Source organism: Variovorax sp. GW458-11-26-14-LB1 (assembly GCF_059423965.1).
Genome location: NZ_JBWKYW010000033.1, coordinates 1 through 54502 on the forward strand (window position 1 = coordinate 1; position 54502 = coordinate 54502).

The following is a 54502-nucleotide window of genomic DNA, read 5'->3' on the forward strand; positions in this document are numbered from 1 at the left end:
AGGCTGGTGACCGACTTGCCCGAGCCCGATTCGCCGACCAGCGCGGTGGTCTTGCCGGGTTGAATGGCAAAGCTCACATCGGCCACCGAACGGATCAATCCGTCTTCAGTGGGGAAGCTGGTGCTCAGGTTGGTGACCGTGAGGCGTGGGGTGGTGTTCGCGGTGTTCATCACGAGGTCTTCTTGAGCTTCGGATCGAGCAGGTCGCGCACGCCATCACCCAGCAACTGCAGCGACAGCGCCGTGAAGATGATCGCCAGGCCCGGGAACAGCACGACCCAGAAGGCCTGGTGCGCGTACTGCTGGCTGCCGGCGACCATGGTGCCCCAGGTGGGGATCTCGGGCGGCACGCCGACACCCAGGAACGACAGGCCGGCCTCGGCCAGGATCGCGTAGGCGAAGATGAACGACACCTGCACGAGGATCGGCGACATCAGGTTCGGCAGGATGTGACGCCACAGGATGCGCGAGGTGCGCACGCCCAGGGCCCGCACGGCTTCGACGAAGAGAAGTTCGCGCACGACCAAGGTCGAGGCCCGCACCACCCGCGCCACGCGCGGCGTGTAGACCAGCACCAGCGCGAGCACGGTGTTCATCAGAGAAGGTCCGAGGATGGCCACCAGCGCGATGGCCAGCAGGATGTCGGGGAAGGACATCATGGCGTCGACCACGCGCATCAGTGGTGCGTCGAGCCGGCGGAAGAACCCGGCCATCAAACCCAGCACGGTGCCGGCGATGACCGCGCCCAGCGCCGTGAGCGCCGCAATGGCCAGCGAGTAGCGCGCGCCATGCACGATGCGCGCATACATGTCGCGCCCGAGTTCGTCGGTGCCCAGCAGGTGTTCGGCACTGGGCGCCTTCAGGCGCTGCAGCACCGCCGTGTCGTTGGGGTCGGCCGAAGCAAACAACGGCGCACCAACCGCGAGCACGGCGATCACCAGCAGCACCAGGGCGGAGACCATCACGATGCGGCGGTGCATCAGCTGGCGGAGCATTCGAGGCATGCGCATCGTTCAGACCTTCACGCGCGGATCGACGACCGCATACAGCAGGTCGATCGAGAAATTGATGAGCACGTAGATCGCGGCAATCACGAGCAGCGCACCTTGAATGACGGGGTAGTCGCGCCGCAGCACGGCGTTGACCACCAAATTGCCCACGCCGGGCAGGCCGAACACGGTCTCGGTGATGACGGCGCCGCCGATCATGAGCGCGACGGTCAGGCCGATCACCGTGACGATGGGCACCAAGGCATTGCGCAGCGCGTGCTTCAAGACGACGGTGCTCTCGCTCAGGCCTTTGGAGCGGGCGGTGCGCACGTAGTCCTCGCCGAGCACGTCGAGCATGGAGGCGCGCGTGAAGCGGATGATGAGCGCGGAGTTCAAGAGGCCCAGCACGGTGGCTGGCAGCACCAGCGCATGCAGCCGTTCGGCAAAGGGCGCATCGGGCGCGCCGTAGCCCGACACCGGGAACCACCCGAAGGACACCGCGAAGATCTGGATCAGCACGATGCCCAGCCAGAAGCTGGGGATGCTGGCACCCAGCATCGCGATGCCGGTGAAGAACTGGTCGACCACGCGGCCGCGGAACACGGCCGAGACGATGCCGCAGGGCACGCCGATGAGCGCCGCGATGGCCACGGCCAGCAGCGCCAGCAAGGTGGTGGGCTCGGCGCGTTCCCACAGTGCCTGCGTGACCGGGCGCTGCAGGAAGATCGAGGTGCCCAGGTTGCCCTGCAGCACTTCGCGCAGCCAGTAGCCGAACTGCACGGGCAGGGGTTTATCCAGGCCGTAGTCCTTCTGCACGCGGGCGATGTCGGCGGCGGTGGCCTGGTCGCCCAGCAGCACGGAGATGGGGTCGCCCGAGGCGGCGCGCGTGAGCACGAAGACCAGCACGGCCACCAGGGACAGCACGACGAGCATGCCGCCCGCGCGCGAGGCGATGAAACGGAACAAGCGCGCCTCCTACTTGATCTTCACATTCCAGAAGAACGGCCAGTTCGTGGGTTGGTAGTTGTCCAGCGCCGGGCTCTTGGCCGAGAGGGCGTTGAACTTGCCGACGCTGATGTAGGGCACCTCGTCGTACACCACCTGCTGCACCTTGCCCCACAGCGCGCCGCGCTTGGCTGGGTCGCTCTCGGTGTTGAACGCACTGAGCGAGGCCTTCTTGGCGGGCGAGTCCCACCAGCCTGGTGCACCGTCGCCCAGTTGCGGTGGCGACAGCATGGGCTCGGGGAACAGCCCCGAATGGGTGATGAAGATTTCCCACAGCCGCGGGTCGTTGCGGCGCTGGGTGAGCGTGGCCCAGTCGACCACGTTGAGGTCGACCTTGAAGCCGGCGCGCTTGAGCTGCTCGGCCATCAAGAGCGACATGTTGTAGTGGAAGTCGTACTGGCGGCTGGTGAGCACGCGGATCGGTTCGCCCTTGTAGCCGGCCTTGGCGGCGGCGTCCTTCGCCTTGGTGGCGTTGCGCTGGTTGTACTGGTCGGCGCCGGCCGCCGAGTAGAACGGCGAACTCTTGGGAAAGTGGTTCGCTTCCGCGATGAAGAAGCGCGTGTCGCCGAAGCCGGCCGCGAGCATTTCGCCCTGGTCCATCGCCGTCTGCAGGGCCTGGCGCACGGCCTGGCTGGCGAGCGGGCCTTCCTTGGTGTTGAAGACCACCAGCGGAAAACCGAAGGCGGGCGTGATGATCGGCAGCGTCTTGCCACTGGCCTTCTCCAGGCGCGGCAGCGCTTCCACCGGCAGCAGGTCTGCAAAGTCGTACTGGCCCGCGAGTGCACCTTCGACACGCGTGCTCGCGTTCGGCACGGGCACGAAGCGCAGTTCTTCGATGGCCGCTTCGCGCTTGCCGCCGTAGCCGCTCGCGGGTTCCTTGCGCGCGGCGTACTTGTCGAAGCGCGTGAGCAGCACGAACTGGTCGGGACGGCGCTCCTTGAACTTGTAGGGGCCGGTGCCGACGAAGTCCTTCAGCGGCGAGGCCATCGATTCCTTGGCCATCATCGCGGCGGTGCCATTGCTGGGCAAAGCCAGTTGCGAGAGCAGCGGCGCATACGGCGCCTTCAGCACGATCTCCACGCCCAGCGGACTCTTGGCCTTGAGGCTCTCGATTTCCTTGCCCACGGCCTTGCCGCGCGGCGACTGGTCCATCCAGCGCTGCAGGCTGGCCACCACGTCGTCGGCCGTGAGCTCGCGCCCGTTGTGCAGCGCCACGCCCTTGCGCAGCGTGATGGCGTAGGTCTTGCCGTCGGCCGAAATTTTCGGCATGCCCTCGGCCAGCATCGGCACCACGTTCCACTTGGCGTCGAAGGTGTACAGCGTCTCGTACACGTGCTGCATGATGGTTCCGACCAGGTCGGCCGTGGAGGCCATCGGGTCGAGCGTCTGCGGCTCGGCCACCATCGCCAGCGTGGCGAAGTTGCGCGGGCCCTGCGCATGCGCTTCATGGTGGGGCAGCGTGGTGCACAGCATCGCGAGCAGCGAAGCGCCCAGCAGGCTGCGCTTGGACAGGCGAGGCAGGCGCTGGACAACAAGACCGGCGTGAGACATGGGGTGTTCCTTCATGGGCGATCGGTGGGCAATGAATTCACTTTTTTCAGGCCCGAACTTTGAAGCACAACCTATGCCAAAACATCACCATTTACCCTGAGCAATGATCTAAATATTCGAACTCTCCCTTCGAAATTCAATGCCGTTCGCGCACGCATCCGCTGCTAGATTCCGGTCGAATCTTTTCCCACCGAAAGATGGCGTCCGATCGAATTTGCGAGGATGAAAATGAGCACCAAGAAAGTTCTTGCGGTAGGTTTTCTGTTCGGCTGTGCGTTGCTGACGCATGCGGCGATCACCGGGGTGAACCCCCTCGACACGATCAGGAAGGCTGCCACCAGCATGGCCTCCGCGGCCGCTGACCTGGTGGCCGATCCCTTGCCTCTGCAGGGACCCGGACTGGGCAACCTGACCTACACGCAGGCCGAGCTGTTCAAGCCCATCTCGATGATCAAGGAGGAGGTCGACACCGGCGTGGGGGGGGGGGGCCGGCACCGGCGCCGACGTGCCGAAGATCCCCGGGGGCAGCGTGACGCACCCCACCGCCGGGTACACCAAGTACCACTACGGCCAGAACGTGGGCCTCATGATCAACGGCTACTTCCTGACGACGTTCACGCCCGACGGCGGGCTGGGCCCCGGTGGCTTCCTGCTCTATGACGTCTCCGATCCGCGCAACCTGCGGCTCGTCAAGCGCATCTACGAGCCGGACGGCCGCACCAAGGAACTGAGGGAGCCGCATTCCATCGGCATCGCCAGCATCGGCGGCAAGCAGTACGTCGCCGTGCCCAGCGTCTTCGGCGTGGAGTTCTGGGACTTCACCGACATCAACGACGTCAAGCAGGTGAAGAAGCTGGTGCTGCCCAACGTCAACAAGGGCGACTACAACAACGTGAGCTGGCAGCTGTGGTGGCAGGCGCCCTACCTGTACGTGGCGGCGGCGGAGCAGGGCGTGTTCGTCATCGACGCCACCGACCCCGCGAACGCAGTGCTCGCGAACCGCGGCGCCGGCAAGCCCAACCCGATACCGACGGGCGAGCTCGGCGGCTTTCGCGTGGGGCCGATCTTCACCATGGGCAACCACATGGTGCTGACGTCCATGACCAACACCAGCGGCTTCGCCAGCCTGGACATCTCGGACCCGCTGAATCCCAAGGTGCTCGACACCGTCTCCGGGTCCACCGCCAGCTACTACTCCACCTGCTTCGACGGCAAGAAGGTCTACGCCTCCGCACAGGAGAGCGGCGGCAAGATGTACGGCTACGACCTGAGCGACCGCTCGCGCTTCGTGGCCGAGGACAACCGGCTGGTGATCAACCAGCAGCTGTACTGCAGCACGCAGGACAACTTCGTGTTCCAGGGCGCACAGAACTACATCCACAAGGTCGATGTGAGCAACCCGCTCAACCACGTCGAGGTCGGGCGCGGCGGATTGTTCGCAACGACGCACCCCGATTTCTCGAGCTCCGACCACGGCCAGGTGTCGCCGTTCGGCAACCTGATCTACGTCGGCAACGACCACGGCTCGGGCAGCGGCTTCATCGTGCATGCGGTGGACCCCGACACCACCAAGCCCGAAGTGAAGCAGGTCTCGCCCGTGAACGGTGCGAAGCAGCAGGCCCTCACCTCGCGCATCGGCCTGGGCATGACCGACAGCATCCGGCCCGAGAGCGTGAACGCCAACACCTTCATCGTGCGCCCGGTGGGCGGCAACACGCTGGCGGGCACCTACAGCGTGCAGCTGGGCATCGTCAACTTTCACCCCGCGCAGCCGCTGCAGCCGGGCACGAGCTATGAAGTGTTCCTGCCCGCCAACGGCCTGAAGGACTATGCGGGCAACGCCATTGCGGCCGATTACCGCTCCACCTTCAACACGGGCAACGCCAACGACATCAACCTGATGCACCACTGGGCGCTGACCGGCAACCTCGGTGACCAGATCAGCGCCAACAACGGCACGCCCGCCACCGGCGACGCGTTCGAGAGCATCGGCCTGAACTTCGCCAATCGCACCACGGGCGTGCAGCTGAAGAACGACAGCGTGTCCACCACGCTGGGCGGCACGGCGTCGCTGAGCTTCTACATGAAGACCACGCAGGCCGGCGGTGCGAACTCGTGGACCGCGCCCGGCATCTTCGGACGCGACCAGTCGCCGGGCGTGGACGACGTGTTCTGGGGCTGGCTCGACAGCACCGGCAACATCAAGCTGTCGGTGGGCGACCACGCGGGCACGCGCTCGCAAAGCGCCGTGAACGACGGCAACTGGCACCACGTCGTGCTCACGCGTGACGCGGCCTCGGGCGCGCAGGCGGTGTACGTCGACGGCGTGAAGACCACCTCGACCGGACCGACCGGCACCAAGGGCCTGTCGACCAAGTTCCAGCTGCTGGGGCAGATCCAGGGCAACACCGCGCTCTTCAAGGGCACGCTGGCCGAGGTGCGCGTGTACGGCCGCGTGCTCGGCGACACCGACGTGGCGGCGCTGCGGGCGCAGGCCGTGATCGGCGATCCCGGCATCGTGGGCGCACCGAAGATCGTCAACGGCCAGCTGAACTTCAACCCGGCCACGCTGGGTGCCACCGGCGCACAGTTCCGCTGGAACTTCGGCGACGGCACGCAGAGCGCGTACGCCTCGCAACCCGGCGTCACACACACCTACAGCAGCCCCGGCCACTACACCGTGACGCTGACGGTGAAGGCCGCGAACGGCCAGGAGACCTTCTACACCTACAACCTCACGGTGATCGCACCCGTCACGGCGGCGGCGCCCACGCACACGACCAACATCGCGGGCGATGCGAACGCGGTGTATGCGGTGAACCCCGACAGCGGCACGGTGGCCGCCATCGACGCGCAGACCTTCACCAAGCGCTGGGAAGTGCGCGTGGGCGATGAGCCCAAGACGCTGGCCGTCGGCCCCGACGGCCGCATCTGGGTCACGGTGCAGGGCGAGGACAAGCTGGTGGCGCTCAACGCCGCCGACGGCACGCTGTCGACCACGGTGCCGCTGGCCTACGGCAGCGGCCCGTACGGCGTCGTCTTCACGCCCAATGGCACGAAGGGCCTGCTGACGCTGGAAAGCAAGTCGGCGCTGGTCAGCTTCGACCCGACGACCGGTGCTGCCACCAGCACGCTCGCCCTGGAAGGCAGCGTGCGCGGCATCGCGGTCGATGCGAGCTCGCAGTCGGCCTACGTGACGCGCTTCAAGTCGAAGATGACGGGCGGGCAGCTGCACAAGGTGAACCTGCAGAGCTTCAGCGCCGCCACGCCGATCGCACTGGCGGTCGACACGACCACGGTCGACACCGAGGCCGCCTCGCGCGGCGTGCCCAACTACCTGAGCCAGGTGGTGATCTCGCCCGATGGTGCGCGTGCGCTCCTGCCTTCGAAGAAGGACAACATCGTGCGCGGCACCTTCCGCGACGGCCTGCCGCTGGAGCATGACAAGACGGTGCGCTCCATCCTGTCGCAGGTGAACCTGCAGACGGCCGCGGAAGTGTTCAGCGAACAGCTCGACTTCAACGACCGCGCCCCCGCGCGCGCCGCGCTGTACTCGCCGGCCGGCGACTACATCTTCGTGGCGCAGATGGAAGGCAACCGCATCGCCATCGTCGATGCCTACAACCGCTCGGTGCGCGGCGAGATCAACGCCAGCAGCGCGCCGCACGGCCTGTACCTCGATGCGGTGCGGAAGCGCCTGTACGTCAACAACTTCCTGGCGCGCTCGGTGTCGGTGCACGACGTGGCGCAGGTGCTGTCCTCGGAGTCGGCTGCCCCGGCCTTCCTGCAGAACATCACCACGGTTGCGCAGGAGCCGATGGCCGCTGCGGCACTGCGCGGCAAGCAGGTGTTCTACAACGCGTCGGACCGGCGCATGAGCATGAACAACTACATGTCCTGCGCGAGCTGCCATGCCGATGGCAGCGACGACGGCATGGTGTGGGACTTCACGCAGCGCGGCGAGGGCCTGCGCCGCACCATCAGCCTGCAGGGACGGCGCGGCACGGGCCACGGCAAGCTGCACTGGACCGCCAACTTCGACGAGGTGCAGGACTTCGAGCACGACATCCGCAACGAATTCGGCGGCACGGGCTTCCTGACCAACGCCGACTTCTCGGCCACGGGCGACCCGCTCGGCGTGCCGAAGGCCGGCCGCAACGCGCAGCTCGACGATCTCGCGGCCTACCTGAACTCGCTGAACAAGTACATGCGCAGCCCGGCCCGCGCGGCGGACGGCAACCTCAGCGTGGACGCGGTGCGCGGCCAGACCGTGTTCAACACGGCCCAGTGCGCGACCTGCCACACGGCCGGCAGCCTGCGCGACGGTCTGCGGCACGACGTGGGCACCATCCAACTGTCGTCGGGCAAGGGCAGCAGCCAGCCGCTGGCCGGCGTGGGCTTCGACACGCCGACGCTCTACGGCACTTGGAGCAACCCGAGCTTCTTCCACAACGGCCAGAAGGCCACGCTGCAGGACGTGCTCGCGGGCGGCCACGGCAACGCATCGAGCCTGCCGGCGGCCGACCTGCTGGCACTCGGCGAGTACGTGAAGTCGTTCGACACCGCACCGGCGATCGACACGCGCATCCGCTCGGAGGTCAACAACCTGTGCGTCAACGTGTCGGGCGGCTCGACGACCAGCGGTGCCACGGTGGTGCAGTGGGCCTGCGGCAACGGCGCCAACGAGACCTTCACCGTCAACAGCAGCGGCGGCTACAGCCAGTTCGTCGCGAAGCACAGCGGCCTGTGCCTGGCGCAGGGCAACACCAACGCCGGCGGCGGCCCGGTGGTGCAGCTGTCGTGCACGGCGGGCGCGGCCACGCAATGGAGCGTGGTCGGGGCGACGCTGCGCAACCGGGTGTCTTCGGGTGCGTGCCTCGATGTGCCCGGCTCGACCACCACGCAGGGCACGGCGCTGTCCACCTACGCCTGCCATGGCGGGGCCAACCAGCGCTGGAGCCAGATTCCCTGAGCTCCTGCGCTCTTTCTCTCTCTTTCTCTCGCTCTCCAAAAAAGGAAATCACGTGTCGGCACTCCAACTCTCCCTCCCAGGCGGCTATCGGTTCATTCCGGGCGTCCAGCAGTACTCGGCTGGCGTGGCCGCCGAACCTGGGTTTCGCATCGAGCGCGTGCGCTTCCTGGAGCCCCTGCCCCTGAAGCAGGGCTTTCGGCGCATCAAGGAAATCCTGGAGGAGGCCTCGCGTCCGCTGGCCGCCTTCTGCGCGTGCGAACTGCGGTCCCCGGCACCGTTCACCGAACAGGGCTTCGTCGAGTTCAACAACCTCTACGTGGGCACGTTGAAGGAGTGGGGGATCTTCATCGGCGACCTGAATCCGGTCGCGCGAAGCAACGTGTGCCCCGCGGTGTCGCCGCCGTCGGAGCCCTCGTTCCATGCGTTCAGCTACACCGTGCCCGACGCCGAGGCGGCGGCGTCGTTCGTGGTGGCCGGCAGCGCCGAAGCGCCGGAAGGCAAGGGGCACTACCGCGACCATGCCGTGCGCCTGGGCGATACCTCGCCGCCCGCCATCCTGAAGAAGGCGCAGTGGGTGCTCGACGAAATGGAACGCCGCCTGGCATCGCTGGGTTTCACCTGGGCCAGCACCACGGGCTCGCAGCTGTACACGGTGCACGACATCCATCCCTTCATCGCCGACGAGATCGTCAAGCGCGGTGCCGCGCGACACGGGCTGACCTGGCACTACAACCGCCCGCCCGTGGTCGATCTCGAGTACGAGATGGACTGCCGCAGCGTCCAGTTCGAACGCGTCGCGGTCTGATCGCGCGCGGGTCGCCACACCCTTTCACCGAGACGCCCATGCCCAAGAAATTGCCGCATCGCCTGGCCGCCACCTGCATCGTCCTGAGCGCGTTCCTGGCGGCCGGCCTCGCCGCTGCGCAGAACATCCAGGAGCGCACCTTCAAGTTCGCCTTCGTGAACCAGAAGGAGCATCCGCAGGGCATGGGGGCGCAGCGCTTCTCGGAGATCGTCGAGAGAAAGAGCGGCGGCAAGATGAAGGTGAAGCTCTTTCCTTCGGGCGTGCTGGGCGGCGATGCCTCGGTCATCGCCTCGCTGCAGGGCGGCACGGTGGAAATGACGATGGCGATTCCGGGTCTGCTCTCGGGCATGGCCCGGGAGTTCTCGCTGTTCGACCTGCCGTTCCTGTTCAACAACGAGAAGGAAGCCGACTTCGTGCTCGATGGGCCGGTCGGCCGCAAGCTGCTGGACAAGCTGCCCGAGAAGGGGCTGATCGGCCTCACCTACTTCGAGCACGGCTTTCGCAACGTCACCAACAGCCGGCGGCCGGTGGCGAAGATGGAAGACCTGCAGGGCTTGAAGCTGCGCGTGATGCAGATCCCCGTGATGATCGATGCCTTCCGCGCGCTGGGCGCCAACCCGTCGCCGCTGCCGCTGCCCGAGGTCTACACCGCGCTGGAGCAGAAGGCCGTCGACGGCCAGGAAAATCCGTACTCGCTGGTGGAAGCCTCGAAGTACTACGAGATCCAGAAGTACGCCTCCAACACGCGGCACGTGTTCAACCCTGTCGTGCTGCTGTTCAGCAAGAAGCGGTGGGAGCAGCTGTCGGACGACGAACGCAAGATCCTTCTCGATGCAGCCCGGGAGACGCAGCCCTTCCAGCGCGCCGCCAACCGCGACGTCAACGCCAGGGCCGCCGAGTTCCTGAAGGGCCAGGGCATGGTGTTGACCGAGTTCCCCGCCGCCGAGCGCGAGCGCCTGCGCGAGAAGCTCGCGCCGGTCACGGACAAGCATGTCAGGCAGATCGATCCGGCACTGACCCAGGAACTGTTCTCCGAGCTCGGCAAGGCACGCAGCAGCGCCGCCAGATAGCCAGCCAACCAACCACCAAGGAATGACGAATGAAGCTGTTGCGTTACGGGGCCGTCGGCCAGGAAAAGCCGGCGATGCTCGACGCAGAAGGCCGCTTGCGCGACCTCTCCATGCACGTGAACGACATCGCACACGAGGTGCTGCTGCCTTCCGGCCTGGCGCGCCTCGCCGCGCTGGACCCGCAGAGCCTTCCGCTGGTGGAAGGCGCCCCGCGGATCGGCGCCTGCGTGGCCGGCTCGGGCAAGTTCATCTGCATCGGGCTCAACTACTCGGACCACGCGGCCGAGACGGGCGCCACGGTGCCTCCCGAGCCCATCGTTTTCCTGAAGGCGACCTCGGCGATCGGTGGACCGAACGACGTGCTCGAGATTCCGCGCGGCTCCACCAAGACCGATTGGGAGGTGGAGCTGGGCGTGGTGATCGGCAAGACCGCGAAGTACGTCAGCGAAGCGGACGCGATGGACCACGTTGCGGGCTACTGCCTGATCAACGACGTGTCGGAGCGCGCGTTTCAAACCGAACGCCAGGGCCAGTGGACCAAGGGCAAGTCGGCCGACACCTTCGGACCGATCGGGCCCTGGCTCGTGACGCCCGATGAAGTGCCCGACCCGCAGCAGCTGGACATGTGGCTGGAGGTCAACGGCGTGCGGCGCCAGAGCGGCTCCACGGCGACCATGGTCTACGGCGTGCGCTACCTGATCGCGTACCTCTCGCAGTTCATGAGCCTGCGCCCGGGGGACATCATTTCCACGGGAACACCGCCCGGCGTGGGCATGGGGTTCAAGCCGCCGGTCTACCTGAAGCGCGGCGATGTCGTCACGCTGGGCATCGAAGGGTTGGGCACGCAGCGGCAGGTCGCCGCACAGTTCGACTGAAGGGGAGGTGGCAGGGGGCGGCAGCGGGCCGTGAGGCGCCCGCTGCTGCCGCTGTGTCAGATCAGCGTGGCGCTCACGCCGCGCTGCACCACGGGCGCGATGCCGGCGTAGAAGAACGCCAGGCTGTCTTCCGGCCCGTTGACGGCGCGCCCGCGCACCTTGGCCATCGCGCAGACGCCGACCTGTGCGCTGTCGGGGCCGATCACGAGGACGAAGGGGTTGTCGTCGTCGCCGCGCAGGTAGCGTCCGCCGAACTCGCGGCGTGCGGTTTCGAACACGTAGGCCGACGCCAGGAAGTGCAGGTCGTCGGGCAAGGGCGCCTGCTGCTGGAAGAAGTCTTCGAGCACCTGATCGACCAGGACCAGCGAGGCTTCGGAGTAGTCGAGCGCCGCGCTGTCGATGGGCGCGCCGGGTTGCGAAAAAGCGCCGATGAAGTCTTCCGCCTGCGAGGCCATGCCGGCCTCGAGCGTCGACGGCATTTCCACTTCCGGCTGCTTTTTCTTCTTCAGGAAATCGAACAGTCCCATGGTGCTCAGGCCTGCACCGCGGCCGACAGTTGCCGCAGCATGGCCGACTGCCGCGCCTCTTCGGCGTCGCGCAGGCTCTTCGCGGCGCGCGCCGCGACGTAGGTGACGTACAGGGTCTCGACGGCCCGCGCCCATTCGTGCGCCTTCTGCGACACGCCTTCCGCCTTCACCGGCGAGCCGGTGGCCATCGGCGTCGACAGGTCGTCCAGCGGACGGGCTGGTACATCGACGCCGGCCTTCCCGAGGATCACGGCTTTCTGAAGGATGGTGAGCATGGCGGACCTCTCTTTTTTCTTGTTCCAGAGTAACAGCGCCCTTCGCGGGCTGCCATTCGCCAGATGACGTATCCGCCCCCGAATTCAAGATGAACTTTCGGCTGACATGGGGTTTGTCTGGGTGGCCGGAAGCAGGGCCTACACGAAGCGCCATCGGCCTCTCGCAATGTCCCTTCGGTGGCTCTGGATGCAAATAATATTTGTTTTCATTCTCAATAGAATTGATGCTGATCAGTTGGTACGCAACAACAACGCATCCCGAGAGCGGCCCTGTTTTTCCTGCCGTTTCCCGTGGAGTTTTTGCATGTTGTTTTCGCGTTGCGGCCGTCGGCCGCGTCCGTCGGTGCTGGCGCTGGCCGCCGCATCCCTTTTTTCTCCCGCCCTGTTCGCCCAGACGCCCGCTGAACAACAACTGCGCGAGGTCGTCGTCAGCGCGACCGGCTTCGAGCAGGAACTCAAGGACGCGCCCGCTTCCATTTCGGTGATCACGCGCCAGGAGCTGGAAACACGCCAGTTCCGCGACCTGGCCGAGGCGCTGCAGAACGTCGAAGGCATCGATGTGGGCGGCGCCACCGGCAAGACCGGGGGCCTGGACATCTCGATCCGCGGCATGCCCAGCGACTACACGCTGATCCTCATCGACGGCCGCCGCCAGAACGTGGCCGGCGACGTGACGCCCAACGGCTTCGGCGCCGCGCACACCAGCTTCATGCCGCCGCTGGCGGCCATCGAGCGCATCGAGGTCATCCGCGGCCCGATGTCGACGCTGTACGGCTCCGACGCCATGGGCGGCGTGGTCAACATCATCACGCGCAAGGTGGCACGCGAATGGGGCGGCCAGGTCACGATGGAAACCGGCATCCCGCAGGACAGCGAGTGGGGTTCGCAGACGCGCTCCAGCGTCTACCTGAGCGGCCCCGTCGCCACCGACCTGCTGGGCCTGACCCTGCGCGGCAACATCTACCGCCGCGAAGCCGCCGACTGGGTGCTGGCCCCGGGCCAGGCGCAGCCCGCGACGGCGCGCAACCCGGCGCCCGCCGAGAGCCGCCAGCACAGCGTGGGCGGGCGCCTGATGCTCACGCCCAACCGCCAGCACGACATCTGGCTCGACGTCGAATCGGGCCGCAGCTGGTACGACAACGAAGACGGCCGCCTGGGCACGCGCGACGCCGCCGCACCCAACCGCACCGGCAACAACCCGCCGGGCTACCTGGACGCGCTGCGCTTCAACCGCGACCAGGTCGCCATCGGCCACACCGGGCGCCTGGGCTTCGGCACGGTGGAAAGCAGCCTGATGCACACCACCACCGAGACCGTCGGCCGCACGATTCCCGGCGGCGCCATCCCGCGCAATGCCGCGGCCCGCCGCACCGTGTACTGGCTGAACGAAGCCGACCGCGGCCGCGCGCGCGAACTCAAGACCACCAACCTCGTGCTCGACAGCAAGCTCGTCGCGCCCGTGGGCGATGCCCACGTGCTGACCGTGGGCGGCCAGTGGTGGGACGCCAAGCTGGTCGACGGCCTGCTGCCGCGCTCGCAGAGCCAGACCATGTGGGCGCTGTTCGCCGAAGACGAATGGCGCCTTGCGCCCGGCCTCACCGCCACGCTGGGCGGGCGCTACGACCACCACAGCGCCTTCGGCGGCCACGTAAGCCCGCGCGGTTACCTGGTCTGGGATGCCACGCCGCAGTGGACCTTCAAGGGCGGCGTCAGCAAGGGCTTTCGCGCGCCGCGCCTGAACCAGCTGATCGACGGCATCAGCGGCGTGAGCGGCCAGGGCGCCACGCTCAACATCGGCAACCCGAACCTCAAGCCCGAGACCAGCACCAGCACCGAGCTGTCGGCGCTGTTCAACAACCAGAAGGGCCTGACCGCCTCGGCGACCCTGTTCCACAACAAGGTGAAGGACAAGATCGCCAGCGGCGGCGACTGCAGCGTGGCGCGCATCTCCAGCTGCGTGGTCGACCCGACCGCCAACTATTCGGTCAACGTCGACCAGGCCAAGACCTGGGGCATGGAACTGAGCAGCCGCATGCAGCTCACCAAGGCCTGGGGCCTGAAGGCGGGCTACACCTGGACCGACAGCGAAGTGATCGAAGGCGGCGTGAAGAACGGCAAGCTGGCCGACACCGCGCGCCACCTGCTGCATGCGCAGCTCGACTGGAACCCCGACGCCAAGTGGCGCTTCTGGCTGCGCGGCGAGTACCGCGGCAAGAGCCCGCGCTTCACCGGCGACCCGGCGCGCCTCACGGGCAACAACCTGGCGATCTACCGCGCGGTGGGCGACATCAAGGCCTACCACCTGTTCCACCTCGGCGGCTCCTACCAGGTGTCGAAGAACGTGCGCCTGAACGCCAACATCAACAACCTGTTCAACAAGGACTTCCGCAAGTTCCAGCAGGTGAACCTGGCGGGCACCTCGGCCTGGGTCAACGAGTACTTCCAGGGCGGCGCGTCGGTGGCGGGCACCACGCCTGCGGGACGCACGATCTGGCTGTCGGCGAACGTGACGTTCTGACGCTGACGGCGACCGTGGCGGGTCGCGCGGGCCTCAGGGGTCCGTGCGGGCCTGCCACACCAGCGTGGCCGCGCTCAGGTCTTCGAGCGCGCTGCCCACCGCCTTGAACACCGTGCGCTCGGCATCGCCCGTGCGCCCGGGCCGCGCGCCACGGCATAGCTCGGCGAGCGTGCCCTGCACCGCGTCGGCACGCAAGGTGCCGGCGGCGATCGCGTCGAGCAGGTCGCCGGCCTTCTGCAGCGCCTCGGGCGTGTCGATGAAGGTGCGCGTGCCGTCGAAACATTGCACATCGGCTTCGCGCATCGCGGGCGTGAAGCTGCCGATCAGGTCCAGGTGCACGCCCGGCGCGAGCCACTCGCCGCGCACCAGCGGCGTGGTCGCCAGCGTGGCGCAACTCACGATGTCGGCACTGCGCACGGCCGCTTCGAGGTCGGTGCCGGCCGCCTGCGCGTTCCATCCTTCACTGCGCCATTGCTCGGCCAGCGCTTCGGCGCCCTCGGGCCGATGGTTCCACACCCACACCTCGTCGATGGGCCGCACGCTCGCGTGCGCGGCGGGCAGCATGCGCGCGATGCGACCGGTGCCCAGCACCAGCAGCTTGCGCGCATCGGTGCGGGCCAGGAACGAAGCGCCCAGCGCCGAGGCGGCCGCCGTGCGCCGCGCGGTGATCTCGTTGCCGTCCATCATCGCCAGCGGCACGCCGGTGCGCGCGTCGTACAGCACGTAGGTCGCGTGCAGCCCCGGCAGGCCGCGCGCGCCGTTGCCCGGAAAGATGTTGATCGTCTTGATGCCCAGGAAGCCCGCGTCGCTCCACGCCGGCATGATCAACACCGTGCCGCGCGTGGCCGCGTCGCCGCCGGTCTCGATGCTGTGCACGTGGCGCGGCGGCACCTGCGCCTCGGCCGCGAAGGCGGTGCGCAGCGCGGGCACCAGCTGCTCGAAGCCCAGGGGTGCGGCGGTGGCGGCTTCGTCGAAGTGTTTCATGGGCGGGCAGGCAGCGCCGGAGCGCTGTCGAAGAAGGTGGTGAGGGCTTGCTGGTACGTCGTGCCGAAGCGCGGCGCCGCCATCGGCTCGAGGTGACCGGCGCCCGGCACCTCGATCAGCTGCTTGGGTTCTTTCGCGTCGGCCAGCAGCCGCTGCGAGTGGCCGTGCGGAATCACCGCGTCGGCGGTGCCGTGGATCAGCAGCAGCGGAATCGGCGCGATGGCCGCGACGAACTTCGAGGCCGCGTAGTCGTCGCGCACCAGCAGGCCGGCGCCCGGCAGCTTGTCGTTGGCGATGGAGCGGTACGAATAGAAGGTCGACTCGATCGCCACCGCCTTCACGCCGGCCCGGTTGCCCGAGCCCACGGCCGCGATCGCGTTCGTGCCGCCCAGGCTCTGCCCGAAGACGAACAGCCGCGACGCATCGACGTCCGCGCGGGCGCGCACGTGGTCGAGCGCGGCATTCGAATCTTCGAACACGCCGCGGGGCTCGGGCGCGCCGTCCGATTCGCCATAGCCGCGGTAGTCGAACACGAAGACGTTGTAGTCCTGCGCCGGCAGCCATGCGACGAAGCGCCAGTGGCTGCTCATGTTCTGCGCGTTGCCGTGGAAGTGCACCACCGTGCCCTTGGCCGCCTTCGGGTCGGCCCGGCCTGCGGCGGGAATGAACCAGCCGCTCAGGCGCGTGCCGTCGGCGCTGGTGAAGCGCACGTTCTCGTAGCGCAGGCCCAGCGCGTCGGGCGTTTCGTAGCGCACGCGGTCGGGGTAATAGAACATCGACTGCACGCAACCGCCGAGCAGAAAGAGCGGCAGCGCGGCCAGCGACATCCACCAGCGGCGCGCGGGTGCGTTGGTGCTGGTCGTCATGCCTGCGATCCGCCGGCCCGCCGGCTTTCGGCGAGCATGTTGCAAAAGAGGGCGCCTTGCTCGATGGCGTCGTCCAGCGCCACGTGCGTGTGCGGCAGCCCGGCATCGAACCAGCGGCGCGGCATCGCGCGCTTGGTGCTGTCGCGGTAGCCGATCTTCAGCAGGGCCATCGCGAAGCTCTTCATGTCGAGCGCTGAATGGCTGAACGGGCTCTCGCCCGCGAAGCGCATCAGGTACCAGTAGACGAACAGGAAGTCGAAGCCCGCCGGGTACGCCACGAACACCGGCCGCGCCTTCAGGCCCTTGAGCCACGCGACGTAGTTCTTCATGGCATGCGTCGGGTCCTGCAGGTCGGTGCGGCACGCGGCCCAGGCCTCGGGCTGCGTCTGCCACCAGGCAGCCGTCTTCGGATCGGCCTCGGCGCCGGGCAGCGTGTGCAGGTTGGCGCTGAAGGTGGACACGAGCTGCTTGTCGGCCGTGTAGGCGGCCGAGCCGAAGCTGAGCATCGAGTGCGGGCCGGGGATGGGGCCGTCGGTTTCGACGTCGGTGCTGATGTAGATCTCGGTCATGGATTCTTCAATGTCTGTGTTTGGGCGTTCTCTTGCGTGCGGTCTCTGGCCGCCCGTACGGCTTCCGCCATGGAACCGAAATGCGTCGATCGCGTGGCGCTGTGGTCGTCGAGGTCCATCATGGACCAGCGGTTCTGGTCGAGGTAGATGAACACCAGCCGGTTGAGCACCGTGACGCCTTCATGGTCCGAGACCGATGCGGCAACGCCCACGGAATCACCCAGGCTCCAATGTCTGCGGAACGCATGAAGACCCTGAGACTGCAGCCAGCTGACCGCATCGTCGAGCGAAGAGAAGTCGGTCGGCAGGCTCATGGGTGTGGGTGTCAGTCGATGCCGAGAATCGACGGAACCGATCGCTGGAGCTCTTCGACCAGTTCAGCGTCCATGTACTTGTAGTCGTCGGGAATGTCGAGCACGTGGATCGGCTTGCCCTCCAGCATCCGCGTGAACTCGACCACGAGCCGCGACTTGTGTTTCTCTTCCATCACGAGGATCACGTCGGCCCAGTCGATGTCGTCGACGGACACGCGGTGCCGCGCATTGGGGCTGGTGCCCGCAGAGCGCGCCGCAATCAGCGGATGCCGTCGCCAGAGCTGTTCCGCGGTGGGGCTGCGCCATTGGTTGCGGCTGCAGATGAAAAGGACGTTGCGCATGAATGAATGAGTGAATCAGGCCGCGGCGTTGTGGGGCAACGGGAAGACATGGAAGTCTTGCCAGCGGCCGGATGAGTTTTCGATGAGCGCGACCTCGATGCAATTTGCATGCACCGCGCCCGATGCGAGCAGCCGGGCCTGCAACTCGATGGCCGCTTCTTCCGCGTGCAGCGCGTTGCCGTGCGCCACCGACAGATGCGCAACGATGTCGTCATGCAAGCCGTCGTACGGCGGGAAGTCGGGAAACTCTTTCACCAGCGCACGCGTCATCTCGATGAACGGCGCAGCGGGCTCCGGTGCGAGGTAGGCCGTCTCGGGAAAGCGCCCGACCTTGCCGAGCACGAACGAGAACGGCGCCGTGCGTTGCAGCACGCGCCGCGCGCGGGCGAGCACCTCGTCGGTGATCAACGCGGGGTCCATGAAAGGAACGAGCAGCGTGATGTGGGCGGGCACGCCGAGCGCCACGGTGGGGTCGAAGCGGCGGCGAAGGTCTGCGGCGATGGGTTCAGCCGCGGGGACCTTCACGGCGAATGCGGAGATGGGCATCGGGCGGAGGATAGCCCAGGCGTCGATATCCAAGAAGGAAGCTATTTCTTCGCCCCGCTTGGTTGAGGAAGCTCTGAGCCTTGCAAGTGAAGGCCCCCCGTCATATACGAGATCTGAGCGACTCGACCGAGCGGATACTCGTGAAATCTCTCGGTGGCTTGAGAGTAGACGATCAGTGTCTGGCTCGTCCTCATCATGAGTGACGTATCAATTTCTGTATTTGGCAGTTCGCCCTTGGTCTCTATTTCGATCCTCACTGGCAGGCCGCCTCCAAAGCCTGTGTATCGAAGGAATGCAGCATATTTCGCGGGTGAAAAAAGAAGAGCCACTACCACGGAGTAGTAGATGGCGACAGCGCTGAGCGATATCCACCAAACAAGCCTTGGTCGCCAAGAAACGAGTATCGAAATCAACGTGCCCACGATAGCCCCAGCCACTCCAGGTATGAGCTTGCTTCGTGGGAGGAGTTGACATGTGCCGAATTCGTGGAGTTCACAGGCAACCGTAAGGACTGCTGCGACTATTCCCGTAAGTGCTACGAGCAAGACTGCCAATAGTGCAATGAGTATCGCCATGACCTTGAGGCCATTCGTCTTGTGGCGAGGCGGAAAAGGGTCTGCGTCCGAGGTTGATGGTTTGGCTCGTCGTGCTCGTTGCTGAAATACGGCTATGAACCCCGCAGCGATGAGGGCTCCCGTCACTAGCAAGACAAAGCTGCCACCCGTGACGGTTGCTTGAAGATATGGGATGCCCTCTACAGGAGGTCGAAATCCATATGAAAGCGCGAAGCTGTGAGTGGCGTACTCAACAAAAAAACCAAGTACCCCTGCGCCGGCGAAGGCGCCGAGTGCCGCACTAATCAGGAATTTCAAAGGCAGAGACCAGCCGCCGACGAGATTCAGAAGGTTCTTGAACGATTGCTGTATTGCCATGGGGCTAGCTGTGAAAAGCTCGGTAGAAGACACTCGCATCTTGAATGAAAGATCACTTAGATCTCAATCAGTCGACTCCAGTCGACTCCATACTTGAATAGATACTTCCGCAACCGATCGGCATCGTTCACCACGCTGCGCTGCGTCCGTGAGGCCTGAAACAACTGCCGTCCTGCCTCTGACAGGGTGCGTGACTGCCGGCACACACGCACCACCGCTTCGAGCTGCAGGCGGTCGAACAGGTCGAGCGCGGCGAATTTCTCTTCGCCGAGCAGCGCTTCCAGATCGACCGCGTCGCCCGCCGCCGCCGATGCGCCCGCGCCCTCGTGCTTCCACAGCCAGCGCAGCCGCGCGATCTCCGCCTCGACCAGCGCGACGGCGATGCGCCCGCCATCGGCCAGCGTCGCAAGCCGCGTCACGCTCGCCGACAGGTCGCGGAAGTTGCCGCGCCAGATCGCCTCGCTGCTTTGCGCAAAGCGCAGGTAGGCCGTGCGCGCCTCGGCGTTGAAGCGCACCACGCGGTGGTTCTCGGCCGCGTGCAGGGCCAGCAGGTGGTCGAGGTTGGGCTCGATGTCCTCGGGCCGCTGCGCGAGGCCGGGCAGGTCGTAGGTCCAGAGGTTGATGCGCGCGAACAGGTCTTCGCGAAAGCGCCCCTGCGCCACGTCGCGGCGCAGGTCGCGGTGGGTGCCGGCGATGAGCTGGAAGTCGCTCTCCACCTCCTTGTCGGCGCCCACGGGGAAGAAGCGCTTTTCCTCGATGGCCTTGAGCAGCATGGCCTGTTCGTCCAGGCCGAGCTCACCGATCTCGTCGAGGAACAGCGCGCCCTGGTGCGCGGTGCGCAGCAGCCCCGCGCGGTCGCTCGCCGCGCCGGTGAACGAACCCTTCTTGTGCCCGAACAGCGTGGAGGCCGCGCCGTCGCCGCGCAGCGTGGCGCAGTTCACCTCGACGAACGGCCCCGTCACCTGGTGGCGCGCCTGCTTCAGCTCGAACATGCGGCGCGCCAGGAACGACTTGCCCGCGCCCGTCGGCCCCACCAGCAGGATCGGCGCGCGCGAGCGCACGGCCACGCGCTCGATCTCGTCGATGAGCGCGTTGAAGCGCGCGTTGCGCGTGGCGATGCCGCTCTTCAAGAAGGCGACCGCGTCGCGCTGGTCGGCGTCGAAGCGGCGCGCGATCGGGTCGTAGCGCGACAGGTCGAGGTCGATGAGCGCGACCTTGCCGGCGTCGCCCTGGCGCTGCTTGCGCGGCGGCGAGGTCTGGGCCAGCACGCCGGGCACCACGCGCGATTCCGACAGCAGGAACATGCAGATCTGCGCCACGTGCGTGCCCGTGGTGATGTGCGTCCAGTACTGCTCGCGCTCGGGCTGGAAGGGGTAGGCGCGCGCCCAGTCGTACAGGCGCGTGTAGACCTCGCCGAAGTCCCACGGGTCTTCGAGGTCGAAGGGCACGAGGTGGACGAGGGTCTCGGGCGACACGGCGGCGATGTCGGCCCTCACCAGCTCGGCCAGCGCCGTGTGCTTGCGCGTGTGCAGCAGCTCGATGCGCGCGACCACCATGTCGTCGTGCTGCGCGAGCGAGACCGTGGGGCGCCACTTGTGCCAGCGCCCTGCGCCCTGGCCGGCATCGAGCTGGGTGCCGAGGAAACCGATGACGACGATGGGCTTCATGGATAAAAGACTAGCTGAAATTCTAGAAATTGTCCGAATGCTAGCAAGGGATGGGCGCCGTGTCACACCGGGCGAAGAAGAAATTTCCCTTTTCGATCAATGACTTGCATCGCCGTCATCGTGTTCCGGGGCTCCGTGCGCGCAAGTTGGCACGCTCGCTGCAATAGAGAAAGGGTCCGGATGCAGTTCATCCGCTCCCAGGTGCCGCATGAAAGCGGCCCGGTGCCGCAGGCCAGACCTGTTCTTGGGTCCGCGGTATGCCGCTGTTGAACTGTGCTGGTCACTGGACTTGTTCCAGTCTGCTCATGGTGGAGCACCGTGCTAACCACGCGGCGTGGCGGGTTCGATTCCCGCAAACAACCTTCGGCGGTGTTCGCACCGCCGCTTTGATGGGGGCGAAAGCCCCACCGCCCCGGCACACCGGAGCGAGGCGCAGGGCAGGGCCCGGCCGAGCGACACCGTGCCAGTGCAGGCGGCTTGCGCATCGCGCGTTCTGCAAGGAACCGCATGCAGCCATCGACGCAGAAGGAGGCGATGGCGCAGCCACCGCACTGACCCGTCGACCGCTGCGTTGCTGACCTCGCAAGCCACGGTGCCCGCCGCCTGCCCTTCGTGGGCCCCGATACGAAACACAGACGAACGACGAACGACAACCGCAACGAAGAAGAAGAGAGAGGAAGAAAAAATGCTGGGATTCACCCAATTCACCGTCAAGAAGAACGAACGCGTGCTGCTGCTGCGCAACGGCGATTTCGAGGGCCTGTACGCCGCCGGCAAGTACCGTGTGTTCACGGGTTTCGACACCGTGCAGCTCGAGCGCTTCTCGCTGGCCGAGCCGGCCTTCGAGCACGAGCTGGCCGACTACTTCCTGGCGCGCGAGCCGCAGCTGGTGCAGCGCGAGTTCGTGCAGGTGTCGCTGGGCGAGACCGAGGTCGGCCTGCGCCATGAAGACGGCGTGCTGGTGCAGGTGCTGCCGCCCGCCACCCGCAAGCTCTACTGGCGCGGCCTGCGCGAGCAGCGCGTCGACGTGATCGACGTGGCCGCCGATGCACGCCTGCCGGCCGAGCTGCTGGCCAAGCTGCAGAGCGTGGCGCTGCGTCCGCGTGCGGTGCAGGGGCTCGAAGGCGTGCTGCTGGTGCAGGTGCCCGAGTTCCATGCCGGCGTGCTGACCCTCGAGGGCCAGATGCAGGCGCTGCTGCCGCCGGGCAACCACGGCTTCTGGCGCTTCAACCGGCAGGTGGCCGTGACCAGCGTGGACCTGCGCTCGCAGATCGCCGAAGTGAGCGGCCAGGAAATCCTGACCCGCGACAAGGTGGGGCTGCGGCTGAACCTGTCGGCGGTGTGGCGTTTCGCCGATGTGCGCCAGGTCCTGGCGCAGATGCCGAAGCCGGCCGAGCATGTGTACCGCGAGCTGCAGTTCGGCCTGCGCGCGGCGGTGGGCGAGCAGACGCTCGACGCCCTGCTGGAGAACAAGTCGGCCATCGACCAGACGGTGCTGGCGCAGGTGCGCGAGCGGCTCGAAGGTTCAGGCCTGGTGCTGGAGAGCGTGGGCGTGAAGGACATCATCCTGCCGGGCGAGATGAAGACCATCCTCGCGCAGGTGGTGGAGGCCGAGAAGTCGGCCCAGGCCAACGTGATCCGTCGCCGCGAGGAAACCGCGGCCACGCGCTCGCTGCTGAACACCGCGAAGGTGATGGAGGGCAACCCCGTCGCCTTGCGGATGAAGGAACTCGAGACGCTGGAACGCGTGGCTGAGCGCATCGACAAGATCTCGGTGGTCGGCGGCCTGGACCAGGTGCTCAACGGACTCGTGACGCTGCGGCCGAACGGTTCCTGAGCGACAGAGGAAAGAGAGAGACACGGGCACGCAGGCACAGAAGGGAGCGCCACTGCCAAAAATGTTTGAAATTGCCGGCAGCCTGGGTAAGACCAGGTACGGCGGGCAAGTCGGTTGACGAGCAAGGTTGAGGATGCAGGTGCTGGCTCCGATGACGGGTCTGTCACTGGCGCGCGTTTCCAATCGTCGACTGGGCCGCTGGATTCAAACACCACGGTCGCCGTATTGATGCGGGTTCGAATCCCGCCGTGTCCACCAGTCATGTGAACGAAGTTGCTGAAAAGAAAGAAGATCATGTCGGATGAAGTTCGGACCCAGGAGCGGATCGGCTACGTGCTGAGCGGTACTGGCTGGGCCACGTTGAGCTTTCGCGCAGACGCTGGGCCTCTGGCTTTCGCGGTGTCGTACTTGCACGACTCGCTGGGAGACCTGGCTCGCATGGGGCTCGAGATGGCAAAGGGCGCGAACAGTGCCACGGCTGTCTTCATGGATGAGCCTGGCGAAGTTCTCTTCGTGGTGACGGGCGATGAGGACGATTTGAGCTTCGAGTTGCGCCGCTATCGCGATTGGGCGAGCTGGGGACTCGTTGCCACGGACGACTACGAGGTTGTGGACCGCGGGACCATTCGGCGGGTGGACCTGGTCCGAAACATCCATGTGGTTCTGGAGCGCATGTATGTGGATCTGGGGCTCGAGAAGTACCGCGAACGCTGGGTACAGCATGACATTCCGCTCCGGGCGTATGAGGGACTCATTGCCGAATTCAGGAAGCGGCCGCGGATCGAAATTGAACAGACAAACAAATAGACAGAGAGAGAAGAAAAATGACGAACTACAAACTGCATGAAGTCGCCAACGGCGTCCCCGTGAAGATGTGGACCAATGGCGTGCCTGTGGAAGACGAAGCGCAGAAGCAGCTCGAGAACGCCGCGCGCCTGCCCATCGTGTTCAAGCACATCGCGGCCATGCCCGACGTGCACTACGGAATCGGTGCGACCGTGGGCTCGGTGATCCCGACCTTCAAGGCCATCATCCCCGCCGCCGTCGGCGTGGACATCGGCTGCGGAATGATGGCCTGCAAGACCACGCTCAACGCACGCGACCTGCCCGACAACCTGGGCCCGCTGCGTTCGGCGATCGAGAAGGCCGTGCCGCATGGAAGCAACCCCAAGCGCATGGGCCGCGACAAGGGTTCATGGGAAACGCCGCCCGACGAAACCGACGCCGCCTGGGCGAAGCTGGTGGATGAGTTCGACCTGATCTGCGAGGACCACCCGCGCATCAAGAACACGAACAACCACAAGCACCTGGGAACGCTGGGTACCGGCAACCACTTCATCGAGGTGTGCCTGGACGAAGCGGGCGCCGTGTGGTTCATGCTGCACTCGGGTTCGCGTGGCGTGGGCAATGCCATCGGTACGCACTTCATCGAACTCGCGAAGAAGGACGCGCAGCTGCACCAGCGCAACCTGCCCGACCAGGACCTGGCGTACTTCGAGGAAGGCGCCCAGTACTTCGGCGACTACGTGCGCGCGGTGGGCTGGGCCCAGAAGTTCGCACGGGCGAACCGCGAAGTGATGATGCAGCGCGTGGTCGCGGCCGCGCGCAAGGTCATCACCAAGCCCTTCGAGGCGCACGTGGAAGCGGTGAACTGCCACCACAACTACGTGAGCCGCGAGACGCACTTCGGGCAGGACGTGCTCGTGACCCGCAAAGGCGCGGTGAGCGCGAAGCTCGGCGAGCTGGGGATCATCCCCGGCAGCATGGGCGCCAAGAGCTACATCGTGCGCGGCAAGGGCAACCCCGAGAGCTTCATGAGCTGCAGCCACGGCGCCGGTCGAAAGATGAGCCGGACGAAAGCGAAGAAGCTCTTCACCGTCGCCGACCAGATCGCCGCGACCGAAGGCGTCGAATGCCGCAAGGACGCCGACGTGATCGACGAGATCCCGATGGCCTACAAGGACATCGACGCGGTGATGGAGGCGCAGAAGGACCTGGTGGAGGTGGTTTACACGCTCAAGCAGGTGGTGTGTGTGAAGGGCTGACCGTGGGCATCGAGTACCGCGTCAAGGTCGCATTGCCGTCGCGCGAAGTCGCGCAAGGCATCTGCAGGAAGGCAGGCATCGGCGGCCATCTGAACGTCGAGGGCGAGCGCGCGGATTTCTATCCGGCGCCGCCTTCGACGCCTTCGGAATGGGCACAGGCCGTGGTCAGCATCGAGGCGGATGGCTTTGTGGTCTGCCTGCTTGCGAACACCGACTTTGCGCGACAGGTGTTGGGCAGCATCGTTCAACTCGCTGCGGGCGAAGGTATCGTGACAGTGGAAGAGCTATAGGAGGGGATCGGAAGACCGACCTGCCTTCGTAGCGACGTATTGCGGAGGTTCAAAGAAAAATGAAGAGCAACAAACAACGCCGCGCCGAAATCAAGGCGCACCGCCTCGAACGCGCCGCGCGCGCCGTGGCATTGCAGCAGCGCCAGGCCGATGCACGGCTGCTGCGCGCCGAAGGCATGGTCGCTGCCGACACGGCCTTGCTGGCCGCGCACAACAACACCTACGGCCCGTTGCCCACCTTCTACGTCGACAAGGCGTTCACCTGCCGCGATTGCGGCGCGCAAGAGGTGTGGACGGCCAAGCAGCAGAAGTGGTGGTACGAGGTGGCGCTCGGCAGCATCCACAGCACGGCGGTGCGCTGTCGCGCATGCCGGCTCGGAACGCCTCGAACAAGAACAACGACAAACGACTGAACAAGAGAGAAAGACTTTCCCGATGACGGAAGCACAAGAAGAACAACGAGCACTCGATGCCGTCGAACTCGACGGCTCCCAAGGCGAAGGCGGCGGCCAGATCCTGCGCACCGGCCTCGCGCTGTCGATGGTCACGGGCCGGCCGCTGACCATCGCGAAGATTCGCGCGGGCCGGGCCAAGCCGGGCCTGATGCGCCAGCACCTGGCGTGCGTGCACGCGGCGGCGCAGATCAGCGGCGCGCAGGTCGAGGGTGCCGAGCTGGGCTCTCAGTCGCTGCGCTTCGTGCCGGGGCCGGTGCGCACGGGCGACTACCGTTTTGCGATCGCCGGTGCGGGCAGCTGCATGCTGGTGCTGCAGACGGTGCTGCCGCCGCTGCTGCTGCAACCTGCGGGGCAGGTGAGCCGGCTGCGGCTGAGCGGTGGCACGCACAACCCGATGGCGCCGCCGTTCCACTTCCTGGAGCGCGCGTTCGCGCCGCTGGTACGTCGCCTCGGCGGCGACCTGCAGCTGGTGCTGCGCCGCTGCGGCTTCTATCCGGCCGGCGGCGGCGAGGTGGACGCGACGATCGTGCCGGCAGCGGAAGGCGCGCGGCTGCAGGCCTTCGACCTGCTGTCGCGCGGCCATCTGCTGGCGGGCCATGCCGAGTGCCTGGCGCCCGGCCTGCCGCGCCATGTGGCGGCGCGCGAACTCGAAACGGTGGGGGCGGCGATGGGCTGGTCGGTGGAAGCCGAGCAGCTGCGCACGGTGCCGACGCGCCAGAACGAGGGGCCGGGCAATGCGCTGCTGGTGACGTTGACCTACGCCCACCTCACCGAGGTGTTCACGGCCTTCGGCGAGAAGACGCTGAGCGCGGAGCAGGTGGCGCACGGCCTCGTGAAGGAGGTGCGCGCATTCCAGAAGCACGAGGACGCGGCCGTGGGGCTGCATCTGGCCGATCAGCTGGCGCTGCTGCTGGCGCTCGCGGTGTTCCGGCAACCGGGACAGTCGGGCGCGTTCACCTGCAGCGAAGTGACGCCGCACACGCGCACGAACTGCGAGGTGATCGAGCGCTTCCTGCCGGTGCGCTTCACGATCACCGAAGCTGCAGGCCCGCGCGCGGCGCGGGTGCAGGTGGTGGCGTCGTGATTACAGGCCGGCTTGGCGCGTGAAGCTCACGGCCGGCTTCTTGTAGGCGGCGGGCACTTCGTCGCGGTAGAAGGCGCGGCGGTCCAGGCTTTGCAGCGGGTTGTGGGCAGCGGCCACGGCCTGGTCGCGCACGGCCTGGCGGTCGAGCGTGGAGGTCACGGCGACGGTGCCTTCGGCGGCGGCGTCGGAGTATTCGTTGCCGTTGCGCGCGGCGGCGATGGCTTCGGTGCGCACGTCGGCACGGCTGGCGGCCGAGGTGATGGCGTGCACGCCTTCATACGTTTCGGCGTGGGCCGCGCCCACGGTGCCCAGCAGGGCGAAGGCGGCGGCGGAAATGGCGAGGAGTTGCTTGCTGTTCATGATGAGATTTCCCTTGAGTCTGTGGGCGGCGGACAGTCGTCGTTGCCACAGGCTGCAGTGTGAAACCGCATCACGGAAGGCGCTGTGCGTTTGCGCACCGAATCCGGCAGGTGATGCTCAGGCCGCTTTCCCGGCGCGTGAATACATCACGGCCAGCGGTTCGGAGCGCCCGCGCACGTTCAGCGTGTCGACCGGGCCGAGCGCGTCTTCTGCGCCGGCCTGCTGCGCCGCGAACTGCGAGACCACGAGCCGCGCCGAGGCAGTCTTCGAATGGTCCTGCAGGCGGCTCGCGGTGTTGACCACTTCGCCGATGGCGGTGAAGGTGGTGGTCTCGAGGTAGCCGACCTCGCCGACGGCCGCGCGCCCGGCGTGCAGGCCCATGCCGAAGTCAAGCTGCTGGCCGAACTGGGCCTGGAAGTCGACGTTCCATGCGTCCATGCGTTCGCCGATGAGTTGGGTGGCGCGCAGGGCCTGCCGGCAGGCGGTGGGCAGGTCGCTCTCGAGGCCGAAGATGGCCATCACGCTGTCGCCGATGAACTGGTTGGGCACGCCGCCGCTCTCGCGCACGGCGGCGCCCACGATGGCGAAGTAGCGGTCGAGCACGTAGGCCAGGTCGAAGGGCCACTGCCGCTCCGACAGGCCCGACCAACGCCGCAGGTCGACGAACAAAATCGCCACGTCGCGCTCGTGCCCGAAGCGGCCGACCGGCGCGGGCCGGCCTTCGCGCGGCAGCGGCGCGAACAGCGGCGTCACCTCGATGCTGCCGCGCGGGCGCAGCTGGCAGGCCAGCCGCACGTCGTGCGGGGCGCGCACGCGTTCGAGCGTGCGCTGCTCGTCGCGGCCGGGCGTTCCGATGTGTTCGGGCGCACCGCCCACGCGCACGCGGCAGGTGGAGCAGCGCGCGCGTCCGCCGCAGATCGACACGTGCGCGATGCCGTGCGAGCGGCTGGCTTCGAGCACGCTCCAGCCGGGCGGCACGTGCACGGTGCGGTCGGGGTAGCGCAGCGCGACGGTGGCGCCGCGTGCGCGCCGGGCCAAGTGGCTGCGCGCCGCGTAGGCCGCGAGCAGGGCCAGCAAGGCCAGCGCGTAGTAGAGCTTGAGGTTCGTCTCGGCGGTGTTGAGCGCGCGGCCCTGTTCGGGCGTCGGCAGCACGACGGGCGGCACGCCGGTCCACTGGAACTCGCGCCCCATCGAGACGAAGCCCATCGCGGCGGTCACCGGCAGCAGCACGGCCACGGCGAGCAGCGGCGCGAACAGGCGCCGGTAGAGCGGGCGCACGCGCAGCGCGAAATGCAGGCCGAGGCAGCCGTGGGCCCAGGCGGCGAGCATCATGCCCAGTTGCGCGCCCGCGCCGGCCAGGTCCCACAGGCCCCAGACCACGCGCACGTACGAGCCCTCGATGCCATAGGCCAGGTACGCGCCGCGCATGGCGGTGAGGTGGGTGGCCAGCAGCAGCGGCAGCGCAAAGCCCAGCAGCACGCGCAGGGCTTCGAGCGGCGGCATGCGCAGGGTGCGGCGTTCCCACAGGGCGGCCACGGCGAGCGCGAGGTGGGTGAGGGCTGCGCCGTACAGCAGCAGCGTGCCGGGCAGGCTGTGCCAGAACTTCTGCACGCCGCGCAGCACGGTTTCGGCCGCGGCGAAGGAGACGATGCCCAGCGAATGGTTCAGCAGGTGCGCCGTGATGTAGGCCATCAGCACCAGCCCGCTCGCCCAGCGGAGGTTGCGCCGTGTTGGCGTTCTCAGCAAAAAAGGGGAAGGAGGGGAACGTCTGTCCATGAACGGGTTCGAAGCGGCACCCGAGCATAATGCGCGCGCCTCGATGACCACCGGCATGGCCCTACCCGAACCCACCCCCCGCTCCAGCCTCGCGCTGCGCCGCATCGCGCTGCTCGAAGGCCTGTCCGACGACCGTTTCGACCACCTGGCGCGCCAGTGCCTGTGGCACAGCGTGGCGGCCGGCAAGCCGCTGATGCTGCGCGCCGACCTGCAGGGCGAGGTGTTCCTGCTGGTGTCGGGCCGCGTGCGCGTGACGACCTACGCGGCCAACGGCCGGCAGGTGACGTTCCGCGATTCGGAGGCCGGTGCGCATTTTGGCGACATCGCCGCTTTGGACGGCGGGCCGCGTTCGGCCGACGTGGTCACGCTCGAGCCCTGCGTGGTCGCCAGCCTGGACCGCGCGGCCTTCCTGGCGCTGCTGCGTGAGGAGCCGCTGGTGGCCGAGCGCGTGATGCAGCGGCTGGCCGCGCTGGTGCGGCAGCTGTCGGAACGGGTGATCGACCTGAGTACGCTGGGCGTGCAGAACCGCCTGCATGCCGAGCTGCTGCGCCTGGCGCGCGAGGCGGGCATCGACGGCAACGAGGCCCGGCTGGAGCCCGCGCCCAAGCACGCGGCGCTGGCCAGCCAGATCAGCACCAACCGCGAGCAGGTGACCCGCGAACTCAGCACGCTGGTGCGCGGCGGCGTGCTGCGCAAGGACGGCAAGGCGCTGGTGGTGGCCGATGCCGAGCGCCTGGCGCTGATGGTGTCGCAGGTGCGCGGGGACTAGATCAGTTCCAGCGTCCGTTGGGGCCCGCCACGCTGTAGCGGCCGGCGCCCATCAGCGCGACGCTCAGTGCGCCGAACAGGTACAGGCCCTGCAGTTCCAGCGCCCAGCCGCCCTGCTTGGTCAGCGCGAACAGGTCGGCCATGTGCACGAGGCCGAAGGCGAAGAGCATGTTGATTACCACCACGGCGGCGGCGGCGCGCGTCCACAGGCCCGCGATCATCAAGAGCGGCGCGACGATCTCGCCCACGAACACGAGGTAGGCCAGACCGCCGGGCAGGCCGGCCTTGGCCAGCATGCCGCCGATGAAGCCGACGCCGGCCGAGAGCTTGAAGATGCCGTGCAGCAGCATCAGCACGCCGACCGACACGCGCAGCACCAGCTTGCCGGCGTCGTCGCGGGCAGCGGGCGTGGCAAGGAACGACGAGGAGGAAGACGCCGAAGCGGCGGAGGCGATCGGGGCAGCCTGGGTGTTCATGGCGAATCCTTGAGTGGAAGAAAAAAGGAAGAAGGCCGCCGCGGACTGCGGCGGTTGCCATGCCAGTGTGAGAGCCCCGCCGCCGCCGGTCGGTGCGTTTACGCACACTTTTCGGCGGTTGGGGCGCTGCCGCCGGGCCTCAGTCGCCCTTGTAGCCCGAGGCCTTGATCACCGGCAGCCAGCGTGCGGCCAGCGCGTCGGTGTAGCGCACCACCTCTTCGCTCGACGCGCCGGGCAGCAGGTCGTAGCCCACGCGGCCCAGCTTTTCGCGCACGTCGGGCAGGGCCAGCACCTTGCGCACGGCCCGGTTCCACTGCGCCAGCGTGGCAGGCGCGGTGTTGGCGTGGGCGTACAGCACGTAGCGCGACGAGGCCACCAGCGTCGGGTAGCCCGACTCGGCGAAGGTCGGCACGTCGGGCAGGCCGTCGGCGCGCTTGTCGCCGGCCACGGCCAGCACGCGCAGCTTGCCCGCGCGGTGGTACTCGGTGAGGGTGGTGGTGGCGTCCATGCCCGAGGCGACCTGGCCGCCGACCAGCTCGGTGACCATGGCCGCGCCGCCGCGGTAGGGCACCAGGGTGGCGCCGCTGCGCGACAGGGCCACGAAGTCCATGGCCAGGAAGTGCAGCAGCGAGCCCACGGTGGTGATGCCGATCGAGCCCTGGTCGGGGTGAGCCTTGGCGGCCTGGACGAACTGGGCCAGCGTCTTCACCGGCGAGGCGGCGCTCACGGCCAGGCCGAACTGGATGCCGCTCACGTCGGTCACGGGCTTGAAGTCGGTGGCCGGGTTGAAGCGCATGTTGGCGTAGATGGCGGGGCCGATGAACATCGGGTCGACCGGCGCCAGCAGCATGGTGGTGCCATCGGCGGGGCTGTTTTTCAGCACCTCGGCCGCCAGCCGCGTGCCGGCGCCGGGGCGGTTGTCGACCATGACCGGGCGACCGAGCTCGTCCTTGAGCTTTTCGGACAGCAGCCGGCCCATGAAGTCGGCCGGGCCGCCGGCCGGGAAGGGCACGATCAGGCGGTTGACCGCCGGCTGCGCGTTCGCGCCGTACGGCAGCAGGCCGCCCAGGCCCGTGGCCGCCGCTGCGCGGATGAGGTCGCGCCGCGAGAGCGCAGCGCCGGTGGGGAAAGTGAAGGGGGTCATCGAAAGTCTCCGGGTGGTTGGAATCGTTGGAACAGGGAAAGAAAGCTCAGGCCTATGCGACCAGCGGCGTGAAGCGGGCCGCGTCCTCGATCGCCTGGCCGGCCTCCAGCAGCAGGTCTTCGCGGAAGCGCCAGGCCAGCAGCTGCACGCCCATGGGCGCGCCGCCGGCCATGCCGGTGGGCACCGCGAGGCCGGGCATGCCCAGCGCGGCGGTCGCGAGCAACGGGCTCTGGGCGTCGATGAGGGCGCGGGCGCGCTCCAGGCTGGCGACGTCTTCGTCCTGCGGGCAGGGGCGCTGCCACGACACGGGCATCAGCACCAGCGGATGGGTTTGCATGAACACCGACCAACTGCGCAGCAGCGCCTGGCGCCGCGCGAGCGCGTCGAGAAAACCGTCGCGGTCGGTCTCGGCCATGCCTTCGAGCAGGTAGCGCTGGCTGCGCCGCATGAGGTCGTCGCCGTGCTGCTCGACGCCCGCGATGATGTTGCGGCGGGTGTCGTCCACGATCAGCGTGCGCCACAGGGCCGCAGCTTCGCCGAAGAAAGGCAGTTCCGCTTCGTCGACCGCGTAGCCCGCCTGCTGCAGCCAGTGCGCGGCATCGTCCAGCGCCTGCGTGACGGCCGGGTCGACCGGGATGCCCGGCGTGCGCTTGAACAGCGCCACGCGGATCGGGCCGGCGGGGCGCGGCAGCTCGTGCGGCACCGGCACCCAGTTGGGGTCGCGCGCGTCGGGGCGCGCCATGGCCTCGTAGCCCAGTCGCAGGTCGGCGATGTTGCGCGCCAGCGGCCCCTGCACCGACATGAGCTGCGGCGTGATGCCGCGCTCGCTCGTCGCGCTCGGGTTGAAGGCCGGCACGCGGCCGGCCGTGGGGCGCAGGCCGGCCACGCCGCAGGCGTACGCGGGGTAGCGGATCGAGCCGCCGATGTCGTTGCCGTGCGCCAGCGCGCCCATGCCGGCGGCCACCGCGGAGGCCGCACCGCCGCTGGAGCCGCCGGGGGTGATGGCCGCGTCCCACGGGTTCAGCGTGCGGCCGTGCACGCCGTTGTCGGTGAACCAGCGCGACGAGTAGGTCGCGGTGTTGCTGCGCCCCACGATGACGGCGCCCGCGCTGCGCCAGTGCGCCACCACCGGCGCGTCTTCGCGGGCGATGTGGTCCTTCAGCGGGATCACGCCGTTGGTGGTGGCGTGGCCGGCCTGGTCGACGTTGACCTTGATGCTCACGGGCACGCCGTGCAGCGGGCCCAGCGGCTCGCCGCGCAGGGTGCGCGCGTCGGCGGCGTCGGCGCTGGCCAGGGCTTCGTCGGCCAGCACTTCGGCCAGGGCGTTGAGGCGCGGGTTGAGTTCGGCGATGCGCGCGAGCACGCTGGTCGTCACTTCGCGGCAGGACAGCTCGCGGCGGCGCACGGCGTCGGCGAGGTCGATGGCGCTGCGCTGCCAGAGGGCGGGGGATGCAGTCATGGGTGGTCTCAGGGAAAGTTCAGGCAAAGGAAACCCCGCACCCCGGCGCGACCGGGGTGAAGGCAAGAGAGAGCAGGGAGAGAAGAGGGCGGCGGGTCAGCCCACGCCGCGCAGGCGTCAGCTGGTCGGTTTCTTCATGAGCAGGCTGCCGCGGTCGACGCGGGATTCGGCCTCCAGGGCCAGGGCTTCGGCGTGTTCCATGTGCACGCGCATGACCTCGCGCGCACGCGCGGGGTCGCGGGCGCGCAGCGCGTCGAGCAGCTCGGTGTGGCTGTCGACGATCTCCTCGTCGAACTGGTCGAACTCGGTGAGCGCGTTGCGCACGATGATCACGCGGCGGATCACGTCGTTGAGCAGGCGGCACACCAGCGCCAGGAAGGGGCTGCTGCAGGCCTCGGCCAGGCGGTCATGGAACAGCAGGTCGGCCTCGCGGCGCTCGTTCCAGTCGGCGCTGCCGCCGTGCGCCGGATGGCTGTGGCCGATCAGCGCCTCCAGCGCGGCCAGGTCGACCTCGGTGAGGCGCGTGGCCACGTTGGCGGCCAGCTCGGGCTCGACCACGCGCCGCAGCGCGTACAGCATCGTGATGTCGACCGGCTGGAAGTACAGGAAATTCGACACCGCCTGCAGGCACTGTTCGTACGAGGCCTGCGTGAGCGTGGCGCCGCCGTTGGGGCCGGTGCTGATCGCGACCAGCCCCTGCACCTGCAGCGCGGCCAGCGCCTCGCGCACCGTGCCGCGCGACACGCCGAGCTGCTCGATCAGCTCTTTCTCCTGCGGCAGCTTGTTGCCGACCTGCTGCTGGGTCTGCACGACCCAGCGCTTGATGTTGTCGACCACCTGGTCGGAGCGCTTCACGCGCTTGTCGCGGGTGAGCGAAGGCTTGGGTTGGGAAGGGGGCATCTGCGTTCCGTCTATTTATGATCATAAATGTCATAAATCTCGAAAACGCTGTCAAGCGGGTTGTCCCGCGAGGCGTGGCCGGGGCGGGCCGTCGGCAGGAAACCGGGCTTCCTGCTACGCTCCCGGACGGCCCGCTTGCCCCTGGCGGGCTTTTTTCTGCGCTGCTGGTTTCCCCATGGTTTTTCCCCTCATCACCGACCCGTCGTTCTACGCGGTCGCCGTCCCCGCCGTGCTGCTGCTCGGCATCAGCAAGAGCGGCTTCGGCGCCGGTTTCGGGTCGCTGGCCGTGCCGATGATGGCGTTGGCCGTCACCGTGCCGCAGGCGGCGGCGATCCTGATGCCGCTGCTGTTGCTCATGGACCTGCTCGGCCTGGCCGCGTTCCGGCGCGACTTCGACCGCTCGCTGCTCAAGTTCCTGATTCCGTTCGGGCTGGTCGGCACGGTGATCGGCACGCTGCTGTTTCGCGTGCTCTCGGCCCACACGGTGGCGGGCATCGTGGGCGTGTTCACGTTGGTGTTTTTGGCGCAGCGCCTGCTGTTTCCGCCCAAGCCCAATGATCCGCTGCCTTCGCGCTGGGTGGGCGCGGTGCTGACGGCCGTGTCGGGCTTCACCAGCTTCATCGCGCATGCGGGCGGGCCGCCGATCAATGCCTACGTGATCCCGCTGAAGCTCAAGCCCGTGGTGTTCACGGCGACCATGGCCTACTTCTTCTTCGTGGTGAATCTCAGCAAGTGGATTCCCTACGCGTGGCTCGGCCTGCTCGACTTTCGCACGCTGGCCACCTCGCTCGTGCTGATGCCGATCGCACCGCTGGGCGTGTGGATCGGCATCCGCATTGCACGCCGCATCGATGCGACTTGGTTCTATCGCTTCGTCTATCTGGGCATGCTGTTGACAGGCCTGAAGCTTGTCTACGACGGCTTTTTGGCCTGAGAAAACATCAGAGCTCGACGATCGATTTGAAGCCGCCGAAGATCATGCGTTTGCCGTCGAACGGCAGGTTCTTCATGTCCATCATGGCCTCCAGGCGCGGGTCGGCCATGACCTTCTTGTTGATCGTGTCGCGGTGCTTGCGCGACTTGTAGGTGATCCACGAGAAGGCCACGGTCTCGTCGGCCTTGAGCTTCACGCTTTGCGGGAACGACGTGAGCTTGCCGGGCTTCACGTCGTCGGCGATGCACTCCACGTACTCGAGCGCGCCGTACTCCATCCAGACCTTGCCGGCCTTGCGCGCGAGCTTGCGGTAGGCCTCGACGTTCTTGGTGGGAATGGCGACGATGAATCCGTCTACATAACGAGCCATGTCTGTTCTCCTGAATAGGGGATAGAAACGTTGAAAAAGAAAAAGCGGGGGCTGCATGGCGCCGTCGCGTTCACGGCGACGCTGTCTTGCCCGCCGCGCCCGGGGCCGACGCTGCTTCGTTGTTGTTGTGGGTGTGTCCCGGCGAGGCCGGGCGAAGCTGCAGGACCCCGATCAGACCCGCCGCCGCCGCGAACACGGCGCCGACCAGGAATGCCAGGTTGTAGCCACCGGTGAGCGCCAGCGGCATCTGCGCGCCTGCGGTGGCCATGGCGGTGGTGCGTGCCGCCGCGGCGCTGGCCAGCACGGCCAGGCCCAGGGCGCCGCCCATCATGAAGGCGGTGTTGACCACGCCCGAGGCCAGGCCCGAGTCGGCCGGGTCGACCTCGCTCATGGCCGCCAGCAGCACCGGGTTGAAGGCCATGCCCGCGCCCAGGCCCAGCAGCACCATGCCGGGCAGCACGTCGAGCACGAAGCTACCGTTGACCGGCGCGCGCGCGAACAGCGCCAGCCCGAGGGCCGCGAGCCACAGCCCCGCCGCCAGTGGCTTGCGGATGCCGAAGCGCATCACGATCTTGGCCGACAGGCCGAGCGAGAACACCGCCATGATCACGTTGGCCGGCAGGAAGGCCAGCCCGATCTGCATCGGCGTGTACTGCAGCACCAGCTGCATGTACAGCGCCGAGATGAAGAACCACGCGAACATGGCCGCGGCCCACAGCACGCCCACCACGTTGGCCACCGACACGCTGCGCAGCTTGAACAAACCCAGCGGCATCAGAGGATGCAGCACGCGCGCCTCGATGGCGATGAAGACGGCCAGCAGCACCACGGCCGCGCCCAGCAGCCCCATCGTCTGCGTGGAGCCCCAGCCCGCCTCGTTGCCGTTGACCACGCCGTACACCGCGAGCATCAGCGACGAGGTGACGGTGATGGCGCCGGCCACGTCGAGCTTCTCGCCGTGCGCATGGCCGCGTGCGTTGGGCAGCAGCGCCACGCACAGCGCATACACCGCCACGCCGATCGGCAGGTTGACCAGGAAGATCCAGTGCCAGCTCAGCGTGCTCGTGAGCAGGCCGCCCAGCAGCACGCCGATGCTGCCGCCGCCCGCGCACACGAAGCCGTACACGCCCATCGCCTTGGCGCGGTCGGCCGGCTCGGTGAACAGGTTCATGATCAGCGAGAGCGCCACGGCCGACACCACCGCGCCGCCCAGGCCCTGCACCGCGCGCGCCGCCACCAGCAGGCCCTGCGAGGTCGAGACCCCGCAGGCCAGCGAGGCCAGCGTGAACAGCACCAGGCCCGCGAGGAACACGCGGCGGTGGCCGTACAGGTCGCCCAGCCGCCCGCCCAGCAGCAGGAAGCCGCCGAAGGTCAGCATGTAGGCGTTCACCACCCAGACCAAAGACGTCTCGGAAAAGCCGAGGTCGGTGCGGATCGAAGGCAACGCCACGTTCACGATCGTGGTGTCCAGCACGATCATCAGCACGCCCAGGCACAGCACCATCAGGGCGAGCCAGCGCTTTCGGTTGTCGAGGGTTTCGGTCATGGAAGGTGCTTCCTGCGAAGAAGGGAAAAAGTAGAGAGGAGCGACTCCGTGCTCAGACCAGCGCCTTGCCGCCGTTGATGAGCCACGGCGTGCCGAAGCGGTCGGTCACCATGCCGAAGCCTTCGACCCAGAAGGTCTTCTCGAACGGCATGCCGACCGTGCCGCCGTCGGCGAAGGCGTCGAAGATGCGCCGCGCCTCGGCCACGGTGTCGAGCGTGAGCGCCACGCCGAAGCCCTTCATGCCTTCGAAGGGTTGGCCCGGCATGGTGTCGGAGGCCATGAGGATGCCGTCGCCGTAGGTGAGCGACGCATGCATGATCCGCTTCTTGGCCTCGGCCGGCATCTGCTCGGTGTCGGGCGCTTCGCCGACGGTCATCATCATCTGCATGGTGCCGCGCAGCGTCTTTTCGTAGAAGCGCATGGCCTCGGCGGCGTTGCCGTCGAACGTGAGGTAAGCGTTGATGGGGGACATGAGAGTTCCTTGAATGAGTGAGGTGAGTCGATGAGGGGAGGAGGCGTTTACTTTTCGGTTGCGCTCTTCAGATTGGCCAGGCCCGCCTCGAAGTCCTTGCCGATCATCTGGTCCATGTCGAAGAAGATGCCCATGAGCTTGGCCATGTAGGGGCTCGGGCCATACATGGCCCAGGTGACCTGCGTGGCGCCGCCCTGCGGCTGCAGCGTGAACTCGGCCGTGTTGTGGCCTTCGAAAGGCTTCACGAAATCGAGCTTGATCGCGACCTTCGACGAGGGCTGCGACTCGGTGATTTCCATCGTGCCCGCGCCCGCCTTGCTGTTGCCTTCCCAGGCGTAGGTCGCGCCCTTGCCGCTGGCGGCACCGCCGTAGGTGCGCTTCATGGCCGGGTCGAGCTTCTCGTAGGGCGACCACGCGCCCCAGCGGTGGAAGTCCTCGATCAGCGGAAAGATTTTTTCGGCCGGCGCCTCGATGCGCGTGGTGCGCTCGACGCGAAAGCTGTCGGGCCGCGTGGCGCCGTAGATGAGCAGCGCGGCAATCAGCGCGAGGACGGCGAGGACGATGGTCTTGAGCATGATGAAGAAAAGCGTGTGGGAAGAGTGAAGAACGAGCCCCCGCGCATCACGCGGCGGCCGGGTCCGCCACCAGCAGCCAGCCCACGCCGAAGCGGTCGCTGAGCATGCCGAAGCTGGTGGTGAAGAAGGTCGGGATCAGCGGCTGCATCACCTGGCCGCCATCGGCCAGTGCGTCGAACCACTTGCGGGCGTCGGCGTCGCTGTCGGCCGACAGCGACAGCATGATTCCCTTGAACTCGGCCTGGCCGGAGCAGCGTCCGTCGGACAGCATGAGCTCGGTCTGGCCGATGCGCAAGACCGAATGCATCACTTTGTCAGGGCCGGGCATGCCGCCGGCGCAGCCGGCTTCGGGGTCGCCCTCGGGGCCGCCGGTGGCCGGCGCCTCGCTGTAGCGCATCAGCTGCACGACTTCGGCGCCGAGCGCCTTCTTGTAGAAGGCAATCGCTTCGTCGCAACGACCTTCGAAGGACAGGTAAGACTGGACTTTCATGGCGTTTCCTTTTGGTTGGTTCACGGGCACAACGGGTCTGCGCGAAAACAATGGAATTACTTTGTGTACACCGTCCACAAAGAATAGCAGAGATAATGGACAGTGTCCACATGGAGTCGCGATGAAGCTCAACAACGTTCCCGAAAGCCTGCCGCCCGCGCGCAGCACCTACCGCCACGGCGACCTGCGCCGTGCGTTGCTGGATGCGGGCATCGAACTGGCGCGGGACGGTGGCCCCAGTGCCGTGGTGCTGCGCGAGGCCACGCGCCGCGTGGGCGTGGTGCCGAACGCGGCGTATCGCCACTTCGCGAGCCGGCATGACCTGCTGCTGGCGGTGCGCGCCGCGGCGCTGTCGGAGGCGGCCAAGGCGATGGAGGGCGAGCTCGCCGTGCTGCCCTGCGACCAGCCGCCCGCCGACTTCGCGCGCGCCCAGGTGCGCGCCATCGGCACCGCTTATCTGCGCTTTGCGCAGGCGCAGCCGGGGCTGTTTCGCACGGCCTTCGTGGTGTCGGAAGACGCGCAGGGCGACGTCGGTCCCGACGGCGCGGGCGCCAGCGGCATGAACCCGTTCGAGTTGCTGGGCGCGGCCGTCGACCGGCTCGTGGACGCGGGCCTGCTCGACCCGGCGCGGCGCCCGGGCGCCGAATACCTCGCGTGGTCGGCGGTGCACGGGCTGGCGTTGCTCATCATCGACGGCCCGCTGCGCGGCGTCGACGCAACGGCCACGCATGCGCTTGGGCAGCGCCTCATCGACATGGTGGAACGCGGCCTGTAGCCGCAGCGTCGCCGCGCTCCGGTCTCAGAGATAGATCTTCTGCAGCAGCTTGATGAGCGTCTCGCGCTCGCGCGTGCTCAGGCGGCTGCTGGCTTCGGTTTCCAGTTGCACCACGGCCTGCTCGGCCTCGCGGATCAGCGTCTCGCCGGCCGGCGTGAGGTGCAGGCCGACGGCGCGCCCGTCGTGCGGATGCGGACGGCGTTCGATGAGGCCGCGGCCGTCCAGCGTGGCCACCAGGCTCACGAGGTTGGGCGGCAGGATGTCCAGCGTGTTGCACAGCTGCCGCGAGGTGGCGCCCGGGTTGTGCGCCAGCAGCGAGAGCACCGAGAAGTCGATCTGCTTGAGGCCGTAGGGCGCCATGCGGTCGGCGAACACCGTGCTCACGATCAGCCAGGCGCGCCGGGCGTTGTAGCCGACCAGCCCTTCGAGCACGCGGGCGTCGAGCCGGTCCGTGCGGGGGGACGGCAGGGCGGCGGATTCGGTTTTGGCGGACGGTGTTTTCGCGGGAGGAGGCATGCGGCGAGCGTAACCGCGCGTTGCTTTCTCGAACAACTAGCGTGACGCCTCTTGTGCGGAATGCGCCAGTGCGACACCCTCACAAGCCCGCTTGACGATGCCCAGGCGCATCTCGAACTCGGGCAGCACCCAGCGTCGGAAGGCCGCCGCGGCGCGAACGCGTTCCGCATCGTCGGGCGCGGCCACTTCGATGCGGGCCCAGGCCCACGCCATCAGCGTGAGCGCCGTCACGCGCAGGAAGTCGTCCGCCACCTCGTAAGGCAGCATGGGGTTGGCGTGCGCCGCCATCGCCACCGTGGTGCCCAGGTAGCGCAGCTGCGCCAGCCGGCGCTGCACGTCGGCATCGGCCTCGCGCGAGGCGTCGAGCGTGTCGCGCAACTCGAGCAGCACGGCCGACAGCGCCGCGCCGCCGTCGGGCAGCACCTTGCGCACCAGCAGGTCGATGGCCTGGATCTCGTTGGTGCCCTCGTAGATCATGGTCACGCGCGCGTCGCGCACCACCTGCTCGGCGCCCCATTCGCGCACGTAGCCATGGCCGCCGAACACCTGCAGGCAGTCGCTCGCGCCGTGGAAGGCCTGCTGCGTGCAGGCGGCCTTGAGCACCGGCGTGACGAGCGAGCACCAGCGCTGCGCGCGCTCGCGGGCCTTGGGGTCGGCGTCGTGCGTGGCGATGTCGAGCATCAGCGCGCTGCGGTAGGCCAGCGCGCGCGAACCGTCGATCCAGGCGCGCTGGGTGTCGAGGATGCGGCGCACGGCCGGGTGCTCGGCGATCAGGTCGGCCGCCTCCGTGCCGCGGCTTGCGGGCACGGGGCCGGGCGCGCGCATCTGGCGGCGCTCGGCGGCGTAGGCGTCGGCCTTCTGCCAGGCGGCATCGAGCAGGCCGATGCCCTGCAGCGCCACGTGCAGGCGCGCCGCATTCATCATCACGAACATCGCGGCCAGCCCGCGACCAGGCTCGCCGACCAGCCAGCCGGTGGCGTCGTCGAAGCGCATCGTGCAGGTCGGGCTGCCGTGCAGGCCCATCTTTTCTTCGATGCGCTCGCAGTGCACCGCGTTGCGCGCACCGTCGGGCAGCCGCTTGGGCACCAGCGCCAGCGACAGTCCCTTGGGCCCGGCCGGCGCATCGGGCAGGCGGCACAGCACGAGGTGCACGATGTTCGGCGTGAGGTCGTGCTCGCCGCCCGAAATGAAGATCTTGCCGCCGTTCACGCGCACGCTGCCGTCGGCCTGCGCCGTGGCGCGCGTGCGCACCTGGCCGAGATCGCTGCCGGCATGCGCTTCGGTCAGGCACATGGTCGCGAGCCACTCGCCGTTCGCGATCTTCTGCAGATAGCGGTGCTTCAGTTCGTCGCTGCCGTGGTGCTTGAGGCAGGCGTACGCGCCGTGCAGCAGCCCCGGCGCCATGGTGAAGCCGTGGTTCGCGGCGCTGAGCCATTCGTAGAGGATGGCCTCGAGCACCGCGGGCAAGCCCTGGCCGCCGTCTTCGGTGGCGGCCGAGAGCGCCGGCCAGCCACCGTCCACGAAGGCCTGGTAGGCCGCGCGAAATCCCGGTGGCGTGACGACCTCGCCGCCGTCGAAGCGGCAACCCACCTCGTCGCCTTCGCGGTTCAGCGGCGCGATCACCTCGCCGACGAAGCGTGCGGCTTCTTCGAGCACCTGCGACTGCAGAGGCTCGTCGACCTCCGCGAAGGGCGCGAGTGCGCGCAGGCGCGTGGGTGCATCGAGCACCGCGTTCAACAGGAAGCGAGCGTCTTCGGGGCGAGGCTGGTAATGCATGGGGTTCAGGACTCGGCGGTGAAGCCGATCTTCTTGACCAGCGGGCCCCAGCGTTCGTACTCGGACTGCAGCGACTTCTTCATCTCTTCGGGCGAGGAGCCGTGCGCGATCAGGCCGACCGACAGCAGGCCGTCGGCCACGGCCTTGTCCTTCAGCGCGGCCTGGATCGCGGTGCTCGCGACGGCGATGGTCGCGGCCGGCGTCTTCGCCGGTGCGAAGAAACCGAACCACTCGTCGGCCACGATCTCGGGGAAGCCCTGCTCGGTGAAGGTCGGCACGTCGGGCAGGTAGGCCGGGCGCTGCGCACCCGAGGTGGCGAGCACGCGCAGCTTGCCGGCCTTGGCGAAGGGCAGGCAGTCGCCGGCGGGCGTCAGGCACGAGGCGATCTGGCCGCCCACCACGTCGTTGATGCTGGGCAGCGAGCCGCGGTAGGGCACGTGGCGCAGGTCGGTGCCGGTGCTCAGGCCCAGCAGCGCGCCCAGGAAGTGCGGCGTGGAGCCCGCACCCGGCGAGCCGTAGCTGGCCTGGCCGGGGTTGGCTTTGGCCCAGGCGATGTAGTCCTTCAGCGTCTTCACGCTGGCCGGCACCATCGGGCCGACGGCCAGGCCGTGTGTCATCACGGCACCGATGGAGATGGGCGCGAAGTCGGAGATGGCGTAGCTGAGCTTGGTGTAGATGTGCGGGTAGATCGACAGCGCCGAGGCCTGCGCGAGGCACAGCACCGCGCCGTCGGCCGGCGAGGTCTTGAGCGTGTCGAGCGCGATGCGCCCGCCCGCGCCGGGCTTGTTCTCGACTACCGGGTTGGTGGCGGTGAAGGGCGTGTTGCCCAGCTTGTCCGCCACGCGGCGGGCCACGCTGTCGCCCGCGCTGCCGGCCGGAAAGCCGTAGTAGATCTTCACCTGCTGCTGCACCGCCTGGGCGAGTGCGGCAAGGGGATGCAATGCGGCGAGCGCGGCGGTGCCGCCGAGCGCCGCCGTGAATTGGCGTCGGGTGGTCATGGTCTTGTCTCCTGGTTGTCTGCGGGGGCGGGAATCAGCGCGGCGCCATTCGGAGGGCGCCGTCGAGGCGAATCACTTCGCCGTTCAAATGGCCGTTGGTGACGATGTGGCAGGCCAGCTCGGCAAATTCCGAGGGCTTGCCCAGGCGCGGCGGGAACGGGATCGACGCGGCCAGCGAGTGCTGCACCGGCTCGGGCAGCTCCAGCAGCAGCGGCGTGGCGAAGAGGCCGGGCGCCACGGTGCACACGCGGATGGCGTGCTGCGCGAGGTCGCGCGCCATCGGCAGGGTCATGCCGACGAGGCCGCCCTTCGACGCGCTGTAGGCCTGCTGGCCCACCTGGCCGTCGAAGGCCGCGACCGAGGCGGTGAAGAGCATCACGCCCTTTTCGCCGTTGTCGAGCGCGTCGAGCTTGGCGCAGCGCGCGGCAAAGAGGCGCGCCATGTTGTAGCCGCCGATGAGGTTGATGTTGACCACGCGCACGAAGTCTTCGAGCGGCGCCGGGTTGCCGTCCTTGCCGACGATGCGCTTGGCGCTGCCGATGCCGGCGACGTTCATCAAAATGCGTGCGGGACCGTGTGCGGCCTGCGCCTTGTCGAGCGCGGCGTTCACGCTGTCGGTGTCGGTGATGTCGCAGACGCAGGCAATGCCGCCGATCTCCGCGGCCACCTTTTCGGCGAGTGCGGCGTTGCGGTCGAGCACCGCGACCTTGGCGCCCAGGCGCGCGAGTTCGCGCGCGGTGGCCTCGCCGAGGCCCGAGGCGCCGCCGGTGACGAGTGCGGCTTGTCCTTCGATCTTCATGGTGTGTCTCCTGAATGGGGTTAGCGGGGCTTGAGCGTGAAAGGCAGCGTGTCGGCGTGCAGCGCGTCGGCCAGCGCGGCGCGGTGCTTGAGCACGGCGCGCTGGTTGATCGAGCCCTTGTCGGTCACTTCGCCCTTGTCGATCGACGGCGGCTCGGCCATCAGGTGCAGCCGTGCGATGCGGTTGGCGCTGCCGGTGGCGCCGGCCGCGAGCGTGTCCACCACCTGCTGGAAGTGCGCCTGCACGGGCACGCTTTCGAGCACCTGCTGCAGCGGGGCGTCGGCGGGCAAGTCGGCGAGCTGACGCACCTTCTGCGTAGTGAAGATCAGTGCGCCGACTTCCTTCAGGTTGATGCCCGTGAGCACCGCGTCCTGCACATAGGGCGAGCCGGCCGCGATGATCTTCGCGCGCAGCGGGCCCACGCTCACGAAGGTGCCGGTGGCGAGCTTGAAGTCTTCGGCGATGCGGCCGTCGAAGCGCAGGCCGCGATGGATGTCGCGGTCGTCGATCCACTTCACTGCGTCGCCGGTGGAGAAGAAGCCTTCGTCGTCGAAGGCCTCGGCGGTGGCTTCGGGCGCGCGCCAGTAGCCGGGCGTGATGTTGGGGCCGCGGTAGCGCACCTCGGTCTTGCCGTCGACCTCGATCAGCTTGAGCTCGATGCCGGCGGCCGGCAGGCCCACGTCGCCCGACTTCACGTCGGGGCCGGTCACGTACAGCGCGAAGGGGCCCGACTCGGTCATGCCCAGGCCGGTGCCCATCACGATGCGCTCGCCGACTTCCGACTCCTGCGTGCGGTGCAGGCTGTCCCACACGGGCTGCGCGAGCGCGGCGCCCGAGTAGAAGAACATCTTCACGCGCGACAGCAGGTTGCGGCGCAGCACGGCGTCGGTTTCCATCGCGTTGGCAATCGCCTCGAAGCCGGTGGGCACGTTGAAGTAGATGGTGGGCGCGATCTCGCGCAGGTTGCGCAGCGTCTCGGCCATGCCGGCGGGCGTGGGCTTGCCGTCGTCGATGAACAGCGTGCCGCCGTTGTCCAGCACGATGCCCACGTTGTGGTTGCCGCCGAAGGTGTGGTTCCAGGGCAGCCAGTCGACCAGCACGGGCGGCTCGTCGCCCAGCGCGGGAATCGACTGGCGCAGCTGCTGCTGGTTGGCGCACCACATGCGGTGCGTGTTGATCACCGCCTTGGGCATCTTGGTCGAGCCCGAGGTGAAAAGAAACTTGGTGATGGTGTCGGGGCCGGTGGCCTGCATCGCCGCGTCGATGGCGGGCGTGGCCGGCGTGGCGGCGAGCACGTCGAAGCGCGTGGTGGCGCGGCCTTCGAGCGTGCCTTCGGCGAGCACGACCTCGGTGCCGGCGGGCACGGTGGCCGCGATGGCCTTGGCGAAGCGCGCGGCGTCGGCAGCGAACACCAGGCCGGGCGTGAGCGTGTCGATGACGTGGCGCAGCTTGTCGTAGTCCTGGCTCACGATCGCATAGGGCGGCGACACGGGGCAGTAGGGCACGCCCGCGTAGAGGCAGCCCAGCGCGAGCAGCGCGTGCTCGATGCCGTTCTCGCTGAGGATCACGACCGGGCGCTCGGCGTTCAGGCCGCGATCGAGCAGGGCTTGTCCGATGCCGCGCGCTTCTTCCAGCGCCTGCGCATAGCTCACGCGCAGCCAGTCGCCGGTGCGGCCGTCGGGCAGGCGCTCGCGGCGCGCGATGAAGGTGCGATCGGGCGCGACCTGCGCCCAGTGCGCGAGCCGATCGGTCATGCGCTCGCGGTAGGCCTGCAGCGGCGTCTCGGCCGTGAGGTAGCGCGTGCCCGGCGCGCCGTCGCGCAGCACCGCGCGCGTCACGCCGAAGGCCAGCGGGCGGTAGCGGACGGCGGTCATCCCTTGCTCACCTTGGCGCCACGGCCTTCGAGGAAGTCGCGCACGCGTTCCTTCGCCTCAGGCGCGGCCTGGACGATGCCCGACATCAGCGCCTCGGTGAAGAAGCCGTGGTCGGCCGACTGCTCGGAGATGCGCGGCAGCGCGTGCATCAGCGCGTAGTTGGTGAGCGGCGCGTTGGTGGCGATGCGCTTGGCGAGCTCCAGGGCCTTGTCGAAGGCGGTGCCTTCGTCGACCAGGTACTGCGCGAAGTTGGCGCGCTCGCCGTCTTCGGCGTTGTAGACGCGGCCGGTCATCATCATGTCGGTCATGCGGGCCACGCCGATCAGCTTGGGGATGCGCACCGAGCCGCCGCCGCCCACGAAGATGCCGCGCGAGCCTTCGGGCAGCGCGTAGAAGGTGGAGCGGTCGGCCACGCGGATGTGGCAGGCGCTGGCCAATTCGAGCCCGCCGCCGACCACCGCGCCGTGCAGCGCGGCCACCACCGGCACCGGGCCGTGCTGGATCAGGTCGAGCGCGCTGTGCCACAGGCGCGAGTGCTGCATGCCCTGGCCGGCGTCGCGCTCCTTGAGCTCGCTCAGGTCCAGGCCGGCGCAGAAATGCGGGCCCTCGCCGTCGAGCACGGCGGCGCGCACGGTGGCGGGCAGCGTCTCGAAGGTGTCGCGCAGCGCGAGGATCAGGCCGTCGGACAGCGCGTTGCGCTTGGCGCCGCGCGTGAGACGAACGATGGCGACGTCGTCGCGGATGTCGAGGTGAAGGTCTGGATTGGTCATGATGGTGTGCGGGGTTGCGTTGGATTATGGTTATGAGAAATAATCAATTCAAGGCATTGGAGCCTCCCGAAACCTAGGGACTTACCCGAACCGGAGACAACGACATGGACCCACGGAACCTGATCGCGATCGACATCCACACCCACGCCGAAGTGAGCTGCTGGAACCCTTTCGACAACTACGGCGAGGAATACGACCGCGCGGCCGACAAGTTCTTCGGCTCGAACCGCCGCCCCACCATCGCCGAGAGCGTGGCGTACTACCGTGAAAGGAAGATCGGGCTGGTGATGTTCATGGTCGACGCCGAGTCGAACATGGGCCGCCGCCGCATCCCGAACGAGGAGATCGCCGAGGCCGCGGCGCAGAACAGCGACATCATGATTGCCTTCGGCAGCGTCGATCCGCACAAGGGAAAGATGGGCGCGCGCGAGGCGCGCCGGCTCATCGAGGAGCACGGCGTGAAGGGCTTCAAGTTCCACCCGACCGTGCAGGGCTACCACCCCTACGACCGCATGGCCTGGCCGATCTACGAGGTGATCGCCGAGTACAAGCTGCCGGCCATCTTCCACACCGGCCACAGCGGCATCGGCTCGGGCATGCGCTGCGGCGGTGGCCTGCGGCTGGAGTACAGCAACCCGATGCACCTGGACGACGTGGCCATCGACTTCCCCGACATGCAGATCGTCATGGCCCACCCCAGCTTCCCCTGGCAGGACGAGGCGCTGAGCGTGGCCACGCACAAGCCCAACGTGTGGATCGACCTGTCGGGCTGGAGCCCCAAGTACTTTCCGAAGCAGCTGGTGCAGTACGCCAACACGCTGCTCAAGGACCGCGTGCTGTTTGGCAGCGACTACCCGCTGATCACGCCCGACCGCTGGATGAAGGACTTCGAGGCCGCCGGCTTCAAGCCCGAGGTGATGCCCGGCATCCTCAAGGACAACGCGGTGCGCCTGCTGGGGCTCGGAACCCCGGCGGCCTGAGGTTCAGGCGGCGCGCGGCGCCGCCTCGTTCCAGTGCGGCTCCCACAGCGCCGCGCCGCGTTCGAACACGGCGGCCAGCTCCTTCTTGCGGCGCTGCGACACCGCGGTGATCAAGGCATTGCAGACCGACAGTGCCGCCGTGTACGAATCGAAGGGCGACGCGCTGGAGGTGCGCACCAGCAGCAGGTGATCGGCCGAGGCCGCCGCGGGCGCCGTGGGGCTGTCGGTGACCATGACGACCTTCGCGCCCTTCTCGCGGAAGTACGCCGCCGTGCGCGCGATCGCGAGCGAGTGGCGGCGGAAGGTGAGCGTGAGCAGCAGGTCGTTGTCGTCGATGCGCAGCAGCTGGTCTTCCAGCGGCAGCGCGCCCGCGCCGCCGAGCAGCCGCACATCGGGCAGGCACAGGTTCAGGTTCAGCGCGAGGTGGCTGGCCAGCGGCACGCCGTTGCGCTGGCCGAGCACGTGCACGCGCACCTTGCGCTGCGTGAGCAGCTTCACCGCCGCCTCGAACGCGCCCACGTCGAGCGCCGCGAAGGTGGCGGCCAGGTTGTGCTGGTCGTGCAGCAACGCGTTGTCCAGGCAGCTGCGCACGGAGGTGTCGTCGCCGATGACGGCGTCGGCGCGCGTGGCGGGCGAGGCGAGCAGGGCGGTGACTTCGGCGCGCGCCTCCATCTGCGCCTGGGCGTAGCTCTCGTAGCCCAGCTTGGCGAGCAGCCGCACCACGGTCGAGGCGCTGGTGCCCACCTTTCTTGCAAGGCTCGTTGCAGATTCGAGCAGTCCTTGCGGGTGGTGCGCCTGCAGCTCCTCGATCAGGCGTCGCTCGCTTTTCGTGAGCTTCTTGCCATAGCCCGAGATGCGCTGGTTCAGGCTGGGGGCGGCGGGGGTGTCTGCGTGCGGCATCGGAGAAACCTCATGTTTGCAACGAGTATTGCAAAAATAGAGCCTACTTGCAAAAATGAATGCACGATTTCGGCCGGACCTGTCCGCCCGATTGCCCGCTTCTTCTGCAGAAAGACCTTGCCATGCGTTCCACCACCCCCGCCGTGCCCGCCCTGCGCCGGCGCGAGATCCTCGGCGCCGGCCTGACTGCGGCGCTGCTGCCCCTGTCCGCGCGCGCCCAGGCCTTTCCGGCCCGCCCGGTCACGCTGGTGGTGCCGTTCCCGGCCGGCGGCTCGGTCGACCTGATCGCGCGGCTGTACGCCGAGCCGCTGTCGAAGGCGCTGGGCACGCCGGTGGTCATCGACAACCGCGCCGGCGCCGGCGGCTCCATCGCCAGCGCCCAGGTGGCACGCGCCAAGCCCGACGGCTACACGCTCGTGGTGTCGTCGCAGAGCTCGCACCTGGCCAACCCGCTGACGCAGGCCAACCCGGGCTACGACCCGATCAAGGATTTCCTGTCGATCAGCCAGCTCGCGCGCTCCATCAACGTGCTGCTGGTGAACCCGGCCGTGCCCGCCAAGACCTTCAAGGAGTTCGTGGCGCTGGTGAAGTCGCGCCCAGGCGAGCTCAACTTCTGCAGCGCCGGGCCGGGCAGCATGGGCCAGCTCAACGTGGAGCTGATGAAGTCGCAGCTGCAGCTCAACGCCACGCACGTGCCCTACCGCGGCGGCGGCCCGCTGGTGACCGCGCTGATCTCGAACGAAGTGCAGTTCGGCCTGGACAACCTCGCGCCCTTCCTGCCGCACATCCAGGCCGGCAAGCTGCGCGCGCTGGCCGTGGCCTCGCCCACGCGCGTCGCGGCGCTGCCCGACGTGCCGACCTTCACCGAACTGGGCTATCCGGTGCTGAACACCACCTCGTGGATCGGCCTGGCCGCGCCCGCGAAGACGCCGCCCGAGGTCATCGCCGCGCTGCACAAGGCGGTGCGCACGGTGGCTGACCAGTCGACGATGGTCGAGGCGCTGCTGGCGCGCGGCTCGCTCGCGCCCGAGGCGCAGTCGCCCGCGCAGTTCACGGCCATGATGTCGGAGCGGCTCGCGCTGTACGGCGAGATGGTCAAGCGCGCCGGCATCCGCGGCGAGTGAGCGGGCGGCTGGTTCCATGACGCAGACACTGCCGACCTTCGCACCCGACACCGCACCGCTGGAGGTGCTGCCGCGCGACCTCTCGGCCTACCGCCAGGGCAACACCGGCATCGACTATGTGCACCGCTTCGCGTCCGGCAAGCCGGGTCCGCACGTGCTCGTCAACGCGCTCACGCACGGCAACGAGATCTGCGGCATGGTCGCGGCCACGCACCTGCTCGACACCGGTGTGCGCCCGAAGATCGGCACGCTCACCGTGAGCTTCGCGAACGTCGAGGCCTACGAGGCCTTCGACATCGACCGGCCCTACGAGAACCGCCAGCTGGTGCACAACCTGAACCGCATCTGGTCGTCCGAACTGCTCGACGGCACCGGGGACAGCCCCGAGCTGCGCCGCGCGCGCGAGCTGCGGCCGGTGCTCGACGCGGCCGACTACGTGCTGGACATCCATTCCACGCGCGCGCCCGTGCAGCCCTTCTGGGTCTACCCGGAGTTCGAACGCAATGCAGGCCTGGCGCAGGCCGTCGGCGGCCCGGCGGTGCACCTCGTGATGCCCGTGGGCGCCGCGCCCGGCACGGGCGTCACGGCCTACGGCCGGCACGGCGAGCCGGGCATCGACGGCGGTGCGGTGGTGGTCGAGTGCGGCCAGCATTTCGCGCAGTCGGCGGCCGACCTGGCCACCGACGTGTCGCTGCGCTTTCTGGCGCACCTCGGGCTCGTCGATCCGGTGCCGCGCGTGCCGGTGGCCGCGCGCCGCTTCCGGCTGCTCGAGGTCCACATGGTCACGTCGGACGACTTCGCCTTCGTGCGCCCGGTGCTCGGTTTCGAGACCTTCGACCAGGGTGAACTGATCGCGGTGCAGGCCGGGCGCGAGATCCGCTCGCCCTGCGACGGCTGCACGATCTTCATGCCGACCCGTGCGCCGGTGATCGGCCGCGAGGGCGTGTACCTGACCGTGCGCGTCTGACCTGGGGCCTCAGGGCGCCTTCACGTCGCCCGCTGGTTCGTCTTCGCCGAGCCGGTCCCAGTCCTGGCCCGAGCGCAGCTTGCGCTCCTCGCGCTCGCGCGCCATCTGCTCCTCGAACTGCTGGCGGCCCGCCTTGTTGGCGGCGATCAGCTTGGCGCGGTCCTTGTAGTGCGGGTAGATCTCGTCACTGAGCTTGAGGTTTCGCTGGCGGAAACGCATCGAGGCCTCGCGCGCCTCGGCCGCCGGCCAGCCCAGCGCCTCCAGCGCCGAGCGCGCGCTGCGCAGCGATGACTCGAACACCTCGCGCTCGATGTCCTGCACGCCGCGGTCGCGCAGCTGGAACAGGTGGGTCACATTGCGTGCGCGCGCAATGATGCGCGCCTGCGGGAAGTTCTCGCGCACCAGGTCGACGATGTCCAGCGACTGCTCGATGTCGTCCACCGCCACCACGATGGCGCGCGCCGTGCCCGCGCCCGCGGTGCGCAGCAGGTCCAGCCGCGTGGCGTCGCCATAGAACACCCGGAAACCGAACTGGCGCAGGCCTTCGACGGTGTCGGCGTCGTGGTCGAGCACCGTCACGCGCAGGCCCTGCGACATCAGCAGGCGCCCGACGATCTGGCCGTAGCGCCCGAAGCCGCAGATCAGCACCTTGGCGTCCTGTTGCTCCGAAATCTCTTCGAGCTGCGGCCCGCCCGCGTGGCTGTAGCGCGGCAGCACGAACTTGTCGAGCAGCACCAGCAGGAGCGGTGACAGCAGCATCGACAGCGCCACCGCGCCGATCAGCAGCGAGGTGGTCTGCGGCGGCAGCACGTCGGGCCCGGCGGCCTGGAACACCACGAAGGCGAACTCGCCGCCCTGCGCCAGCAGCAGCGTGAACACCGGCCGCTCCTGGTAGGCCAGGCCCATGGCCTTGGCCAGCGCGTAGATCACCACCAGCTTGATGACCAGGAAGCTCACCACCAGCAAGGCCATGACCCCCGGGTTGGCCAGCAGCACGCCGAAGTTGATCGACATGCCCACCGCGATGAAGAACAGCCCGAGCAGCAGGCCCTTGAAGGGCTCGATGTCGGTCTCGAGCTCGCGCCGGTATTCGCTTTCGGCCAGCAGCACGCCGGCAAGGAAGGCGCCCAGCGCCATCGACAGGCCGACGAACTGCATCAGTGCCGCGATGGCCACCACCAGCAGCAGCGCGGCGGCGGTGAAGATCTCGGGCGTGTCGCTGCGCGCGATCCATCGCAGGATCGGGCGCAGTAGCAGACGGCCGCCGAGGATGATGCCGGCGATCACGCCGACGATCTTCAGCGCCTCGAGCGCGCGGTCCAGCCCGCTGATGGACTGCTCGGCCGCCGTGGCACCGGCCAGCAGCGGCAGCAGCGCAAGGATCGGGATCGCCGCCACATCCTGGAACAGCAGGATAGAGAAGCCGGCCTGGCCGCTGGGCGTTTTCAGCAGGTTGCGTTCGCCGAACACCTGCAGCGCGATGGCGGTGGACGACAGCGCCAGCCCGAGGGCGGCCACCAGTGCCACGCGCCACGGTGCGCCCACGGCCCAGCCGACGGCGAACAGCACCGCCGCGCAGCTGAGCACCTGCGCCGAGCCCCAGCCGAAGATCGGGCGGCGCAGGCTCCACAGGCGCTTGGGCTCGAGTTCGAGGCCCACGAGGAACAGCATCAGCACCACGCCGAACTCGGCGAAATGCAGCACGTCTTCGACGCTGGACACGAGGCCCAGGCCCCAGGGGCCGATGGCGATGCCGGCCACGAGGTAGCCGATGATCGAGCCCAGGCCCAGGGCCTTGGACAGCGGCACCACCAGCACGGCGGCGCTCAGGTAGATCAGGCTGCTGGTCAGCCAGGCGGGTGCGTGTTCCATGCTCAGGCCGCCTTGTGGGTGCTGTTGCTGCCGTTGGCGACGGCCAGGCCGTGCGTCATCGCGCTGTGGAACGCGCCGGCCATCACCTGGCCCACGTCGTCGGATTCCGCGGGGCGGTCGGTCTCGGGCACCGGGCAGGCGATGCAGGCATCGAGCTCGTCCATCTCGGGCCACACCGGGTAGCTTTCCAGGCGCTGCACGAACACCTCGACGTGCGCGGCCACCTCGGCCTCGCTGGCGCGTCGCGCGCCGTGCAGCAGCAGCGGCGGCAGGAAGCGCATGCCGCACAACGCGGCGGTCTGCTCGTAGGGCGGCAGGAAGGCGTCGAAGAAGTAGCGGTTGTAGCTTTGCGGGTGGTAGCTCGGCTCGGGGCCGCCGGTGGTGGCGACCAGCCAGCAGTCCTTGCCCTGCAGCGCGGTGCCGCCGGGGCCGTAGGCCCAGCCGTAGCCCAGCACGTCGTCGACCCAGAGCTTTTGCAGCGGCGGCATCGAATACCACTGGATCGGGTGCAGCAGCACCACCAGGTCGGCGCGGGCCAGCCGCTCGCGTTCGACCTCCACGTCGATGGCGAAATCGGGGTAGCTGCCGTACAGGTCGTTCACCTCGGCGCCGGGCACACGCTGCGCGGCGGCGAACAGCCGGCGGTTCACGCGCGAGTCGCGCCAGTGGGGGTGGGCCGCCAGCACATAGATGCTGGCGGGGTTCTCCGTGGATGTTGTTGTCGTCATGTGGCGAACATAACGCAGACGGCCCGCCGTCGCCGACGCGCAACCCGGGGCGACTACCATCCAGCCCTGTTCCCGTTCTGGAGGAGATCCTCATGCCGGTGGTTCTGGTCGCCAATCCCAAGGGAGGCGTGGGCAAGTCGACGATTGCAACGAACATTGCGGGCTACTTCGCGAGCCGCGGCCATGCCGTGATGCTCGGCGACGTAGACCGCCAGCAGTCCTCGCGGCTGTGGCTCGGCCTGCGCCCGCCGCAGGCCCGCCCCATCGCCACCTGGGAAGCCACCGGCGACAGCACCGTGGTGCGCCCGCCGCGCGGCACCACGCATGCGGTGCTCGACACGCCGGCCGGCCTGCACGGCTGGCGCTTCAAGGAGGTGCTGGCGCTGGCCGACCGCGTGATCGTGCCGCTGCAGCCGAGCATCTTCGACATCTACGCCACGCGCGATTTCCTCGACCGCCTGCTGGAAAGCCGCCGCGCCGAGAAGACCCGCATCGGCCTGGTCGGCATGCGCGTGAACGCCCGCACGCTGGCGGCCGACCGGCTGCACGAGTTCATCGCCGGCCTGGGCGTGCCCGTGCTGGGCGAGCTGCGCGACACGCAGAACTACGTACAGCTGGCGGCGCGCGGGCTCACGCTGTTCGACATTGCGCCGGGGCGCGTGCAGCGCGACCTGGAGCAATGGCAGCCGATCTGCGAATGGCTCGACGCTTGATCTGATCCCCCGGATTTCCCTGATTCCCGGTTGTCGCAAGTCCGACAGCCAGCCTTGTGCCCTTGGCACCAGAATGCCCCGCATGACCAAAAAGACATTCCAGACCCTTCAGGATCTTGCCGCCTGCGTCGGCCGGGAAGTCGCCGTGAGCGACTGGATCAGCGTGACGCAGCAGCAGGTCAACCAGTTCGCCGAGGCGACGGGCGACCACCAGTGGATCCACGTCGATGTGGAGCGGGCCAAGTCCGGCCCCTTCGGCGCGCCGATCGCGCACGGGTTTCTCACCTTGTCGCTGCTGCCGAAGTTCTTCGAGACGGCCATCGACGTGGTCGAGTCGCGCATGGGCGTGAACTACGGCCTGAACCGCGTGCGCTTCATGTCGCCGGTGCCGGTGGGCCAGCGCCTGCGCGCCCGCATGAAGCTGCTGAGCGCCGAGCCGATTCCCAACAACGGCCTGCAGATGACCTGGGAAACCACCATCGAACTCGAAGGCGCCGCCAAGCCGGCGTGCGTCGCCGAGTCGGTGGTGCGCCGTTTTCCCTGAGCGGTTTTTTCTTCTTCTCTGCTTCTATTTACATCTGGCGGTCGGTGACCTCGCCGTAGGCGGCGGCGCCCTGCCGGGTGATGCCGACGGCGCTCGCGCGCACCGCCGCACGGTCGACGTTGCCCGCGGTCGGGCGGGCCACGCCGGTGCCGCCGTTGCTGATCTGCAGCGGCTGCAGGGCTTGCTGCTGGACCTGGGCGCGCGTCAGCGACGACTGGAAGGGCGCGGGCGGCAGCGGGTTCTGCTCGCCCTGGAAGGCATGGGCGCCGCCGGCGAAGGCGAGGGCGGCGAGGGTGATCAGGCGCAGGGTGGGGGTGTGCATGGCGGGGCTCCTTGGCGGTCAGCGTTGAGGGGACGGATGCCGGTGCGAATCACCGGCATGCCTTCCCATACGCCGCGCAGCACCGATCGGATGTGCCCCTGCCGCGTGAAGGGCCGTCAGGCGAAACCGTTTTGTCGCCAGGCTTCGAACACCGTGACCGCCACCGCGTTCGACAGGTTCAGGCTGCGCTGGCCGGCGCGCATCGGCAGCCGCAGGCGCTGCGGCTCGGCAAAGCCGTCGCGGATCGCGGGTGGCAGGCCGGCGGTTTCCGAGCCGAACACCAGCCAGTCGCCGGGCTGGAAGCGCACATCGTGCACTGGGCGGGTGCCGCGCGTGGTCAGCGCGAACATGCGCTCGGCGGGCGGTTGCTGCGTGGCCAGCAGCGCGGCCCAGTCGGCGTGGCGCTTGACTTCGGCGTACTCGTGGTAGTCGAGCCCGGCGCGGCGCAGCAGGCGGTCGTCCATCGAAAAGCCGAGCGGCTCGACCAGGTGCAGCGTGCAGCCTGTGTTGGCCGCGAGCCGGATCACGTTGCCGGTGTTCGGCGGAATTTCGGGGTGGACCAGGACGATATGGAACATGCGCCGATTGTCGCGGGCGCCGTCGATGGCTTCAGCGCGGCGGGTCGGTCCGCGCCAGCACCACGCCGGTGATGTGCGCCGCACCCGCCAGGCGCAAGGTGGCGGCCGCGGCGAACAGCGAGGCGCCACTGGTCATCACGTCGTCCACCAGCACCACGCGCCGCCCCCGCAGGCCGTCGGCGCGCAGCGGTTCCACGGCGAAGGCGCCGCGCAGGTTGCGCAGCCGGTCGGCGCGCGGCAGGCCGCTCTGCGCGGGCGTGTCGCGCGTGCGCAGCAGCAGGGTGGCGTCGGTCTTGGCCGGTGCCAGCCGGCGCGCGAGCTCGTGCGCCTGGTTGAAGCCGCGCTCGGCCAGGCGTCCGGGCGCCAGCGGCATCGGCAGCACGAGGTCGCACTGTTCCAGCGCCGGCTCCACCCACGGCGCGCTGCGCAGCAGGGTGGCCAGCGGGCCGGCCCAGCCCGACTCGCCGCGAAACTTGAACT

At 68.2% G+C, this 54502-nt stretch carries 55 protein-coding genes and 1 pseudogene (1 of these 56 cut by a window edge); 19 read left to right on the forward strand and 37 right to left on the reverse strand.

What is annotated here, in order from left to right:
- The 4 genes from AC07YS_RS20505 to AC07YS_RS20520 all read right to left on the reverse strand — a co-directional run.
- Positions 1–170 (reverse strand): ATP-binding cassette domain-containing protein (locus AC07YS_RS20505; protein WP_495273740.1); only part of this gene is annotated, 170 nt, incomplete at its 3' end.
- Positions 170–1009 carry an ABC transporter permease gene (locus AC07YS_RS20510; protein WP_062482920.1) on the reverse strand — a complete coding sequence of 280 codons (840 nt, stop codon included), beginning with the start codon at positions 1007–1009 and terminating at the stop codon, positions 170–172. The genes AC07YS_RS20505 and AC07YS_RS20510, both read right to left, overlap by 1 nt.
- Positions 1010–1012: 3 nt before the next feature.
- Positions 1013–1954 (reverse strand): ABC transporter permease, encoded by a 942-nt coding sequence (locus AC07YS_RS20515; protein ID WP_495269967.1) that lies wholly within the window; start codon positions 1952–1954, stop codon positions 1013–1015.
- Between the two features lie 9 nt (positions 1955–1963).
- Positions 1964–3544 carry an ABC transporter substrate-binding protein gene (locus AC07YS_RS20520; protein ID WP_495269968.1) on the reverse strand — a complete coding sequence of 527 codons (1581 nt, stop codon included), beginning with the start codon at positions 3542–3544 and terminating at the stop codon, positions 1964–1966.
- A gap of 228 nt (positions 3545–3772) precedes the next feature.
- Between AC07YS_RS20520 and AC07YS_RS20525 the strand changes: the two are divergent.
- The 4 genes and pseudogenes from AC07YS_RS20525 to AC07YS_RS20540 all read left to right on the forward strand — a co-directional run bounded on the left by AC07YS_RS20525 (position 3773) and on the right by AC07YS_RS20540 (position 11266).
- Positions 3773–8516, forward strand: a pseudogene (locus AC07YS_RS20525) (Ig-like domain-containing protein).
- A 52-nt stretch (positions 8517–8568) separates the two neighbouring features.
- Positions 8569–9321 carry a 2-amino-5-chloromuconate deaminase CnbZ gene (gene cnbZ, locus AC07YS_RS20530; RefSeq protein WP_495269970.1) on the forward strand — a complete coding sequence of 251 codons (753 nt, stop codon included), beginning with the start codon at positions 8569–8571 and terminating at the stop codon, positions 9319–9321.
- A gap of 38 nt (positions 9322–9359) precedes the next feature.
- Positions 9360–10391, forward strand: coding sequence for a TRAP transporter substrate-binding protein (locus tag AC07YS_RS20535; RefSeq protein ID WP_495269971.1), 1032 nt, complete (start codon positions 9360–9362; stop codon positions 10389–10391).
- Positions 10392–10420: 29 nt separating this feature from the next.
- Complete coding sequence (locus AC07YS_RS20540) at positions 10421–11266, forward strand: fumarylacetoacetate hydrolase family protein (RefSeq protein WP_495269972.1); 846 nt, start codon at positions 10421–10423, stop codon at positions 11264–11266.
- A gap of 56 nt (positions 11267–11322) precedes the next feature.
- Here AC07YS_RS20540 and AC07YS_RS20545 read toward each other — a convergent pair whose 3' ends face one another.
- Together AC07YS_RS20545 and AC07YS_RS20550 are read right to left on the reverse strand one after the other, a co-directional pair.
- The gene (locus AC07YS_RS20545; RefSeq protein WP_447747003.1) at positions 11323–11793 is read right to left on the reverse strand and encodes a hypothetical protein; all 471 of its coding nucleotides are present in this window, start codon (positions 11791–11793) and stop codon (positions 11323–11325) included.
- 5 nt (positions 11794–11798) lie between these two features.
- Positions 11799–12068 carry a hypothetical protein gene (locus AC07YS_RS20550; protein WP_307589336.1) on the reverse strand — a complete coding sequence of 90 codons (270 nt, stop codon included), beginning with the start codon at positions 12066–12068 and terminating at the stop codon, positions 11799–11801.
- Between the two features lie 304 nt (positions 12069–12372).
- On the opposite strand from AC07YS_RS20550, the gene AC07YS_RS20555 reads away from it, so the two are divergent.
- Entirely contained in the window at positions 12373–14586 is a 2214-nt protein-coding gene (locus AC07YS_RS20555; RefSeq protein ID WP_495269973.1) for a TonB-dependent receptor domain-containing protein, read from the forward strand.
- A 33-nt stretch (positions 14587–14619) separates the two neighbouring features.
- On the opposite strand, the gene lhpI is transcribed toward AC07YS_RS20555, so the two are convergent.
- Genes lhpI through rtcR form a run of 8 tightly spaced genes read right to left on the reverse strand, consistent with a single transcriptional unit; the run spans position 14620 to position 20805 of the window.
- Positions 14620–15570: a bifunctional Delta(1)-pyrroline-2-carboxylate/Delta(1)-piperideine-2-carboxylate reductase gene (gene lhpI, locus AC07YS_RS20560; RefSeq protein ID WP_495269974.1), complete on the reverse strand. Its 951-nt coding sequence runs from the start codon at positions 15568–15570 to the stop codon at positions 14620–14622.
- Positions 15567–16436 (reverse strand): alpha/beta hydrolase, encoded by an 870-nt coding sequence (locus tag AC07YS_RS20565; protein WP_495269975.1) that lies wholly within the window; start codon positions 16434–16436, stop codon positions 15567–15569. Before AC07YS_RS20565 ends, lhpI begins: the two co-directional genes overlap by 4 nt.
- Positions 16433–17005 carry a 3'-5' exonuclease family protein gene (locus tag AC07YS_RS20570; RefSeq protein ID WP_495269976.1) on the reverse strand — a complete coding sequence of 191 codons (573 nt, stop codon included), beginning with the start codon at positions 17003–17005 and terminating at the stop codon, positions 16433–16435. The genes AC07YS_RS20565 and AC07YS_RS20570 overlap by 4 nt, the downstream gene beginning before the upstream one ends.
- A complete protein-coding gene (locus tag AC07YS_RS20575; RefSeq protein WP_495269977.1) occupies positions 17002–17319 on the reverse strand; it encodes a hypothetical protein in 318 nt (105 codons plus the stop codon). Before AC07YS_RS20575 ends, AC07YS_RS20570 begins: the two co-directional genes overlap by 4 nt.
- A gap of 11 nt (positions 17320–17330) precedes the next feature.
- On the reverse strand, positions 17331–17660 hold the full coding sequence (locus AC07YS_RS20580; RefSeq protein WP_495269978.1) for a low molecular weight protein tyrosine phosphatase family protein: 330 nt from the start codon (positions 17658–17660) through the stop codon (positions 17331–17333).
- Positions 17661–17675: 15 nt separating this feature from the next.
- Positions 17676–18206, reverse strand: a complete 531-nt coding sequence (locus AC07YS_RS20585; protein ID WP_495269979.1) for a 2'-5' RNA ligase family protein — start codon at positions 18204–18206, stop codon at positions 17676–17678.
- A gap of 41 nt (positions 18207–18247) precedes the next feature.
- Positions 18248–19138 carry a hypothetical protein gene (locus AC07YS_RS20590; RefSeq protein ID WP_495269980.1) on the reverse strand — a complete coding sequence of 297 codons (891 nt, stop codon included), beginning with the start codon at positions 19136–19138 and terminating at the stop codon, positions 18248–18250.
- 56 nt (positions 19139–19194) lie between these two features.
- Positions 19195–20805, reverse strand: a complete 1611-nt coding sequence (gene rtcR / locus AC07YS_RS20595; RefSeq protein ID WP_495269981.1) for an RNA repair transcriptional activator RtcR — start codon at positions 20803–20805, stop codon at positions 19195–19197.
- A 685-nt stretch (positions 20806–21490) separates the two neighbouring features.
- Between rtcR and AC07YS_RS20600 the strand changes: the two genes are divergently transcribed.
- The 6 genes from AC07YS_RS20600 (at position 21491) to rtcA (ending at position 26516) form a co-directional block, all read left to right on the forward strand.
- Entirely contained in the window at positions 21491–22642 is a 1152-nt protein-coding gene (locus AC07YS_RS20600; RefSeq protein ID WP_495269982.1) for a slipin family protein, read from the forward strand.
- A 294-nt stretch (positions 22643–22936) separates the two neighbouring features.
- Positions 22937–23449: a hypothetical protein gene (locus tag AC07YS_RS20605; protein ID WP_495269983.1), complete on the forward strand. Its 513-nt coding sequence runs from the start codon at positions 22937–22939 to the stop codon at positions 23447–23449.
- A gap of 17 nt (positions 23450–23466) precedes the next feature.
- A complete protein-coding gene (locus tag AC07YS_RS20610) occupies positions 23467–24687 on the forward strand; it encodes an RtcB family protein (RefSeq protein WP_495269984.1) in 1221 nt (406 codons plus the stop codon).
- A gap of 2 nt (positions 24688–24689) precedes the next feature.
- On the forward strand, positions 24690–24977 hold the full coding sequence (locus AC07YS_RS20615) for a hypothetical protein (RefSeq protein ID WP_139140277.1): 288 nt from the start codon (positions 24690–24692) through the stop codon (positions 24975–24977).
- Between the two features lie 59 nt (positions 24978–25036).
- On the forward strand, positions 25037–25390 hold the full coding sequence (locus tag AC07YS_RS20620) for a zinc-ribbon domain-containing protein (protein WP_062479873.1): 354 nt from the start codon (positions 25037–25039) through the stop codon (positions 25388–25390).
- A gap of 22 nt (positions 25391–25412) precedes the next feature.
- On the forward strand, positions 25413–26516 hold the full coding sequence (gene rtcA / locus AC07YS_RS20625; protein WP_495269985.1) for an RNA 3'-terminal phosphate cyclase: 1104 nt from the start codon (positions 25413–25415) through the stop codon (positions 26514–26516).
- On the opposite strand, the gene AC07YS_RS20630 is transcribed toward rtcA, so the two are convergent.
- Both AC07YS_RS20630 and AC07YS_RS20635 read right to left on the reverse strand, forming a co-directional pair.
- Positions 26517–26876, reverse strand: coding sequence for an alpha/beta hydrolase (locus AC07YS_RS20630; protein ID WP_495269986.1), 360 nt, complete (start codon positions 26874–26876; stop codon positions 26517–26519). It lies immediately after the preceding gene.
- A 117-nt stretch (positions 26877–26993) separates the two neighbouring features.
- The gene (locus AC07YS_RS20635; protein ID WP_495269987.1) at positions 26994–28652 is read right to left on the reverse strand and encodes an adenylate/guanylate cyclase domain-containing protein; all 1659 of its coding nucleotides are present in this window, start codon (positions 28650–28652) and stop codon (positions 26994–26996) included.
- 43 nt (positions 28653–28695) lie between these two features.
- Here AC07YS_RS20635 and AC07YS_RS20640 point away from each other — a divergent pair, with 43 nt between their 5' ends.
- On the forward strand, positions 28696–29421 hold the full coding sequence (locus tag AC07YS_RS20640) for a Crp/Fnr family transcriptional regulator (RefSeq protein ID WP_495273741.1): 726 nt from the start codon (positions 28696–28698) through the stop codon (positions 29419–29421).
- A gap of 1 nt (position 29422) precedes the next feature.
- Here AC07YS_RS20640 and AC07YS_RS20645 read toward each other — a convergent pair whose 3' ends face one another.
- The 4 genes from AC07YS_RS20645 to AC07YS_RS20660 form a co-directional block, all read right to left on the reverse strand.
- On the reverse strand, positions 29423–29896 hold the full coding sequence (locus tag AC07YS_RS20645; RefSeq protein ID WP_070061943.1) for a DoxX family protein: 474 nt from the start codon (positions 29894–29896) through the stop codon (positions 29423–29425).
- 139 nt (positions 29897–30035) lie between these two features.
- Positions 30036–31040, reverse strand: coding sequence for a tripartite tricarboxylate transporter substrate-binding protein (locus AC07YS_RS20650; RefSeq protein WP_495269415.1), 1005 nt, complete (start codon positions 31038–31040; stop codon positions 30036–30038).
- Positions 31041–31092: 52 nt separating this feature from the next.
- Positions 31093–32499, reverse strand: coding sequence for an amidase family protein (locus AC07YS_RS20655; protein WP_495269416.1), 1407 nt, complete (start codon positions 32497–32499; stop codon positions 31093–31095).
- Positions 32500–32616: 117 nt separating this feature from the next.
- Entirely contained in the window at positions 32617–33399 is a 783-nt protein-coding gene (locus AC07YS_RS20660) for a FadR/GntR family transcriptional regulator (protein WP_495269417.1), read from the reverse strand.
- A 175-nt stretch (positions 33400–33574) separates the two neighbouring features.
- Here AC07YS_RS20660 and AC07YS_RS20665 point away from each other — a divergent pair, with 175 nt between their 5' ends.
- Positions 33575–34333: a sulfite exporter TauE/SafE family protein gene (locus tag AC07YS_RS20665; protein WP_495269418.1), complete on the forward strand. Its 759-nt coding sequence runs from the start codon at positions 33575–33577 to the stop codon at positions 34331–34333.
- A gap of 7 nt (positions 34334–34340) precedes the next feature.
- Here the strand turns inward: AC07YS_RS20665 and AC07YS_RS20670 are convergent, their stop codons facing one another.
- The 5 genes from AC07YS_RS20670 to AC07YS_RS20690 all read right to left on the reverse strand — a co-directional run bounded on the left by AC07YS_RS20670 (position 34341) and on the right by AC07YS_RS20690 (position 37786).
- Positions 34341–34703 (reverse strand): DUF1428 domain-containing protein, encoded by a 363-nt coding sequence (locus tag AC07YS_RS20670; protein WP_062479540.1) that lies wholly within the window; start codon positions 34701–34703, stop codon positions 34341–34343.
- Between the two features lie 70 nt (positions 34704–34773).
- A complete protein-coding gene (locus tag AC07YS_RS20675; protein ID WP_495269419.1) occupies positions 34774–36249 on the reverse strand; it encodes a DHA2 family efflux MFS transporter permease subunit in 1476 nt (491 codons plus the stop codon).
- 52 nt (positions 36250–36301) lie between these two features.
- A complete protein-coding gene (locus tag AC07YS_RS20680; protein ID WP_307695029.1) occupies positions 36302–36721 on the reverse strand; it encodes a VOC family protein in 420 nt (139 codons plus the stop codon).
- Between the two features lie 47 nt (positions 36722–36768).
- Complete coding sequence (locus tag AC07YS_RS20685; protein WP_495269420.1) at positions 36769–37296, reverse strand: SRPBCC family protein; 528 nt, start codon at positions 37294–37296, stop codon at positions 36769–36771.
- Positions 37297–37342: 46 nt separating this feature from the next.
- Positions 37343–37786 (reverse strand): VOC family protein, encoded by a 444-nt coding sequence (locus AC07YS_RS20690; protein ID WP_095951004.1) that lies wholly within the window; start codon positions 37784–37786, stop codon positions 37343–37345.
- A 121-nt stretch (positions 37787–37907) separates the two neighbouring features.
- Between AC07YS_RS20690 and AC07YS_RS20695 the strand changes: the two genes are divergently transcribed.
- The gene (locus tag AC07YS_RS20695) at positions 37908–38561 is read left to right on the forward strand and encodes a TetR/AcrR family transcriptional regulator (RefSeq protein ID WP_062479525.1); all 654 of its coding nucleotides are present in this window, start codon (positions 37908–37910) and stop codon (positions 38559–38561) included.
- A 24-nt stretch (positions 38562–38585) separates the two neighbouring features.
- On the opposite strand, the gene AC07YS_RS20700 is transcribed toward AC07YS_RS20695, so the two are convergent.
- From AC07YS_RS20700 to AC07YS_RS20725, 6 genes are read right to left on the reverse strand one after another with little or no spacing between them, the layout of a single operon-like run.
- A complete protein-coding gene (locus tag AC07YS_RS20700; protein WP_070061951.1) occupies positions 38586–39077 on the reverse strand; it encodes a MarR family winged helix-turn-helix transcriptional regulator in 492 nt (163 codons plus the stop codon).
- Between the two features lie 36 nt (positions 39078–39113).
- A complete protein-coding gene (locus tag AC07YS_RS20705; protein ID WP_495269421.1) occupies positions 39114–40853 on the reverse strand; it encodes an acyl-CoA dehydrogenase family protein in 1740 nt (579 codons plus the stop codon).
- Between the two features lie 5 nt (positions 40854–40858).
- Positions 40859–41851: a Bug family tripartite tricarboxylate transporter substrate binding protein gene (locus AC07YS_RS20710; protein ID WP_495269422.1), complete on the reverse strand. Its 993-nt coding sequence runs from the start codon at positions 41849–41851 to the stop codon at positions 40859–40861.
- A gap of 34 nt (positions 41852–41885) precedes the next feature.
- Positions 41886–42650 carry an SDR family NAD(P)-dependent oxidoreductase gene (locus AC07YS_RS20715; protein WP_495269423.1) on the reverse strand — a complete coding sequence of 255 codons (765 nt, stop codon included), beginning with the start codon at positions 42648–42650 and terminating at the stop codon, positions 41886–41888.
- A 20-nt stretch (positions 42651–42670) separates the two neighbouring features.
- Positions 42671–44524: a feruloyl-CoA synthase gene (locus tag AC07YS_RS20720; RefSeq protein WP_495269424.1), complete on the reverse strand. Its 1854-nt coding sequence runs from the start codon at positions 44522–44524 to the stop codon at positions 42671–42673.
- Positions 44521–45294, reverse strand: coding sequence for a crotonase/enoyl-CoA hydratase family protein (locus AC07YS_RS20725; protein ID WP_095746702.1), 774 nt, complete (start codon positions 45292–45294; stop codon positions 44521–44523). Before AC07YS_RS20725 ends, AC07YS_RS20720 begins: the two co-directional genes overlap by 4 nt.
- Before the next feature lie 104 nt (positions 45295–45398).
- On the opposite strand from AC07YS_RS20725, the gene AC07YS_RS20730 reads away from it, so the two are divergent.
- Positions 45399–46274 (forward strand): amidohydrolase family protein, encoded by an 876-nt coding sequence (locus AC07YS_RS20730; RefSeq protein WP_070061956.1) that lies wholly within the window; start codon positions 45399–45401, stop codon positions 46272–46274.
- Between the two features lie 3 nt (positions 46275–46277).
- Here AC07YS_RS20730 and AC07YS_RS20735 read toward each other — a convergent pair whose 3' ends face one another.
- Entirely contained in the window at positions 46278–47174 is an 897-nt protein-coding gene (locus tag AC07YS_RS20735) for a MurR/RpiR family transcriptional regulator (protein ID WP_495269425.1), read from the reverse strand.
- 122 nt (positions 47175–47296) lie between these two features.
- On the opposite strand from AC07YS_RS20735, the gene AC07YS_RS20740 reads away from it, so the two are divergent.
- Positions 47297–48298, forward strand: coding sequence for a Bug family tripartite tricarboxylate transporter substrate binding protein (locus AC07YS_RS20740; RefSeq protein ID WP_495269426.1), 1002 nt, complete (start codon positions 47297–47299; stop codon positions 48296–48298).
- A 16-nt stretch (positions 48299–48314) separates the two neighbouring features.
- Positions 48315–49265, forward strand: coding sequence for a M14 family metallopeptidase (locus AC07YS_RS20745; RefSeq protein ID WP_495269427.1), 951 nt, complete (start codon positions 48315–48317; stop codon positions 49263–49265).
- A gap of 9 nt (positions 49266–49274) precedes the next feature.
- Here the strand turns inward: AC07YS_RS20745 and kefC are convergent, their stop codons facing one another.
- Both kefC and kefF read right to left on the reverse strand, forming a co-directional pair.
- Positions 49275–51137 (reverse strand): glutathione-regulated potassium-efflux system protein KefC, encoded by a 1863-nt coding sequence (kefC, locus tag AC07YS_RS20750; RefSeq protein ID WP_495269428.1) that lies wholly within the window; start codon positions 51135–51137, stop codon positions 49275–49277.
- Between the two features lie 2 nt (positions 51138–51139).
- Entirely contained in the window at positions 51140–51865 is a 726-nt protein-coding gene (kefF, locus tag AC07YS_RS20755; RefSeq protein ID WP_369630069.1) for a glutathione-regulated potassium-efflux system oxidoreductase KefF, read from the reverse strand.
- Positions 51866–51957: 92 nt separating this feature from the next.
- Here kefF and AC07YS_RS20760 point away from each other — a divergent pair, with 92 nt between their 5' ends.
- Together AC07YS_RS20760 and AC07YS_RS20765 are read left to right on the forward strand one after the other, a co-directional pair.
- Entirely contained in the window at positions 51958–52578 is a 621-nt protein-coding gene (locus AC07YS_RS20760) for a nucleotide-binding protein (protein ID WP_495269429.1), read from the forward strand.
- A gap of 73 nt (positions 52579–52651) precedes the next feature.
- Positions 52652–53122 carry a MaoC family dehydratase gene (locus AC07YS_RS20765; protein ID WP_495269430.1) on the forward strand — a complete coding sequence of 157 codons (471 nt, stop codon included), beginning with the start codon at positions 52652–52654 and terminating at the stop codon, positions 53120–53122.
- Positions 53123–53150: 28 nt separating this feature from the next.
- Here the strand turns inward: AC07YS_RS20765 and AC07YS_RS20770 are convergent, their stop codons facing one another.
- The 3 genes from AC07YS_RS20770 to AC07YS_RS20780 form a co-directional block, all read right to left on the reverse strand.
- A complete protein-coding gene (locus tag AC07YS_RS20770) occupies positions 53151–53444 on the reverse strand; it encodes a DUF4148 domain-containing protein (RefSeq protein ID WP_495269431.1) in 294 nt (97 codons plus the stop codon).
- A 116-nt stretch (positions 53445–53560) separates the two neighbouring features.
- A complete protein-coding gene (trmL, locus tag AC07YS_RS20775; protein WP_307637532.1) occupies positions 53561–54022 on the reverse strand; it encodes a tRNA (uridine(34)/cytosine(34)/5-carboxymethylaminomethyluridine(34)-2'-O)-methyltransferase TrmL in 462 nt (153 codons plus the stop codon).
- 31 nt (positions 54023–54053) lie between these two features.
- A protein-coding gene (locus tag AC07YS_RS20780) for a ComF family protein (RefSeq protein WP_495269432.1) crosses the window boundary here: on the reverse strand, positions 54054–54502 show its 3' portion. The gene runs 268 nt beyond the window's last position; only the last 449 of its 717 coding nucleotides appear in the window; its start codon lies beyond the right edge, outside the window; its stop codon occupies positions 54054–54056.

Coding starts and splice junctions, on each gene's coding strand:
- AC07YS_RS20535 (WP_495269971.1), top strand. CDS start 9,360: ATGCCCAAGAAATTGCCGCATCGCCTGGCCGCCACCTGCATCGTCCTG.
- lhpI (WP_495269974.1), bottom strand. CDS start 15,570: ATGAAACACTTCGACGAAGCCGCCACCGCCGCACCCCTGGGCTTCGAG.
- AC07YS_RS20605 (WP_495269983.1), top strand. CDS start 22,937: ATGTCGGATGAAGTTCGGACCCAGGAGCGGATCGGCTACGTGCTGAGC.
- AC07YS_RS20630 (WP_495269986.1), bottom strand. CDS start 26,876: ATGAACAGCAAGCAACTCCTCGCCATTTCCGCCGCCGCCTTCGCCCTG.
- AC07YS_RS20555 (WP_495269973.1), top strand. CDS start 12,373: ATGTTGTTTTCGCGTTGCGGCCGTCGGCCGCGTCCGTCGGTGCTGGCG.
- AC07YS_RS20730 (WP_070061956.1), top strand. CDS start 45,399: ATGGACCCACGGAACCTGATCGCGATCGACATCCACACCCACGCCGAA.
- AC07YS_RS20610 (WP_495269984.1), top strand. CDS start 23,467: ATGACGAACTACAAACTGCATGAAGTCGCCAACGGCGTCCCCGTGAAG.
- AC07YS_RS20725 (WP_095746702.1), bottom strand. CDS start 45,294: ATGACCAATCCAGACCTTCACCTCGACATCCGCGACGACGTCGCCATC.
- AC07YS_RS20675 (WP_495269419.1), bottom strand. CDS start 36,249: ATGACCGAAACCCTCGACAACCGAAAGCGCTGGCTCGCCCTGATGGTG.
- AC07YS_RS20510 (WP_062482920.1), bottom strand. CDS start 1,009: ATGCGCATGCCTCGAATGCTCCGCCAGCTGATGCACCGCCGCATCGTG.
- AC07YS_RS20640 (WP_495273741.1), top strand. CDS start 28,696: ATGACCACCGGCATGGCCCTACCCGAACCCACCCCCCGCTCCAGCCTC.
- AC07YS_RS20620 (WP_062479873.1), top strand. CDS start 25,037: ATGAAGAGCAACAAACAACGCCGCGCCGAAATCAAGGCGCACCGCCTC.
- AC07YS_RS20760 (WP_495269429.1), top strand. CDS start 51,958: ATGCCGGTGGTTCTGGTCGCCAATCCCAAGGGAGGCGTGGGCAAGTCG.
- rtcA (WP_495269985.1), top strand. CDS start 25,413: ATGACGGAAGCACAAGAAGAACAACGAGCACTCGATGCCGTCGAACTC.
- AC07YS_RS20745 (WP_495269427.1), top strand. CDS start 48,315: ATGACGCAGACACTGCCGACCTTCGCACCCGACACCGCACCGCTGGAG.
- AC07YS_RS20735 (WP_495269425.1), bottom strand. CDS start 47,174: ATGCCGCACGCAGACACCCCCGCCGCCCCCAGCCTGAACCAGCGCATC.
- AC07YS_RS20665 (WP_495269418.1), top strand. CDS start 33,575: ATGGTTTTTCCCCTCATCACCGACCCGTCGTTCTACGCGGTCGCCGTC.
- AC07YS_RS20570 (WP_495269976.1), bottom strand. CDS start 17,005: ATGACCGAGATCTACATCAGCACCGACGTCGAAACCGACGGCCCCATC.
- kefF (WP_369630069.1), bottom strand. CDS start 51,865: ATGACGACAACAACATCCACGGAGAACCCCGCCAGCATCTATGTGCTG.
- AC07YS_RS20550 (WP_307589336.1), bottom strand. CDS start 12,068: ATGCTCACCATCCTTCAGAAAGCCGTGATCCTCGGGAAGGCCGGCGTC.
- AC07YS_RS20580 (WP_495269978.1), bottom strand. CDS start 17,660: ATGCGCAACGTCCTTTTCATCTGCAGCCGCAACCAATGGCGCAGCCCC.
- trmL (WP_307637532.1), bottom strand. CDS start 54,022: ATGTTCCATATCGTCCTGGTCCACCCCGAAATTCCGCCGAACACCGGC.
- AC07YS_RS20655 (WP_495269416.1), bottom strand. CDS start 32,499: ATGACTGCATCCCCCGCCCTCTGGCAGCGCAGCGCCATCGACCTCGCC.
- AC07YS_RS20765 (WP_495269430.1), top strand. CDS start 52,652: ATGCCCCGCATGACCAAAAAGACATTCCAGACCCTTCAGGATCTTGCC.
- AC07YS_RS20695 (WP_062479525.1), top strand. CDS start 37,908: ATGAAGCTCAACAACGTTCCCGAAAGCCTGCCGCCCGCGCGCAGCACC.
- AC07YS_RS20545 (WP_447747003.1), bottom strand. CDS start 11,793: ATGGGACTGTTCGATTTCCTGAAGAAGAAAAAGCAGCCGGAAGTGGAA.
- AC07YS_RS20710 (WP_495269422.1), bottom strand. CDS start 41,851: ATGACCACCCGACGCCAATTCACGGCGGCGCTCGGCGGCACCGCCGCG.
- AC07YS_RS20575 (WP_495269977.1), bottom strand. CDS start 17,319: ATGAGCCTGCCGACCGACTTCTCTTCGCTCGACGATGCGGTCAGCTGG.
- AC07YS_RS20600 (WP_495269982.1), top strand. CDS start 21,491: ATGCTGGGATTCACCCAATTCACCGTCAAGAAGAACGAACGCGTGCTG.
- AC07YS_RS20635 (WP_495269987.1), bottom strand. CDS start 28,652: ATGGACAGACGTTCCCCTCCTTCCCCTTTTTTGCTGAGAACGCCAACA.
- AC07YS_RS20700 (WP_070061951.1), bottom strand. CDS start 39,077: ATGCCTCCTCCCGCGAAAACACCGTCCGCCAAAACCGAATCCGCCGCC.
- AC07YS_RS20740 (WP_495269426.1), top strand. CDS start 47,297: ATGCGTTCCACCACCCCCGCCGTGCCCGCCCTGCGCCGGCGCGAGATC.
- AC07YS_RS20720 (WP_495269424.1), bottom strand. CDS start 44,524: ATGACCGCCGTCCGCTACCGCCCGCTGGCCTTCGGCGTGACGCGCGCG.
- AC07YS_RS20645 (WP_070061943.1), bottom strand. CDS start 29,896: ATGAACACCCAGGCTGCCCCGATCGCCTCCGCCGCTTCGGCGTCTTCC.
- AC07YS_RS20540 (WP_495269972.1), top strand. CDS start 10,421: ATGAAGCTGTTGCGTTACGGGGCCGTCGGCCAGGAAAAGCCGGCGATG.
- rtcR (WP_495269981.1), bottom strand. CDS start 20,805: ATGAAGCCCATCGTCGTCATCGGTTTCCTCGGCACCCAGCTCGATGCC.
- AC07YS_RS20685 (WP_495269420.1), bottom strand. CDS start 37,296: ATGCTCAAGACCATCGTCCTCGCCGTCCTCGCGCTGATTGCCGCGCTG.
- AC07YS_RS20590 (WP_495269980.1), bottom strand. CDS start 19,138: ATGGCAATACAGCAATCGTTCAAGAACCTTCTGAATCTCGTCGGCGGC.
- AC07YS_RS20650 (WP_495269415.1), bottom strand. CDS start 31,040: ATGACCCCCTTCACTTTCCCCACCGGCGCTGCGCTCTCGCGGCGCGAC.
- AC07YS_RS20670 (WP_062479540.1), bottom strand. CDS start 34,703: ATGGCTCGTTATGTAGACGGATTCATCGTCGCCATTCCCACCAAGAAC.
- AC07YS_RS20585 (WP_495269979.1), bottom strand. CDS start 18,206: ATGCCCATCTCCGCATTCGCCGTGAAGGTCCCCGCGGCTGAACCCATC.
- AC07YS_RS20520 (WP_495269968.1), bottom strand. CDS start 3,544: ATGTCTCACGCCGGTCTTGTTGTCCAGCGCCTGCCTCGCCTGTCCAAG.
- AC07YS_RS20680 (WP_307695029.1), bottom strand. CDS start 36,721: ATGTCCCCCATCAACGCTTACCTCACGTTCGACGGCAACGCCGCCGAG.
- AC07YS_RS20660 (WP_495269417.1), bottom strand. CDS start 33,399: ATGCCCCCTTCCCAACCCAAGCCTTCGCTCACCCGCGACAAGCGCGTG.
- AC07YS_RS20705 (WP_495269421.1), bottom strand. CDS start 40,853: ATGCATTACCAGCCTCGCCCCGAAGACGCTCGCTTCCTGTTGAACGCG.
- AC07YS_RS20565 (WP_495269975.1), bottom strand. CDS start 16,436: ATGACGACCAGCACCAACGCACCCGCGCGCCGCTGGTGGATGTCGCTG.
- AC07YS_RS20690 (WP_095951004.1), bottom strand. CDS start 37,786: ATGAAAGTCCAGTCTTACCTGTCCTTCGAAGGTCGTTGCGACGAAGCG.
- AC07YS_RS20770 (WP_495269431.1), bottom strand. CDS start 53,444: ATGCACACCCCCACCCTGCGCCTGATCACCCTCGCCGCCCTCGCCTTC.
- AC07YS_RS20715 (WP_495269423.1), bottom strand. CDS start 42,650: ATGAAGATCGAAGGACAAGCCGCACTCGTCACCGGCGGCGCCTCGGGC.
- kefC (WP_495269428.1), bottom strand. CDS start 51,137: ATGGAACACGCACCCGCCTGGCTGACCAGCAGCCTGATCTACCTGAGC.